General features: G+C 62.5%; 43 protein-coding genes (1 of these 43 running past the window's edge). 35 read left to right on the forward strand and 8 right to left on the reverse strand.

From position 1 onward, the window contains the following. The 7 genes from B9A19_RS07910 to B9A19_RS07940 all read left to right on the forward strand — a co-directional run. A partial coding sequence (locus B9A19_RS07910) for a non-ribosomal peptide synthetase (protein ID WP_139798731.1) occupies positions 1-4,008 on the forward strand: 4,008 nt, incomplete at its 5' end. Further along, positions 4,005-5,495, forward strand: coding sequence for an efflux transporter outer membrane subunit (locus tag B9A19_RS07915; protein ID WP_084090252.1), 1,491 nt, complete (start codon positions 4,005-4,007; stop codon positions 5,493-5,495). The genes B9A19_RS07910 and B9A19_RS07915, both read left to right, overlap by 4 nt. Continuing rightward, the gene (locus tag B9A19_RS07920; protein ID WP_084090253.1) at positions 5,492-6,631 is read left to right on the forward strand and encodes an efflux RND transporter periplasmic adaptor subunit; all 1,140 of its coding nucleotides are present in this window, start codon (positions 5,492-5,494) and stop codon (positions 6,629-6,631) included. The genes B9A19_RS07915 and B9A19_RS07920 overlap by 4 nt, the downstream gene beginning before the upstream one ends. Further along, positions 6,628-9,744 (forward strand): efflux RND transporter permease subunit, encoded by a 3,117-nt coding sequence (locus B9A19_RS07925; RefSeq protein ID WP_084090254.1) that lies wholly within the window; start codon positions 6,628-6,630, stop codon positions 9,742-9,744. Before B9A19_RS07920 ends, B9A19_RS07925 begins: the two co-directional genes overlap by 4 nt. A 184-nt stretch (positions 9,745-9,928) precedes the next feature. After that, positions 9,929-10,756 carry an alpha/beta fold hydrolase gene (locus B9A19_RS07930; RefSeq protein WP_176216843.1) on the forward strand — a complete coding sequence of 276 codons (828 nt, stop codon included), beginning with the start codon at positions 9,929-9,931 and terminating at the stop codon, positions 10,754-10,756. Positions 10,757-10,765: 9 nt separating this feature from the next. Beyond that, positions 10,766-11,146, forward strand: a complete 381-nt coding sequence (locus tag B9A19_RS07935) for a hypothetical protein (protein ID WP_139798732.1) — start codon at positions 10,766-10,768, stop codon at positions 11,144-11,146. Between the two features lie 39 nt (positions 11,147-11,185). After that, complete coding sequence (locus tag B9A19_RS07940; protein ID WP_084090257.1) at positions 11,186-12,079, forward strand: L,D-transpeptidase; 894 nt, start codon at positions 11,186-11,188, stop codon at positions 12,077-12,079. Here the strand turns inward: B9A19_RS07940 and B9A19_RS07945 are convergent. Then, positions 12,054-12,728 (reverse strand): glycerophosphodiester phosphodiesterase, encoded by a 675-nt coding sequence (locus B9A19_RS07945; RefSeq protein WP_084090258.1) that lies wholly within the window; start codon positions 12,726-12,728, stop codon positions 12,054-12,056. The two genes, B9A19_RS07940 and B9A19_RS07945, sit on opposite strands and share 26 nt — an antisense overlap. Positions 12,729-12,836: 108 nt before the next feature. Between B9A19_RS07945 and B9A19_RS07950 the strand changes: the two genes are divergently transcribed. Both B9A19_RS07950 and apbC read left to right on the forward strand, forming a co-directional pair. Beyond that, on the forward strand, positions 12,837-14,972 hold the full coding sequence (locus B9A19_RS07950) for a patatin-like phospholipase family protein (protein WP_176216844.1): 2,136 nt from the start codon (positions 12,837-12,839) through the stop codon (positions 14,970-14,972). Positions 14,973-15,064: 92 nt separating this feature from the next. Continuing rightward, positions 15,065-16,153 carry an iron-sulfur cluster carrier protein ApbC gene (gene apbC / locus B9A19_RS07955; RefSeq protein ID WP_084090260.1) on the forward strand — a complete coding sequence of 363 codons (1,089 nt, stop codon included), beginning with the start codon at positions 15,065-15,067 and terminating at the stop codon, positions 16,151-16,153. Positions 16,154-16,244: 91 nt separating this feature from the next. Here the strand turns inward: apbC and B9A19_RS07960 are convergent, their stop codons facing one another. The 3 genes from B9A19_RS07960 to B9A19_RS07970 all read right to left on the reverse strand — a co-directional run bounded on the left by B9A19_RS07960 (position 16,245) and on the right by B9A19_RS07970 (position 19,423). Continuing rightward, positions 16,245-17,459: a cation:proton antiporter domain-containing protein gene (locus B9A19_RS07960; RefSeq protein WP_084090261.1), complete on the reverse strand. Its 1,215-nt coding sequence runs from the start codon at positions 17,457-17,459 to the stop codon at positions 16,245-16,247. A 166-nt stretch (positions 17,460-17,625) separates the two neighbouring features. Then, a complete protein-coding gene (locus B9A19_RS07965) occupies positions 17,626-19,029 on the reverse strand; it encodes a glycosyltransferase family 4 protein (protein ID WP_084090262.1) in 1,404 nt (467 codons plus the stop codon). Beyond that, entirely contained in the window at positions 19,016-19,423 is a 408-nt protein-coding gene (locus B9A19_RS07970; RefSeq protein WP_084090263.1) for a cupin domain-containing protein, read from the reverse strand. Before B9A19_RS07970 ends, B9A19_RS07965 begins: the two co-directional genes overlap by 14 nt. A 147-nt stretch (positions 19,424-19,570) precedes the next feature. Here B9A19_RS07970 and smc point away from each other — a divergent pair, with 147 nt between their 5' ends. From smc to B9A19_RS08090, 24 genes are all read left to right on the forward strand, one after another. Beyond that, positions 19,571-23,065, forward strand: a complete 3,495-nt coding sequence (gene smc, locus B9A19_RS07975) for a chromosome segregation protein SMC (RefSeq protein WP_084090264.1) — start codon at positions 19,571-19,573, stop codon at positions 23,063-23,065. A 48-nt stretch (positions 23,066-23,113) separates the two neighbouring features. Then, positions 23,114-24,394, forward strand: a complete 1,281-nt coding sequence (locus B9A19_RS07980) for a cell division protein ZipA C-terminal FtsZ-binding domain-containing protein (protein WP_084090265.1) — start codon at positions 23,114-23,116, stop codon at positions 24,392-24,394. Positions 24,395-24,473: 79 nt separating this feature from the next. Next, the gene (locus tag B9A19_RS07985) at positions 24,474-24,770 is read left to right on the forward strand and encodes a YciI family protein (protein ID WP_084090386.1); all 297 of its coding nucleotides are present in this window, start codon (positions 24,474-24,476) and stop codon (positions 24,768-24,770) included. Positions 24,771-24,785: 15 nt separating this feature from the next. Beyond that, positions 24,786-27,185 carry an NAD-dependent DNA ligase LigA gene (gene ligA / locus B9A19_RS07990; RefSeq protein WP_084090266.1) on the forward strand — a complete coding sequence of 800 codons (2,400 nt, stop codon included), beginning with the start codon at positions 24,786-24,788 and terminating at the stop codon, positions 27,183-27,185. A gap of 76 nt (positions 27,186-27,261) precedes the next feature. Continuing rightward, positions 27,262-28,317 (forward strand): UTP--glucose-1-phosphate uridylyltransferase GalU, encoded by a 1,056-nt coding sequence (galU, locus tag B9A19_RS07995; protein ID WP_373278002.1) that lies wholly within the window; start codon positions 27,262-27,264, stop codon positions 28,315-28,317. Between the two features lie 155 nt (positions 28,318-28,472). After that, positions 28,473-29,006, forward strand: coding sequence for an adenylyl-sulfate kinase (locus tag B9A19_RS08000; protein WP_084090267.1), 534 nt, complete (start codon positions 28,473-28,475; stop codon positions 29,004-29,006). Between the two features lie 36 nt (positions 29,007-29,042). Further along, the gene (locus B9A19_RS08005) at positions 29,043-29,795 is read left to right on the forward strand and encodes a class I SAM-dependent methyltransferase (RefSeq protein WP_084090268.1); all 753 of its coding nucleotides are present in this window, start codon (positions 29,043-29,045) and stop codon (positions 29,793-29,795) included. Positions 29,796-29,799: 4 nt separating this feature from the next. Beyond that, on the forward strand, positions 29,800-32,115 hold the full coding sequence (locus B9A19_RS08010; RefSeq protein WP_084090269.1) for a PEP/pyruvate-binding domain-containing protein: 2,316 nt from the start codon (positions 29,800-29,802) through the stop codon (positions 32,113-32,115). 5 nt (positions 32,116-32,120) lie between these two features. After that, positions 32,121-32,720 (forward strand): gamma-glutamyl-gamma-aminobutyrate hydrolase family protein, encoded by a 600-nt coding sequence (locus B9A19_RS08015; protein WP_245804310.1) that lies wholly within the window; start codon positions 32,121-32,123, stop codon positions 32,718-32,720. A gap of 1 nt (position 32,721) precedes the next feature. Further along, on the forward strand, positions 32,722-33,516 hold the full coding sequence (locus tag B9A19_RS08020) for a 3'(2'),5'-bisphosphate nucleotidase CysQ family protein (protein ID WP_084090271.1): 795 nt from the start codon (positions 32,722-32,724) through the stop codon (positions 33,514-33,516). Beyond that, entirely contained in the window at positions 33,513-34,247 is a 735-nt protein-coding gene (locus B9A19_RS08025) for a phosphocholine cytidylyltransferase family protein (protein ID WP_084090272.1), read from the forward strand. The genes B9A19_RS08020 and B9A19_RS08025 overlap by 4 nt, the downstream gene beginning before the upstream one ends. Further along, complete coding sequence (locus B9A19_RS08030; protein WP_084090273.1) at positions 34,234-35,331, forward strand: DegT/DnrJ/EryC1/StrS family aminotransferase; 1,098 nt, start codon at positions 34,234-34,236, stop codon at positions 35,329-35,331. The genes B9A19_RS08025 and B9A19_RS08030 overlap by 14 nt, the downstream gene beginning before the upstream one ends. Further along, positions 35,328-36,266, forward strand: a complete 939-nt coding sequence (locus B9A19_RS23280) for a WxcM-like domain-containing protein (protein WP_084090274.1) — start codon at positions 35,328-35,330, stop codon at positions 36,264-36,266. Before B9A19_RS08030 ends, B9A19_RS23280 begins: the two co-directional genes overlap by 4 nt. Next, on the forward strand, positions 36,266-37,351 hold the full coding sequence (locus B9A19_RS08040) for a CDP-glycerol glycerophosphotransferase family protein (protein ID WP_084090275.1): 1,086 nt from the start codon (positions 36,266-36,268) through the stop codon (positions 37,349-37,351). The genes B9A19_RS23280 and B9A19_RS08040 overlap by 1 nt, the downstream gene beginning before the upstream one ends. A gap of 15 nt (positions 37,352-37,366) precedes the next feature. Continuing rightward, positions 37,367-41,818: a glycosyltransferase gene (locus B9A19_RS08045; protein WP_084090276.1), complete on the forward strand. Its 4,452-nt coding sequence runs from the start codon at positions 37,367-37,369 to the stop codon at positions 41,816-41,818. A gap of 177 nt (positions 41,819-41,995) precedes the next feature. Then, complete coding sequence (locus tag B9A19_RS08050; protein WP_084090277.1) at positions 41,996-43,615, forward strand: flagellin N-terminal helical domain-containing protein; 1,620 nt, start codon at positions 41,996-41,998, stop codon at positions 43,613-43,615. Positions 43,616-43,698: 83 nt separating this feature from the next. Next, the gene (locus B9A19_RS08055) at positions 43,699-44,076 is read left to right on the forward strand and encodes a flagellar protein FlaG (protein ID WP_084090278.1); all 378 of its coding nucleotides are present in this window, start codon (positions 43,699-43,701) and stop codon (positions 44,074-44,076) included. 42 nt (positions 44,077-44,118) lie between these two features. Continuing rightward, positions 44,119-46,416: a flagellar filament capping protein FliD gene (fliD, locus tag B9A19_RS08060; protein ID WP_084090279.1), complete on the forward strand. Its 2,298-nt coding sequence runs from the start codon at positions 44,119-44,121 to the stop codon at positions 46,414-46,416. Between the two features lie 72 nt (positions 46,417-46,488). Beyond that, positions 46,489-46,956 (forward strand): flagellar export chaperone FliS, encoded by a 468-nt coding sequence (gene fliS, locus B9A19_RS08065; protein WP_084090280.1) that lies wholly within the window; start codon positions 46,489-46,491, stop codon positions 46,954-46,956. Further along, positions 46,949-47,260 (forward strand): flagellar protein FliT, encoded by a 312-nt coding sequence (locus B9A19_RS08070; protein WP_176216846.1) that lies wholly within the window; start codon positions 46,949-46,951, stop codon positions 47,258-47,260. Before fliS ends, B9A19_RS08070 begins: the two co-directional genes overlap by 8 nt. 117 nt (positions 47,261-47,377) lie before the next feature. Next, positions 47,378-47,785, forward strand: coding sequence for a DUF2802 domain-containing protein (locus tag B9A19_RS08075; RefSeq protein ID WP_084090282.1), 408 nt, complete (start codon positions 47,378-47,380; stop codon positions 47,783-47,785). 127 nt (positions 47,786-47,912) lie between these two features. Further along, positions 47,913-49,067 (forward strand): flagellar hook-length control protein FliK, encoded by a 1,155-nt coding sequence (locus B9A19_RS08080; protein WP_084090283.1) that lies wholly within the window; start codon positions 47,913-47,915, stop codon positions 49,065-49,067. Further along, on the forward strand, positions 49,057-49,392 hold the full coding sequence (locus tag B9A19_RS08085) for an EscU/YscU/HrcU family type III secretion system export apparatus switch protein (RefSeq protein ID WP_084090284.1): 336 nt from the start codon (positions 49,057-49,059) through the stop codon (positions 49,390-49,392). Before B9A19_RS08080 ends, B9A19_RS08085 begins: the two co-directional genes overlap by 11 nt. A 50-nt stretch (positions 49,393-49,442) precedes the next feature. Continuing rightward, entirely contained in the window at positions 49,443-50,576 is a 1,134-nt protein-coding gene (locus B9A19_RS08090; RefSeq protein WP_176216847.1) for an MFS transporter, read from the forward strand. A 7-nt stretch (positions 50,577-50,583) separates the two neighbouring features. Here the strand turns inward: B9A19_RS08090 and B9A19_RS08095 are convergent, their stop codons facing one another. Beyond that, the gene (locus tag B9A19_RS08095) at positions 50,584-51,933 is read right to left on the reverse strand and encodes a sodium-dependent transporter (protein ID WP_084090286.1); all 1,350 of its coding nucleotides are present in this window, start codon (positions 51,931-51,933) and stop codon (positions 50,584-50,586) included. 261 nt (positions 51,934-52,194) lie between these two features. Between B9A19_RS08095 and uvrC the strand changes: the two genes are divergently transcribed. Beyond that, the gene (gene uvrC, locus B9A19_RS08100; protein WP_084090287.1) at positions 52,195-54,054 is read left to right on the forward strand and encodes an excinuclease ABC subunit UvrC; all 1,860 of its coding nucleotides are present in this window, start codon (positions 52,195-52,197) and stop codon (positions 54,052-54,054) included. Between the two features lie 10 nt (positions 54,055-54,064). Here the strand turns inward: uvrC and B9A19_RS08105 are convergent, their stop codons facing one another. The 3 genes from B9A19_RS08105 to B9A19_RS08115 form a co-directional block, all read right to left on the reverse strand. Continuing rightward, on the reverse strand, positions 54,065-54,511 hold the full coding sequence (locus B9A19_RS08105; protein ID WP_084090288.1) for a GNAT family N-acetyltransferase: 447 nt from the start codon (positions 54,509-54,511) through the stop codon (positions 54,065-54,067). A gap of 4 nt (positions 54,512-54,515) precedes the next feature. Then, positions 54,516-54,980, reverse strand: coding sequence for a DUF4442 domain-containing protein (locus B9A19_RS08110; protein WP_084090289.1), 465 nt, complete (start codon positions 54,978-54,980; stop codon positions 54,516-54,518). A 193-nt stretch (positions 54,981-55,173) separates the two neighbouring features. After that, positions 55,174-56,781 (reverse strand): hypothetical protein, encoded by a 1,608-nt coding sequence (locus B9A19_RS08115; protein WP_084090290.1) that lies wholly within the window; start codon positions 56,779-56,781, stop codon positions 55,174-55,176. Between the two features lie 236 nt (positions 56,782-57,017). Between B9A19_RS08115 and B9A19_RS08120 the strand changes: the two genes are divergently transcribed. Further along, positions 57,018-57,671, forward strand: partial view of a DUF1223 domain-containing protein gene (locus B9A19_RS08120; RefSeq protein WP_084090291.1) — the 5' portion only. 117 nt of this gene lie beyond the right edge of the window; the window shows 654 of its 771 coding nt (coding positions 1-654); its start codon is at positions 57,018-57,020; its stop codon lies beyond the right edge, outside the window.

Consider the following 57,671-nt stretch of genomic DNA (forward strand, 5'->3'; position numbering starts at 1 on the left):
GCAGGCAATGTGCAGGACATCTACCCGCTGGCGCCGTTGCAGGAGGGGATTCTGTTTCATCATCTGATGGACAGCGACGGTGATGCCTATCTGTTGCCCAGTCTGTATGGCTTTGCCAGCAAGGCGCAGCTGGAGCGTGTGCTGGCTGCGTTGCAACAGGTGATAAACCGCCATGACATCCTGCGCACCCGTCTGGCTTGGGATGGCTTGAGCCAACCAGTGCAGGTAGTGCTGCGGCAGGTGCAGTTGCCGGTAGTCGAGCTGGAGCTGGACCCGCAGCAAGTGGCTGAGGTGCAGTTGCAGGAACGCTTTGACCCAGCGCATACCCGCATCGCCATTGATGAGGCGCCGCTGCTGCGCTGCCATATTGCCGAGGAGGCTGGCAGCGGCCGCTGGCTGTTGCATGTGCTGGCACACCATCTGGTGATTGATCACACCACGGTGGAGCTGTTGCTGAACGAGGCGCAGCAGATTGAAGCCGGCCGTGTGGCCGAGTTGCCCGCACCGCTGCCGTTCCGCAACTTTGTGGCGCAAGCGCGGCTGGGTGTCAGCGCGCAGGAGCACGAAGACTTTTTCCGCAAGATGCTGGGGGATGTCGACGAGCCGACCGCACCGTTCGGCATGCTGGATGTGCAGAGCGATGGTCTGGACATCGATGAAGCCCACCTGCTGCTGGAGGGCGAGCTGACTGCTGCGTTGCGCAACCAGGCCCGTGCGCGTGGCGTCAGCGTGGCCAGTCTGATGCATCTGGCGTGGGCGCTGGTGCTGGCGCGGACGACGGGGCGTGATGACGTGGTGTTCGGTACCGTGTTGTTTGGCCGTCTGCAGGGCGGCGCACAGGCTGACCGTGTGCTGGGCATGTTCATCAATACCCTGCCGGTACGGGTGCAATTGACCGGCTTGGGCGTGGCGGATGCGTTGAAGCAGACGCACCAGCTGCTGGCGCAATTGCTGCGCCACGAGCACGCGCCGCTGGCACTGGCACAGCGTTGCAGTGCGGTCGGACCGCTCGCACCGCTGTTCACCGCCTTGCTCAACTATCGACACACGCCTCTGGAAACCGATTTCGAGGCGGCCGTGGCAGAATCGGGCGCTGCTGTGCCGACGGCAGAGGAGCTGGTCGAGGAAATCTCTGCCCGCGAGCGCACCAACTATCCGCTGGGTCTGTCAGTCGACGATCTGGGGCAGGCCATAGTGCTGACCGCGCAAGTGGCTGCACCGGTGACGGCGCAACAGGTTTGCGAGCTGATGAATGGCGCACTGCAGGCTGTCGTGAGCGCGTTGCAGCAGACACCATCGCAGGCGGTGGCAGAGCTGGATGTGCTGCCCGCAGCGCAGCGAGACCTGCTGGTAGCACGGTGGAACGACACGGAGGCACCATTTGCCGATACGCAGTGCCTGCACGAGCTGTTCGAGCAACAGGCTGCGCTGCGGCCGGATGCGCTGGCGCTGGTGCATGGCGATATCGAACTGAGCTACGGCGAGCTGAATGCTGCGGCCAACCGTTTGGCACGCCATCTGCGTGCGCGTGGTTTGCAGACAGAAGGGCGCGTGGCGCTGTTTGCCGAGCGCGGCGTGGCGCTGGTGCAGGCGATACTGGCCGTACACAAGGCTGGCGGTGCCTATGTACCGCTGGACCCGGCCTATCCGGAAGAAAGGCTGGTCTACATGCTGCGCGATAGCGCACCGCAGCTGGTATTGAGCTGCGGCGGCCATTACCCGGACGTGCTGGAACAGGCCGGCGTTGAAGACACGAGGGTAATCGATCTGCTGGCCGATCAGGCAAGCTGGGCTGGTGAGGCTACGGCCAATTTGCCTGCCGCCGAAGTGGGGCTGACGCCGCGCAGTCTGGCCTATGTGATTTACACCTCCGGTTCCACCGGCCAGCCCAAGGGCGTGATGAACGCGCATCGCGGGCTGACCAATCTGGTGCAGGCGCAGATCGATGCGTTTGGGGTGACCGCCAATAGCCGCGTGCTGCAGTTTGCATCGCCGAGCTTTGACGCCAGCATTTCCGAGGTCGGCATGGCGCTGGCCTGCGGTGCAGCACTGTGCCTGGCCCCGCGCGATGCGATGATGCCGGGGCGCCCGCTGCTGCAGACGTTGCATCAAAAACGCATCAGCCACGTGACCTTGCCGCCGTCGGCCTTGCCGGTATGTGAAGCTGAACACGATTTGCCCTTCCACGCCGAAACGCTGATCGTGGCCGGCGAGGCGATCCAGCCCAAGGATGCCAACCGCTGGAGCGAAGGTCGCCGCTTGATCAACGCCTACGGCCCGACCGAGGCAGCGGTGTGTGCCACTACCCATCTGTGCCAGCCCGAACCTTTGGCCAGCGTGGTGCCCATCGGCAAGCCGATTGCCAATGTGCGCGTCTATCTGCTGGATGCACGCCTGCGCCCGGTACCGCTGCATGCGGCCGGCGAGCTGTATATCGGTGGCGTTGGGGTTGCGCGTGGCTATCTCAACCAGCCGGGCATGACGGCAGAACGCTTCATCCGCGATCCGTTCAGCAATGATCCATCGGCAAGGCTGTACAAGACGGGCGATCTGGGCCGCTGGCGCGCTGACGGGGCTATCGAGTACCTGGGCCGCAATGACTTCCAGGTGAAAGTGCGTGGTTTCCGTATCGAGCTGGGTGAGATCGAAGCACGGCTGAGCCATTGCCCGGAAATCCAGGAAGTTGCGGTGCTGGCGCGCGAGGATGTCGCGGGCGACAAGCGGCTGGTGGCGTATTACGTCGGCGCTGCCAGCGTGGAAGCGCTGCGTGCCTATGCACTCGATAACCTGCCGCAGCACATGGTGCCGCAGCTTTACGTACAACTGGCACGCATGCCGCTCACCCCCAACGGCAAGCTGGATCGCAAGGCCTTGCCGGCGCCGGAGCAGGGTGATTACGGCAGTCGCGCCTATGTGGCCCCGCAGGGCGAGACCGAAATCGCCATGGCCGGGCTGTGGGCCGCCGTGCTGCAACTGGAGCAGATCGGCCGAGACGACAGCTTCTTCGAGCTGGGCGGGCACTCCCTGCTGGCGGTGCAGCTGCTGTCACGCGTGCGCCAGCATTTTGCGGTGGACGTGCCGCTGATGCTGCTGTTCCTCAAACCCACACTGGCCGAGTTCAGTGCCGCCATCGCGGCCGACCAGCTGGCGCTGCATGCTGGCGCTTTGCTGACAAAGCTGCGCGAGGGGAATGACGAGCTGCCGCTGTTCTTCATTCACGCGCTTGAAGGAAATGTTGGCTACGCTGCTGACCTTGCGCAGTGGTTGGCGCCCGGCCTGCCGGTGTACGGCTTGAACGCGATGGGGCTGAACGAGGGCGAAATGCCGCTGCGCAGTATCGAAACCATGGCCACGCGCTATCTGCAGGCAGTGCGGCAAGCGCAGCCGCAGGGCCCGTACCGGCTGGCGAGCTGGTCGGCTGGCGGCAAGGTGGCCTACGAGATGGCCCACCAGCTGCAACAGGCCGGCGAGGTGGTCGAATTCCTGGGGTTGGTCGACACACTATTCCAGAACCAGGCCATGAGCGACGAGCTGAACAAATGGCTGAGCGATCCGGCACAGGCCAGCGAGGCCGAACGCGACCGGGCCATGTTGCTGCTCAATCTGCAGCACGTGATCGGGTTGCCGCAGAAGAAAGTGAAACAACTGGCGCAATTGCCGACCGTGGACGACATCCTGGCCGCTGTGGCAGGTGAGTTCGACGAACAGGAGCTGCAGGAAATCGATATGTACAAGCGCAACAACGCCATGCAAAGCGCGTTTGTCGAGGCGGTCAGCGCTTATCAGCCGCCGCACAACAGCGTGCCGGTGCATTTGTTCGCCGCGACCGATTCGCAACGCAAAGACAAGTCGCTGGGCTGGGCGCCCTTGCTGCAAGGGCGGCTGAGCATCGTGCCGGTCAAGGGCAATCACCAGTCCATCATGCAAACACCGCGTATTGCCGTGCTGGGCCAGGTGCTGTCTGCCGCGCTGCCACGCCAGTCTGCCGCCGTGGTGGTTGAAGCATGATGGGCGTGCCTGTGAGAAACCTGCCGCGCCTTGGCGTGCTGTTGCTGGCCATGTCGCTGACCGGCTGCATCACGGTGGGGCCGGATTTTCAGGCGCCCGACCTCAAACAGGCCGGTGTGCCCGAGCAATGGGCTGCCAGCACGCCAGCGGGTGCCGCCGTGATGGATACATCGCGCTGGTGGGCTCAATTCAACGACAACGAACTGTCTGCACTGATCGACAGCGCGCAGCACAACAACCCGACAGTGGATGCGGCACTGGCACGCATCCGCCAGGCAAGAGCGACTGCAGGCAGCAGCCGTTCTGCACTGCTGCCCAAGCTGAACGGCACTGCCGGCATCAACCGCAATGGCTCCAGCTCGTCCGACACTGAGGGCGTGTATGTGCCGCTGAACACCAACCGGTCAGCTTCGCTCGATCTGAGTTGGGAGCTGGACCTGTTTGGCGGTACGCGGCGCGGTGTCGAGTCGGCCAAGGCGCAACTGGCTGCGCGCCAGGCTGATCTGCATGGTGCCCAGGTGGCGCTGGCGGCAGAGGTGGCCAACACCTATCTGCAGGCCCGCTATGCGCAGGCGATGACGAGCATTGCCGAGACCGATCTTGAATCGCGCGGCAATACCGATGCACTCACCCAGCGCAAGCTGGATGCCGGCTTTGCCGCCCCGGCCGATGTGGACCGTACCGTGGCCTCGGTGGCCGAGGCCCGCAGCACGCTGAAAACTTGGCAGGCCAACTACGCCAGCGCGCTCAACCAGCTGGTGGCGCTGACCGGCTTGCCCTATGCCGATCTCTACCGGCGGCTGAATGCCGGTACGGCGCAAATCCCGCGTGCACCCGCTGCCGTATGGAACCTGGTGCCGGCGCAGGCCATTGCCCAGCGGCCAGACGTCGCATCCGCCGAGCGCATGCTGGAAGCCGCCAACGCCAATATCGGTGTTGCGCAGGCTGCGCGCCTGCCGTCGGTCAAGCTGCTGGGCTCCATCGGCTTCAACCAGAGCACGTACTACGGCAGCGACCTCAAGACCACGCTACATCCCTGGTCGTTCGGCCCGTCGGTTTCGCTGCCGCTGTTTGATGGCGGCAAGGGCGCATCGGATGTCGATTATGCGCGCGGGCTCTATCAGGAGGCCATGGCGTCCTATCAGGGCAAGGTACGCAATGCCGTGCTCGAAGTGGAAAACGCGCTGGTGCGCGTGAATGCAGCGGCGCAGCGGCTCGATGACGTCGAGCTGGCACGGCAGGGCTACCAGCGCTACTTCGACGCCACCAATGTCCAGTACCGCGAAGGTGCCGCCAGCCTGCTGGCGCTTGAAGAGGCGAGGCGCGTGTTGCTGTCCAGCCAACAGGCGCGCTATGCCGAGCAGCTGGAGCAGGCCCAGTCGTGGATTTCGCTCTACAAGGCGGTGGGTGGTGGCTGGCAGACCGCTCCCGATGACAACGAACAACCCGGCATTCTTGCCCAACTTACCGATGCGTTGACCCCATGATGATGCGATACAAGCCTTTACATGCCTTTTTGCTGGTTTTGCCGGCACTGTCCTGCGTGGCGTTGACCGGTTGTGACAACGCCGTTTCGGCACCGGATGCCAAGCAGGAAAGCAAGCCCGCGCTGGCCGTTTCACTGGTGGCACCGCGCACGCAGCCCTGGTCGGAGACCATTTCTGCCAGCGGCACCATTCAAGCCTGGCAGCAAGTCAGCATCGGTGCCGAGATCAACGGGGTGCGCATGGTGGACGTGCTGGCCAGCGTGGGCGATACCGTGCGCAAGGGCCAACTGCTGGCCAAGCTGGACGATGCGGGCATCCGCGTTGATCTGGCCTTGCAGCGCGCATTGCTGGATGAGGCGCAAGCCAATTACGCGCAGGCCCAGCTCTCGTACGAACGGGCCAAAAAGCTGGATGAGTCGCGCGCCATCAGCCGGCAGGACCTGCTGGGCTATGAGACAGCAGCCAAAACCGGTGCCGCCAAGCTGGCGGTAGCCAAGGCTCAGGTTGAGGGGCTGGAGCTCAAGCTGCAGTACACAAGGATTGTTGCGCCCGATGATGGCGTGATCGCGGCCAGCAATGCCTCTGTGGGCGCGATGAGCGATGCCGGCGGTGAATTGTTCAAACTGATCCGCAAGGGCCGCATCGAGTGGCGTGCCGAGCTGCGCCCCGAGCAGCAGGCCCGGATCGAGGTCGGGCAGGATGTGACGCTGCATGACCCGCTGGGGCAGGCCGTGCAGGGCAAGGTACGCCAGCTGGCGCCGACGGCTGATCGCGATTCGCGCAGTGCGCTGGTGTATGTCGACGTGGCGCCCAGCAAGGTGCTCAAGCCCGGCGTACTGGTGACCGGCGAGTTCGCCATTGCCAACAAGCCCGCCATGACGGTGCCACAAACCGCGCTGGTGCTGCGCGATGGCTTCAACTATGTGATGCGGGTTGATCCGGCGCAACTGGTCAAGCCCGTCAAGGTGGCCGTGGGCGCGCGCCGGGGCAAGGATGTCGAAATCACCGACGGCCTGACCGTGAATGACCGCGTGGTGGCTCAGGGCGGTGCCTTTCTGCAGGAGGGCGACAAAGTCAGCGTGGTGGATGGTGCGAATGCTGCCAAGGACAAACCAGCCAGCAAGGGCAAGTCATGAATTTTTCGGCCTGGTCCATACGCCGCCCCATTCCGTCCATCCTGTTGTTCGTGGTGCTGACGCTGGCGGGTTTGTTGGGGTTTGATCGCCTGCAGATCCGTGATCTGCCCGATATCGATCTGCCGGCGATTACAGTGGGCGTGGTGCTGCCCGGCGCCACGCCGTCGCAAATGGAAACCGAAGTCACCCGCAAGGTGGAAAACGCGCTGGCGGGCCTGGGGCAAGTCGATCACATCGGCTCGACGGTAATCGAAGGTGCTTCGGAAACCACGCTGACATTCCGGTTGAACAAGAACATGCAGGATGCGATGGAGGAGGTGCGCAATGCGCTCTCGTCGATCCGTGCATCCTTGCCGCCGGATGTGCGCGACCCGCTGATATCGCGCGTGCGCACCAGCGGCTCGCCCATCCTTACTTATGCCGTGGATTCGGCCAGCCTGGATGAGGTCGATTTGTCCTGGTTCGTTGACGATACCTTGGGCAAAACGCTGCTGAGCGTGTCCGGCGTGGGCCAGATCACCCGCCAGGGTGGTGTGCGGCGCGAAGTAGCGGTCGAGCTGGACCCGACCCGGCTGAAATCGCTGAATGTGACCGCGGCAGACGTCGGCAACCAGATTCTGGCCGTGCAGCAGGATGCAGCCGGTGGCCACGGCCGGGTTGGTGGTGGCGAGCAATCGCTGCGCGCCTATGGCATGGCACGCTCGGTGGATGATCTGGCCAACCTGCCCATACCGCTGGCCGGTGGTCAGCAAAGCGTACGGCTGGGCGATATTGCCGAGGTGAAAGACACCACCTCCGAGCGGCGCAATATGGCCCTGCTCAACGGCAAGTCGGTGGTGAGTTTCCAGATCCTGATGGCCAAGGGTGCCAGCGAAGTCGATGTGGCAGCCCGCGTGCGCGCCGCCATCGCCGGGCTGGCCACCCGCTATCCGCAGGTGCACATCAACGAAGTCAGCAGTACCGTGGGCTTTACCCAGCAGCAGTATGACGATTCGATGCGTACCTTGTTCGAGGGCATGCTGCTGACCGTGGTGGTGGTGTGGCTGTTCCTGCGTGACTGGCGTGCAACGGCCATCTCTGCGGTGACCTTGCCGCTGGCGGTGTTGCCGGCCTTTCTGGTGATGTATCTGCTGGGCTATACGCTCAATACGGTGACCTTGCTGGCCTTGACGCTGGTGATCGGTTTTCTGGTCGACGATGCAATCGTCGAGGTGGAAAACATCGAGCGCCATCTGCACATGGGCAAAACGCCATTCCAGGCCGCGCTGGATGCGGCAGACGAGATCGGCCTGGCGGTGATTGCCACCTCGCTGGCGCTGGTTGGTGTGTTTCTGCCCATGGCCTTCATCGGCGGGGCATCCGGTGTGATTTTCCAGCAATTCGGGCTGACGACCTCGGTTGCCGTGCTGGCTTCCTTGCTGGTGGCTCGTTTGCTCACGCCGATGATGGCGGCCTATCTGCTCAAGGCCGGCGTCAAGCTGGTCCCGTCAGCACAACCCGAAGCCCCGGCTGAGCCGGGCCGCCTGATGCGGCGCTACCTGCGCGTGCTGCACTGGTGTCTGGCGCACCCGCGCAAGACGTCCGTGATGGCTGGCGCATTCTTCGTGCTGTCGCTGCTGTTTGCCGCCACATTGCCGGAGGATTTCATTCCGGCCGATGACTCGAACGAAGTCACCGTCAACGTCACCGCGCCACCCGGCCAGACCATGGATGACACGGTGGCCGTGGTCGAGGCCGTGCGCGCTGCAGCCCTGCACGAGCCGGAGGTGCAAAGCGTGTTTGCATCCATAGGTCTGGGCAGCCAGCTGGGCGGTGACAGCGGCGCCGGCATTGGCGACGTGGATAATGCCACCGTGCTGCTCACCCTGAAGAAGGATCGCCAGCGCTCGCGTCAGCAGGTGGAGGCCGCGTTGCGCGAGCGACTGGGGCATGTGCCGGGCGCACGTTTCTCCATCGGCTCAGGTGATTCGGGCGAGAAATACTCGATGGTGCTGTCCGGCGACGACCCGGTGCAGCTGCAATCTGCCGCGCTGGCGCTGGCGCGTGATATGCGTGGCCTGCAGGGCTTCGGCAATGTCAGCACCACGGCCAGCCTGTTGCGGCCGGAAATCGTTGTGCACCGCAATCCCACTCAGGCGGCCGATCTGGGCGTATCCACGCTGGCGCTGAGCCAGGTACTGCGCGTGGCGACCGATGGCGAATACGACATCAACCTGCCCAAGCTGAATCTGCCGGCACGGCAGGTGCCCATCCGCGTGCGGCTGGACGAACGCTCGCGGCGCGATCTGGATGCGCTGGGCCAGCTGCGCGTGCCTGCACGCAGCGGCACGGTGCCGCTCGCAACGGTGGCGAGTTTCTCGGTGGAGAGCGGGCCATCGCGCATCGAGCGCTACAACCGGTCGCGCAACATCACGGTGGACATGGAGCTTAACGGCCGCTCGCTCAGCGATGCTGCCGCGCTGGTTGATGCGCTGCCGGCAATGAAGCAACTGCCGCCTGGTGTGCACCGGGTCGAGGTCGGTGATCTGGAGTCGCAGAAGGAACTGATGAGCAACTTCCTGTTTGCCATCCTGGCTGGCATCGTGTGCGTTTACGTGGTGCTGGTGCTGCTGTTCGATGATTTCCTGCAACCCGGCACCATCCTGTCGGCAGTGCCGCTGGCAGCGGGTGGTGCGTTTGCGGCCCTGTGGATATGCGACTTTGGCTTCTCCATGTCATCGCTGATCGGCATCATCATGCTGGTCGGGGTGGTGACCAAGAACTCCATCCTGCTGGTGGACTACGCCATCATGGCCGAGCGGGACGAGGGCATGTCCCGCACCGACGCCATTGTCGATGCCTGCCGCAAGCGTGCGCGCCCCATCATGATGACCACCCTGGCCATGGTGGCCGGCATGCTGCCCATGGCATTCGGCTTGAATGGCGATGCCAGCTTCCGCGCCCCCATGGCGGTGGTGGTGATTGGCGGGCTGCTGTCTTCCACTGTGCTCAGCCTGCTGGTAGTGCCGGTAGTGTATGAAATGGTCGATGGCCTGCGCTTGCGCGGCCGGCGCTGGTTCTCGCGTCGCCCGCCCAAGGCGATAGCGCCGGTTCCTGCGGAGTCTGCGGGCTGATCTTGCCTCTGTTCCCGCTGCCCCGTGCCTTTGCCGCTTGATGGCTGGGCACGGGCGCGCCCTCAAGTGATCCCGCTCGCACCCGACCGGGTATTTTTTACGCCTTGCTTTCTCATTGCTGTAATTTCCCGGCGTTGAAATGCAGCCTGTCCGGCCCCGTGTGGGGCTATTGGAGATTGAAACCATGACGCAAACCAGGATGCCGAAATTGCTGCGCCCGTTGATGTTGTTGTCCGCCTTGGCCCTGATGGCTGGGTGTTCCACCAGCATGGGTGGCCCCGGTAGCCGCCACGGCGGCAAGAACCAGCCTGCATATACCTTGCAGGGTGTCGGCACGCCAACGGTGGTGCTGCAGGCCGGTTTGCTTGATGGCAAGGAAGCCTGGGATGACGTGTTGCAAGAGCTTGCAGCCAACAACCAGGTATTTGCTTTTGACCGGCCCGGTCACAACCGCGTGCCGGCCAGCAAGACCCCGCGCGATCCGTGCACGATAGCGAGCGAGCAACGCCAGTTGCTGCGCAATGCCGGCATCAAGCCGCCATACATTCTGGTTGGTCATTCGATCGGCGGGTTATACCAATACGCCTATGCAGCGATGTATCCCGAGGATGTCGCCGGCATGGTGTTGCTGGACCCGACCCACCCGCGCCATTGGGAAACGATACAGCGCGATGCGCCGGATGCCGTCGGAATGATCCGTCTGGCACGCCTGGCTGCGTTCAGCAGCACCGACAAGGCGGAATTTGATGCACAGGCGCAATGCCTGGAGCGTTTCAATGGCATCAAGATGCCGGCCGTACCGATCAGGCTGCTGGTCAGCGGCCGTTTCAAGGCCGAGGAGCGTGGCCAGTATGAAAATGCGCTCAAGCGCCTGCGCCAGGACTGGTTGCGCCTGCTGGGCATCAAGAACATGAAGACGATTGCGGATTCCGGCCACTATATCCAGAAGGATGCGCCGGAAGAGGTGGTTGCGGCGGTTCGCCAGGTCTCCGCAGAGGCGCGCCAGAGGTAAGCCATGCACATGAAACCGGGCCGAAAGATGTCTGCGTTGCTGCTGGGGTTGTTGGTGCTGCAGCTGGGCGCCTGCGCCAGCTCGCCGGGCGCGAACCACAACCAGAGCCGCGTGATGGATCAGGCCGATCAACACATCGTGGTGGGTGTGACCCGCCGCGAACAGGTGCGCAGCCTGATGGGTCCACCGAGTGAGACTTCGCTGGATGATGCCGGGCATGAGGTCTGGATCTATCAGGATGTGGTCAAGGTACCGCTATTGGTCAGCCTGATCCCCATCGTTGGTGACGTTGCAGATGTGGTGGAGATGACACATGACAATCGCGAACTGATCGTGCAGTTCGACGCGGCGGACGTGGTGCAGAAAGTGAAGGTACGCAAGGTGAACTGATCGGCTGGTCGCCTTGCAGGCAAGCTGGCACCATAGGGCATGGCCCGAAAAATCGACATTGATCTTGCTGCGCAAATACTCACCCTGCTGGCCGATGACGGCGGGGTATTGCGCAGCTACCCTGTGTCTACCGCGCACAACGGCGCCGGTGAACTGAGCGGCAGCTACCGCACGCCGCGCGGCGCCCATGTCATCCGCGCCAAGATCGGCGCCGGTTTGCCACTGGGCAGTGCGCTCCGTGCACGCCGCCCTAGCGGGGAAATCTGCACCGCCGATGCCCACGCCGCGGCACCGGCACGCGACTGGATACTGACCCGCATCCTGTGGCTGAGCGGCAGCCAGCCCGGCTTCAACCGGGGCGGGAATGTTGATTCGATGCGGCGCTATATCTATATCCACGGCACGCCGGATGCCGAGCCCATGGGGGTGCCGGCATCGCATGGTTGTGTACGCATGCGCAATGCCGATGTGGCCGAGCTGTTTGATCTGGTTGAGGTCGGTACGTCCGTGTTCATTCGTGACGAGGGCGCTGCCAATATCGTTTATCCCCTGGCTGAGCGGGTGCTGCTTGCCACCGCCCTGCCGGCACGCTGCGCCGCTGCACCGTTCAGCCCGGTGCCTGCTGCACCTTCGGGTTGGCTGGGCGAATGGCGGCCGGATGGCATGCTGCAAGCGGCAGGCCGTTTGTTGCCCGGTGGCAATGTGGAACTGCGCAGCCAGATTCAGGCCGGCTTGCCGCTGGCATTGCTGGCGTCATTGCAGCAACGGGCCGCCGAGGCCGGCTGGTTGTCGTTGCGGCTATTGGCACCAGCAGCAGATGTGGCCGGCTGGCTGGCACTGGGGGCAACGGCGGTGTCCGATCCATTCAGCCAGGACGGGGCTGATTTTCAGGCGATAAGCTGGCGGCTTATTGCAGCGCCGGGCAGGGCTTGAGGCCGACAAACTCCGGGTAGTCGGTGATGATGCCGTGCACGCCCAGCTCGTGGCACAGCATGTGTTCGTAGTCGGTCATCGCGCCATAGACGTAGTTGCGGAAGCCCAGCGCGTTAGCCTGAGTCAGCAGATGCGGATCAAGCATCTCGAAATGCCATACCAGTGTGCGCAGCCGGGGGCAGGGCAAGGCGGGATAGAGGATGGTATTGAGGGCCGGCGGGCGCATGTGCAGCAGGAAGCCGCAATCTGCATCCAGCCGCTCTGCGGCCTGCACCACCACTTCATGATGGAACGAGGTCACCAGCACGCGTTGCTGGATACCGCGATGCGCGACCAGTGCCAGCGCTTGGTCGAGAGCCTCCGGCGCCTTGATTTCCAGATTCCAGTACGTATCAGGGAAGGCATCAAGCGCTTCCGCCAGCGTGGGCACCAGATAGCCGACGGACTGCGACAGCGCAGTGCGCGTCAGCGATGAGATCGGCTCGCCCAACGGCGAAATCCGGTCGTGGAACAGCACGACCTCGCCGTCGGCACTCAGGCGTAGATCGGTTTCTATCCCTTCAAAGCCGGTAGACAGTGCTGCAGCGAAAGCCGCCAGTGTGTTTTCGGGAACACTGCGGGCAAGACCGCGATGGGCAATCAGGTGCATGGTTTACACTACGTGGCGCGATAATGAAAGTGTAGGCCGCCAGTGATGAGAAGTGCAGTAAAAACGACCGGATTGCTGTGTACATACCTGCTTGCCTTGCTGGCCAGCATGCCATTGGCCCGCGCTGCAGATGCACCGCGTGTGGCTTTGGTGCTGGGTGGCGGCGGTGCGCGCGGGCTGGCGCATGTTGGCGTACTCAAGGTGCTGGAAGAGGCACACGTGCCGGTGGCCTGTGTGGTGGGCACCAGCATGGGCGCACTGGTGGCCGGTGGCTATGCGGTGGGCCGCACGCCCGAAGAGCTGGAAGCGCGCGTACTCAAGGCTGACTGGAACATCCTGATCAGCGCGCGTTCGCCGCGCACCGAGGAGTTGTTCCGCAACAAGGAAGACGACAAGCCGCAGGTGGTGCCGTTTGCGCTGGGTGTGACCGACGAAGGCAAGCTGGGCCTGCCCAAGGCAGTGATCAGCACGCAACGCATCGAAGGTTTTTTGCGCGAAATGACCCTGGCGGGCACGACGCCCGATTTCGATCATCTGTCGACCCAGTATCGCGCTGTTGCTTCCGATATCGAAACCGGCCGCATGGTGGTACTGGACCGGGGCGATATCGTGACTGCCATGCGCGCCAGCATGGCGGTACCCGGGGTGTTTCCATCCGTGCCGCTCGATAAACAGCAGCTCATCGACGGCGGTATTGCCCGCAATCTGCCGGTCGATGTCGCCAGGCAGACCTGCCATCCCGACTTGGTCATCGCAGTGGATGTGGGCGCGACGCCGCTGAAAAGCGACCAGATCGGCAGCGTATTCGATGTGGTCGATCAGCTCAGCCGGCTGATGATCGCGCAGAATGTGCAGCAGCAGATCAAGACACTGGGGCCACGCGATATCCTGATCCAGCCCGATTTCGGCACCCTCACATCCACCGATTTCGACAAGGCGCCGGCACTGATCGCCGCAGGGGAGAACGCAGCCCGCAAAGTACTGGATCGCTTGCGCAAGGTGTCCGCACCGGATGAGCAATTTCGTGGCTGGCTGATCGCGCGGCAGGACAAACGACTGGCCCCCAAGCCGATAGACAGCATCGAAATGGCCGAGCTCAAGCGCATCAATCCCGATGCGCTGCGCCGCTCGCTGGAGATCGAACCCGGCCAGGTGGTCGACGCCGAAAAACTGTCGCGCGAGCTGGGTCAGCTGTATGCCAGCGGCGATTTCTCGCGCCTCAATTACGATCTGACCGACAACGGCAAGACGCAGACCCTCAAGCTGGTACCGGTGGAGAAGGAATGGGGGCCCAATTACCTCAGCTTCGGCATCGCGCTGGGCACCGACTTTGACCGCAACAACCCCTACAGCCTGACAGCCAAGCTGCGCCGCCCCTGGATCAATTCGCTGGGCGGTGATCTGCAGGCCGCCGTGCGCTTGGGCAGCGACAAGTTGCTGGGCACCGAGCTGTACCAGCCGCTTGATCTGGACGGGCGATTCTTCGTCTCGCCGTTCGCCAGCTGGCGCCAGCGCCCGATTGCGCTGTGGGTGGACGACGAGCAGACGGCGCAGTACCTGTATGACCAAGGCCGGGTCGGCGTTGACATCGGCACCAGCTGGACGCGCTTTGGCGAAGTACGCTTGGGCTTTTTGTATCAGCGCGCCAAGCTCAACCGCAGCATTGGTGATCCGCTGCTGCCCAATCTGACCCAGTTTGACTACGGCATCCGCGTCAGCGCGGGTTATGACCAGCTTGATCAGCCCAACTTCCCCACCAGCGGCCAGGCAGCGCGGGTCTATGCCTACCATGCGCTCAAGGCGGGCGGCACCAGTGCCGATCAGGTCGATACGCTGGGCTTCCGGGTGGCCCAGGCAGGGCATTGGGGCGACTATGCCGGCCACTTGCTGCTCAAGGGGCACTTTGAATCGGGCGATACCTCGTTCACCGATATCGATTGGCTGGGCGGCCTTTTCAATCTGTCCAGCTATAGGGTGCAGGAGCTCATCGGCGATTCGCAAATCTATGCTCGCGGAGCGGTGTACCACCCGTTTGCGCCGTTTGGTCAACGCCTCGGCAATATCGGTATTGCGCTGGAGGCTGGGCGCATTTTCAACCAGCAAGGCGGTGACAACAATGGCTGGCACTATTCCAATACGCTCTTCTGGGGCATGGATTCGTATATCGGGCCGCTGTTCCTGACGGCTGCCTGGGGTGACAACCGCAAAACGCGGTTCTATTTCGCGCTCGGCAACCCGTTCTGACCGGCAGATTGCGCAGTGCACGCATTGCAAGCGTGTACTGCGGTCCCCCTTCCTGCGACAATCCATGCTTTGCTGTCTGCAGGTAGCCCTTCATGTCCGATCTCGCCGTCATCCAGTCCGCGCTTGACGCGCTTATCGATGCCAATACCGGCAAGCCCTATGCGGCTGCCAAGGCATTCCGCAATCTCAAGGTCGATGGCGGGCAGGTCACGCTCGACGTGGTGCTGGCTTATCCGGCGCAAAGCCAGTTTGCCGCCGTGGCAGCGCAAGTCGAAGCTGCTGTGCGTGCCGTTGCCGGTGTACAGAGTGTGGTGGTGAATGTAAACAGCCAGATCGTATCGCACGCGGTGCAACGCGGCGTGCCGCTGCTGAATGGCGTGAAGAACGTGATTGCCGTTGCGTCGGGCAAGGGCGGCGTGGGGAAATCGACCACGGCGGTGAATCTGGCACTGGCGCTGGCAGCCGAGGGCGCGCGCGTTGGCCTGCTGGACGCCGACATTTATGGCCCCAGCCAGCCGCTGATGATGGGCGTGGCCGAGCAACGCCCGGTGTCGCCGGACAACAAGCATATCGAACCCATCATCAGCCATGGCGTGCAAACCATGTCGATCGGCTTTCTGATTGACCCCGAGCAGCCCATGGTCTGGCGTGGCCCGATGGTGACGCAGGCGCTGCAACAGCTGCTGAACGATACGCTGTGGGATAACGTGGACTACCTGGTGATCGACCTGCCGCCGGGCACTGGCGACATCCAGCTGACGCTAAGCCAGAAGGTGCCGGTGACCGGTGCCGTGGTGGTGACCACGCCGCAGGACATTGCGCTGCTGGATGCCCGCAAGGGCCTGAAGATGTTCGAGAAAGTGGGGGTGCCCATCCTCGGCATCGTCGAGAACATGAGCGTGCACATCTGCAGCAATTGCGGCCATGCAGAGCCGATTTTCGGCCAGGGCGGCGGCGCGCAGATGTGCAACGACTATGGCGTGGACCTGCTGGGCCAGTTGCCGCTTGATCTGTCGATCCGTCTTGCTGTTGACCAGGGCAAGCCCAGCGTGGCTGCCGAACCCAACGGCCGGATTGCCGAGCTGTACAAGGCGATTGCGCGCAAGGTGGCGGTGAAGGTGGCCGAAAAAGCGCAGGATTTCAGCAACAAGTTCCCCAAGATCGTCATCCACAAGGATTGAGCGTGGGCGCCGGCCCGATGTCTCAAGGGCTATCGCGTGGTGATTTCGCAGGTGCTGCGCAGCGAGGGCGACGGTTCGCTGCCGCCGCACATTACTGCGCAGGCTGCGGTGCCGGCTCCTGCCGCTTGAAGCGATCCACCACGCTAAAAATCAGCGGGTTGAGCAGGATGGACAGGATCGCGCCGGCAATGATCAACGCGTGACCGCGTGCCGGCAGCAAATCCAGCTGCATGCCCAGCCCGGCGAGGATGAACGAGAACTCGCCGATCTGTGCCAGGCTGGCCGAGATGGTGAGCGCGGTATTGAGCTTGTGGCGGAACGCCAGCACGATGCCCAGCGCGGCAATTGATTTGCCCACCACGATGATGGCGACGGTGCCCAGCACCGCCCACGGGTCGTTCAGCAGCACGCGCGGGTCGAACAGCATGCCCACCGATACGAAAAACAGCACCGAGAATGCATCGCGCAGCGGCAATGACTCTTGCGCAGCCCGGTGGCTGAATTCGGATTCGGCCAGCACCATGCCGGCAAAGAACGCGCCCAGCGCGAACGACACGCCAAACGTCACCGCAGCGCCATAAGCCACCCCCAGCGCGGTGGCGAGCACAGCCAGCCGGAACAGCTCGCGGTTGCCGGACCAGACGATGCGTTCCAGCATCCACGGAATGAAACGGCGGCCAACGATAAGCATGAAGGCCACGAAGCCGGCCACCTTGGCCAGCGTGATCAGCAGGGTCATGGCGATGCTGGTGCCAGCCGCGCCTTCAACGGCCTTGCCGCCCAGGAGACCGGACAATGCCGGCAGCAAGACCAGCGCCAGCACCATGGCAAGGTCTTCGACAATCAGCCAGCCTACGGCGATCTTGCCCTGCGGGCTTTCCAGCACATTGCGGTCCTCCAGCGCCTTGAGCAGTACCACCGTGCTGGCAACCGACAAGGCCAGCCCGAACAGCAGCCCCTGGCCCACATGCCAGCCCATGCCCCAGGCCATGCCCATGCCCAGCAGGGTGGCAATCGCGATCTGCACCACGGCACCGGGGATGGCGATCCACTTCACCGCCATCAAATCCTTGAGCGAAAAGTGCAGCCCCACGCCGAACATCAGCAGGATGACGCCGATTTCGGCCAGCTCGTTGGCCAGCCCCTGATCAGCGACGAAACCGGGCGTGAACGGCCCGACCAGCACGCCGGCACACAGATAGCCCACCAGCGGCGGCAGTTTCAGCCGGTGCGCGAGCGTGCCCAGTACGAAGGCGAGACCAAAGCCGCCAACCAGCATGTTCAACAAGGGGGTGTCGTGATGCATCGATATCCTTTTTCAGTGGCGAGGGCGTGGTGATCGCTGCGGCCGCAGGTTGGTCTGGGCTTGCCGGCCGAGCTCGGTGTGGCGGTATTGGCAAAGCACGCGAGGACAGCGCGTGAACCCAGGGCGGGTGAGTGCAAAGCTGCCGGCCGGATTTTGCGAACGGTTCTCATGGCTGAGCCTGATCCGCGCCGCTTGGTTCCCCGACAGCATACAAAAAAGAAGGCAAGGTGTCGGCCTGTGTGTTGAGCGCAGCCGCGTGCTTGCCAGCCTCATCCACACGTGTGGCAGCAAAGGCATGCTCGTGAGCACGCAGGATGTGCGGCCAGTCAAACTCCTTGCGCGCCCGCTCCAGCCCCCGCTCGCGCAGCCGCTGCAGCAGTGGGGCATCATCATGCAGTCGTTGCAACTGGGCCAGCAGGTCGGCGGCGTTGTCTGCTTCAAACAGCAGCCCGTTGTCGTTATGGCGGATCACGCTGGGGATGCCGCCGGAGTTGCTGGCCAGTACCGGTGCGCCGGCAGCATTGGCCTCACACAGCACGCGCCCCATGGTTTCGGCATCGCACTGGCCGCTGTAACGGTTGCGCGTGATGCGGCTGGCCAGCACGAACACGTCGCAGGCCCAGTAGTAGCGGCGCAGCTGCTCGTGCGGCAGGCGGCCGAGAAAGGTTACCGCGTCGCCAATGCCAAGCTGCTGTGCCAGCGCCTCGCAGCGCCTGCGTTCGCGTCCGTCGCCGGCGATCAGCAGCCTTGCCGCCGGCCAGTGCTGGCGTACGGTCGGCATCTGCTGCAGCAAAAAATCGACGCCTTTCTTTGCCACCAGCCGGCAAGCCGTAAACAGCACGAAGGTGCCGGGTGGCAGGCCAAGTGCCGCGCGCAGGGCATCGCGCGTGGCAGGATCGGGCGGTGCGAACGCGGCGCAATCGACGCCGCCGGGCAGTTGTTGCAGCCGGGTAGGGTGAACACCGACCGATTGCAGCAGCGCCGTGGTGTAGGCGCTGTTGGCAAGAATGTGCGTGGCTGCCCGCGCATTGCCTTGCATCAGCGTACTGCGTGCCCGGCGCAACAGCGCTTCTATCCACTCGGGGCTGTTGCAGCGGCGGAACAGGCGATACAGCGTGGATTCCAGCCAAGGCCAGGCGCTCACGCCGCTGCCAAGGCGAAACGGGTAGATGATCCATGGCCGCAGCACATCATTGCCGACCGAGCGGCAGATCACCGGCACCTTCAGCGCCGGCCCCAGCAGACCGTAATAGACGTTGGAGGCATAAACCAGATCGCAGGGCTCGTCGGTCAGCTGTCGTGTCAGCAAGGCGTGATTGAACCAGTAGCCGATGCGGCTGAGCACGCGCTGCACGGGATAAGGCGTGCTGCGATCATGCGATTCTGCATCGGCAAGCTCTGCGTCGCCATTGCTGCGATAGGTATACACACGGATCTGGTGCCCGCGTGCATGCAATGCAGCGGCCAGGTGTGCCGCATGGGTTTGCATGCCACCATAGTGAGGCGGGAATTCGGTCAGGATGAGGGCGATGCGCAAGCGGGCTTGCGCCGTTTCATCAGCCTTGGGCATGGGCCTCGAACCACGCCACGATGTCCGGCATGTCGGTCTCGAAACCGCCCGGGATATAAATGTTGAGCATGCCTGCCTGTTGCCCGCTGCGGTTGCAGAAGTCGTGCACTATGCCTGCAGGTACGCGTATAAAGCTGCCTGGCCCTGCGTCGATTTCCTGCTCGTCGACCAGGAAGGTGATGGTGCCGGCCAGCACGTAGAAGATGTCGTCGTTGCTGTCGTGCACGTGCGCGCCGGGGCCTGCCTGGCCGGCATCCAGCCACCATTCCGAGATCGAATACCGGTCTGTCGTTTCCGTGCCATCTGCCTTGAACACGCTGCGCATGCCGCCCAGCTTGTAGCTGCGGCCAGCGCCGGGCGGGAGGTAGATCACCTTGTCTGCCGGGATATGCATGGGTCTGATTCCATCTGGATGGTGGTGTGTGCAGCCTGCTGCATCAGCATAGACCGTGTGCATGCGCCCGTGCAGCAGGTGTGTTGCGCTTCGCGTCCGGCCTCGCCACCGCTACAATCAGCGCACGCAACGCAATAGTCACCCTCAGTGCGCCTTACTCACATTAAGCTGGCCGGCTTCAAATCCTTCGTTGACCCTACGAGCATTCATGTTCCAGGCCAGCGCGTGGCTATTTGCGGGCCGAACGGGTGCGGCAAGTCGAACGTGATCGATGCGGTACGCTGGGTGCTGGGCGAATCGTCGGCCAAGCAGTTGCGCGGCGAATCGATGCAGGACGTCATTTTCAATGGCTCGACCACGCGCAAGGCGGTCAGCCGGGCCTCGGTCGAGTTGGTGTTCGATAACGCCGAGGGGCTGGCGGCAGGGCAGTGGAGCCAGTATGCCGAGATATCCATCAAACGCCTGCTGACGCGGCAGGGCGAATCGTCGTACTACATCAACAACCTGCAAGTGCGCCGGCGCGACATTACCGATCTGTTCCTGGGCACCGGGGTGGGCAAGGGCGGCTACGCCATCATTGAGCAGGGCATGATTGCCCGCATCATCGAATCCAAGCCCGAAGAGCTGCGGCACTTTCTGGAAGAAGCTGCCGGCGTTTCCAAATACAAGGAGCGCCGCAAGGAGACCGAATCGCGGCTGGCCGACACGCGCGACAACCTGGCGCGGGTGGACGACATCCAGCAGGAACTGACGCGCCAGCTGGAAAAACTGCAGGCGCAGGCTGAGGTCGCGGCACAGTTCCAGCAACTGAAGGACAGCATTACCGAGAAGCAGAACCTGCTGGCGCTGCAACGCAAGCTGGATGCCGCGCGCGACGTCGAGAACGCGCGCCGCGACATCGACACTGCACAAAACGCGCTCGAAGCACAACTGGCAGAGCTGCGCGCGCTGGAAGCCGCGCTGGAAACGCTGCGCGAAGAACACTTCACCGCCAGCGATGCGCTGCACGATGCGCAGGGTGCCCTGTATGACGCCAACGCCGGTGTGGCCCGGCTGGAACAGCAACTGCTGCACCTGCGCCAGACGCGCGAACGGCTGACCCAGCAGCTGGCTGGTGTGCGTGCCGATCTGGCGCGGCTGACGCAAAGCCGCAGCGAGCTGGTGCGCGAGCACGAAGAGTGGGCGGGCCGCCACGAGGAAGGCCAGTTTGCCGCCGAAGAGGCCACCTTGGCCTTCGAGGAAGAAAACCAGCGCTTGCCCGAGCTGGAAACTGCGCTGCGCAATGCCGATACGGCATTCCAATCGGCGCGCGATGCGCTGGCCGCAGCGCGTTCCCGCGCGCAACTGGCGCAACAGCAGATTGCCCACCAGCAGAAAACGTTGACCACCCTGAAGGCACGTCAGGAAAGACTGGATGGCGAGCTGGCGCGGCTGGGGCAGGGCGATGCCGATGTACTGGGCGAGCAGCGTGAAGTACTTGCCACGCTGGCGCTGGAAATTGAAGAAAGTACGCTGGCCATTGCCGATACCGAGGCCGCCCAGCAGGCCGGACGCGAGCAGCAGGCTGCATTGCGCAGCGAGCGCGAGCAGGTGCGTGTTGATGTGGCGCAGCTGTCGGCGCGGATCGCTGCACTGCAGGACATGCTGCGTCAGGATGATGACCAGCCGCTGGCCGACTGGTTGCAGCGGCACGGGCTGGATGCGCTGCCACCCTTGTTCGATACGCTGGATGTAGACCCGGAATGGGCCGATGCAGTGGAAGCCCTGCTGGGCGAGCGCTTGTTGGCGCGCTGGGCGGACACTGTGCCGGACGACGCAGCGCCGGGTCGGCAAATGCTGGCCTTGCCGGGTAATGCGTCGGTACCGTCAATGGTGCCGGGCTTGTCCCCGTTGCTGGACAAGGTGCGCTGCCGCGACGCGCGCTGGCAGGCACACTTGAGGCACTGGCTGGCTGGCGTTTACTGCGTGGCCGATATACCGGCAGCGCTGGCGCAGCGCGCGCTATTGCCGGCGGGTGTGCAGCTGGTAACACCGCAGGGCCACCGACTGGATGCCATGGCGCTGCATTTCGGCGGCAACGAGGCCGGCAACGGTCTGGTGGCACGCAAGCAAGCGCTGCATGAGGCAGAAGCGCAACTGCAGCAACTGACGCCACGTTTGACCACGCTGGACGAACAGCTGGCTGCAACCGAACAACAACTCGCCCAACGAGAGCAACAGCTGCGCAGTCTGCGTCCCGCACTGCAGCAGCAGCGCGATCAGGCCGGCAAGGTGGAGCGCGAACTGGCGCGTGCCGAAGAAGCCAACCGCCAGGCGCAGGCGCAGCGCACGCAGCTGCAGGACGAACGCGAACTGATTGCTCAGCAGCTGGAAGAGGAAATGCTGGCGCAGGACGAAGCACAGGCATTGATTGATAACGCCAGTGACGCGTTGCTGCCATTGGAAGAAGCACTCGACAACGCGCGGCTGGCCAAATCCGAGGCCGAAGCCGCGTGCGAGCTGCAACGCAGCCGCTTGCGTCAGGCCGAACGCCATGCACAGGAAGCACGGTTTGCCGTGCAGGCAGCCGATGCACGCCGTGGCGAGCTGACGCGACGGCAGGAAGAGCTGGACACCCAACAGTCAGTGCAGGAAGAGCGCGCCGAAACGCTGGCCATCGAGCTGGAAGAGATCGACGAAGGCGAGTTCGACGTCGATTTCCAGCAGGCGGTGAACCTGCGCAGCGAAAAGGAACTGGCACTGGCACGGGCGCGTGATGCGCTGAATGGCTACGCGCAGACCATGCGCGAGCGCGAGGCGGAAAAACAGCGTATCGAGCTGGGTCTGGAACCGGCGCGCGAGCAGGTGAGCGCGGCACGCCTCAAAGAACAGGAAGCAAGACTGGCGCTGGAGCGCTTTGCCGAAGAACTGGCCGAAGCGGGTGCCGATGAGGCGGTGTTGCGTGAAAAGCTGGGCGCAGGGGTGAAGATATCTACCCTGACCGCAGAAATCGGCCGGCTCAGCCAGGCGGTGAACAATCTGGGCGCGGTCAATCTGGCCGCGCTGGAAGAACTGAATTCAGCGCGCGAGCGCGCTGGCTATCTGCAAGCGCAGGCGGCCGACCTGAACGCGGCGATTGAAACGCTGGAATCGGCCATCCGCCGCATTGACCGGGAAACACGCACCCTGCTGCAGGACACCTACGACACCGTCAACGCCAATCTGAAAGAGCTGTTCCCCACGTTGTTTGGTGGTGGCCACGCCGAGCTGGTACTGACCGGAGACGAAATTCTGGACGCCGGTTTGCAGATCATGGCGCAGCCGCCCGGTAAAAAGAACAGTACCATCCACCTGCTTTCCGGCGGCGAGAAAGCACTGACGGCGCTGAGTCTGGTATTCTCGCTGTTCAGGCTCAATCCCGCGCCCTTCTGTATTCTGGATGAGGTGGATGCCCCGCTCGACGATGCGAACACCTTGCGCTATTGCGAACTGGTGAAAAAAATGGCCGATCGCACGCAATTCCTCTATATCAGTCACAACCGGCTGGCGATGGAGATGGCCGAGCAGCTGGTGGGCGTCACCATGCAGGAACAAGGTGTGTCGCGGGTGGTCTCTGTGGATATCGAAGCCGCGCTGGAAATGCGTGATGCCGTGCCCGCCTGACCTAATGCCATTACGAATAACTCCCCTCAAATCGACCGATAGACAACCATGACCGATTTGCAACTGGGTTCACTGATTGCCGGTGGCGCGCTGGTCGCCGCCGTATACGGATTCAACTGGTGGCAGGAATACCGCTACCGCAAGCAGGCCAACAAGGCCTTTGCCCGCAATCAGCCCGATGTTTTGCTGGATACGCCCAAGAACATGGTGCGCAGTGCCGCCGGCACGCGGCTGGAGCCGACCGTGGCCGCGCCGCGCACTGAAGCGCGGCAGGAGCCGCAACTGCCCACCGGCGTGCCCGACGACTTCGATGATGATCTCGACGATGACATCCCCGTCGTGAACACCCCGGCCCCGGTACGCACTGCGGCACCTGCACCAGTGCGGGCGCCCGAGCCTGTGCCGGAACCAGTGCGCCCCGTGGTGCGCGAGCCGGCCCCTGCGCCTCAACCCGTCATGCGTGAGCCCGTGGTACGCGAAATTGCCGTACGTGAACCGGCGCCGGCGCGTGGTTCGCTGGATGGCGAAGATGTCGAGGTACTGGCCACCAGCCAGCTTGATCCCAAGCTCGATTTCGTTGCTGAAATCCATGCTGGTGAATTGATTGCAGCCGCAGATATCCCGACCTTGCCCGCCGGCAAGCGCGTGGAAATCATCGGCCTGAATGTCGATGACCAGTGGGAGATCGTTACCCCCAACAGCCGTTCGTCGTTTGCCGAGCTGCGCGTGGGCCTGCAACTGGCTGACCGACAGGGCGCGTTGACACAAGAACAGCTGAATGCATTCTGCATGGGCGTGCAGCAGTTCGCCGATGATTTCGAAGCTGTCGTCACCTTCCCGCAACGCAGCGCCAAGCTGCAGGCCGCTGCCGATCTGGATGCGTTCTGCGCCGATGTTGATGTGCTGATCGGCTTGAACATCCTGGCCGTAACGCAACCGTTTGCCATGGACAAGGTGCGTGCACTGGCCGAGCAGGCCGGGCTGGCGCGCGCCGGTGATGGCCTGTTCCACTACAAGAGCGATTCGGGCAAGACCCTGTTTACGCTGTCCAACCAGAACCAGCGCCCGTTTGGCCCGACCTCGGAAGGGCTGACGCTGCTGTTCGACGTGCCGCGCGTGGCAGGTGGCTTGGCCGTGTTTGACTACCTGAACGAGTTTGCCCACACACTGGCCAATACGCTGGCTGGCGATCTGGTGGACGACAACGGCAAGCCGCTGACTTCGGCCAGTCTGGCCAATATCCGCAAGCAGCTGGCCGGCATCTATGCCCGCATGGATGACCGTGGCATTGCGCCGGGCTCGATGGCGGCGCTGCGCCTGTTTGCCTGATGCTGTTGTTCCGTTGAACCTTGATGCGCCGCTGTTTTCAGCGGCGCATTGCATTCCACAGCCCAAAAACCTGTTGATCATGCGCTACATCGTCCGCTTTCATGACCGACCCGATACCGCTGCATTGCGCCATGAGGTGCTGGCGGCGCATCTGGCTTGGCTGGAACAGCACCGGGATCAAGTGCTGGTGGCTGGCTCGTTGTGGCCCGAGGCTGCGGAGCGCGCAGAAGGTGGCTTGTGGATCGTCGAAGCCGATAGCGAGGCCGCGATTCGCGACTGGATGCAAACCGACCCTTTCTGGACCTGCGGCCTGCGTGCCAGCGTGGAAATCTTCCGCTGGCGCAAGGCCTTCCCCGAACGCAACGTGGCGGTCTAAGCCGCCGGGACACCCATGACCCTGACTCCTGAACAACGCGCGGCCGAGCTGCGCGAGCTACTGAACCGTTACGCGCACGAATACTACGTGCTTGATCTGCCCACAGTGCCAGATGCCGAATACGACCGGCTGTTCCGCGAGCTGGAGGCGCTGGAAACGGCCCATCCTGCGCTCAAGACCCCTGATTCGCCGACCTTGCGCGTGGGCGGCATCATCCTGCCGCATTTCGAGCCGGTGACGCATGTGGTGCCCATGCTGTCGATCCGCACCGAAACTGATGTGACCGAGAACGGTGCGTTCAACTTCGATGCCAGCGTGCGGCGCGAGCTGGGTTTGCTGGAGAGCGATGCGCCAGTCGAATACGCGGCCGAGCTGAAGTTCGACGGACTGGCGATGAGTTTGCGTTACGAAGGCGGCGTGCTGGTGCAGGCCGCTACGCGCGGCGACGGGGCGACAGGTGAGGACGTCACGCAGAATATTCGCACCATCAAGCAGATCCCGCTGCGTTTGACCGGCAATGCGCCGGCTGTGCTGGAAGTCCGTGGTGAGGTGTATATGCGTCGCGATGATTTCGAGGCGCTGAACGAGCGGCAGCGCGAGCGTGGCGACAAGACCTTCGTCAACCCGCGCAATACCGCCGCAGGCGCGGTGCGCCAGCTCGACCCGGCGCTTGCCGCACAGCGGCCGCTGTCCTTCTTCGCCTATGGGCTGGGCGAGGTGGTGGGCTGGGACGCGATGCCACGTACGCATTCCGGCTTGCTGGATGCGCTGGCAGTGTTCGGCTTCCCGGTCTGTGCTGAGCGCGACGTGGTGCAGGGCGGTGCGGGGCTGGTTGGCTTTCATCGCCGCATGCGCGAAAAGCGTGATGGCTTGCCATTCGATATCGATGGCATCGTTTACAAGGTCAATAGCCTGGCGCAACAGCGTGAGTTGGGTTTTCGCACCCGCGAGCCACGCTGGGCGGTGGCGCACAAATATCCGGCACAAGAGGCGCTGACCACGGTCGAAGCCATCGATGTGCAAGTGGGCCGTACCGGGGCCATCACCCCGGTGGCTCGCCTTGCACCGGTATTCGTTGGTGGCGTGACCGTGACCAATGCCACCTTGCACAACGAGGACGAAGTGCGCCGCAAGGATGTGCGCGTGGGCGATACCGTGGTGGTGCGCCGTGCCGGCGATGTGATCCCCGAGGTGGTCAGCGTGGTGCTGGAGCAGCGACCGATGGATGAGCAGCCGGCGGCCGACATGTTTGCCGAACCGGCGCGTGTGCCGCGCTATGCGCCGTTCGAGCTGCCCAAGGCGTGCCCGGTGTGTGGCTCGCACGTGGTGCGCGAAGAGGGCGAGGCGATTGCGCGTTGCTCGGGCGGCCTGTTCTGCTCGGCCCAGCGCAAGGAGGCCATCCGCCACTTTGCCGGCCGCCGCATGATGGACATTGAAGGTCTGGGCGAGCGCTATATCGATAATCTGGTGGAACTGGATTACGTGCATGGCATTGCCGACCTCTATACGCTCACCCTGGAAAACTTGCTGGACATGAAGCGCCGCGCCGACGAGCGCGACGGCGCCACGCCGGACACCGTGCTGGCCGGCAAGGTGGCCACCAAGTGGGCAGACAATCTGCTGGAGGGCATTGCCGCCAGCAAGCAACCGCCGCTGGCGCGTTTGCTGTTCGCGCTGGGCATACGCCATGTGGGCGAATCGACCGCCAAGACGCTGGCCGACTGGCTGGGATCACTGGCGCTGATCCGTCGCGCGCCGGCCGCGCTGCTGCGCGTGCTACCCGATATCGGCAATGCCGTGGCATTGTCGATTGCCGATTTCTTTGCCGAGGCCAAGAACCAGCAAGCGCTCGATGCCTTGCTGGCAGCCGGTGTGGCGCCTAACGATGAGCACGCCCCCAGCACCAAGCTGCGTAGCCAGCTTGAACCGCTGGTGCTGCTGGTCGCGGCCGGCATACCCAAGCTGACCGAGTCCCGTGCCAAGCAGTTGCTGGAGCAGGGCGTGGAGCTGGCGGTGTTGGCACAGGCCGATGCCGCGCGCATTGATGCGCTGACCTTGCCGGCCGAGGTCAAGGGTGCGCTGGCCGAATGGCTGGCTGTGCCAGAGCAACGTAAGCAGCTCGAACAGCTTGAGCAATTGCGTAACGAACTGCTGACGGCACTGCCGGCACAAAGTGACGCGCAAGGCTTGTTCGATGGCAAAACCTTTGTGCTCACTGGCACCTTGCCCAACTGGTCACGCGACGAAGCTGCGGCGTTGATCGAGGCGGCTGGCGGCAAAGTGTCGGGCAGCGTATCGAAAAAGACCCACTACGTGGTGGCGGGCGAAGCGGCCGGCAGCAAGCTGGCCAAAGCCGAAGAACTGGGCGTACCAGTGCTGGATGAAGCCGGCCTGCGTAGCTTGCTTGGTGTGTAATTGTTTAAATTTTTAAACTTCACATTCCGGGAATTCGTGCTTGACGGGTTTGTTCATTTGAATAAACATGGCTGCGATGAATAAGCAGGAAGCCATCCATTTGTTCGGCAGCCAGACGCGGCTGGCCGATGCGCTCGGACTCGGGCGCTCGGCCGTTTCGCAATGGCCTGATGAACTCGCCCAGCGCCAGGCCGATCAGGTCCGTGGCGCTGCGTTGCGGCTTGGCTTGTTGGCTCAACCCCTCGCAAGGACTGATTCGATGCAGAAGGTACGTAAAGCGGTATTCCCGGTTGCCGGCATGGGCACGCGTTTCCTGCCCGCCACCAAGGCCAGCCCGAAAGAAATGATGCCGGTGGTGGACAAGCCGCTGATCCAGTACGCCGTGGAAGAGGCGCTGGATGCCGGTATCACCGAAATGGTGTTCATCACCGGCCGTAACAAGCGCAGCATCGAAGACCACTTCGACAAGGCCTACGAGCTGGAAAACGAGCTGGAAGCCAAGGGCAAGCAGAAGCTGCTGGATATCCTGCAGTCCATCATCCCGAAGTCGGTCACCTGCATCTATATCCGCCAGCCAGAAGCACTGGGTCTGGGCCATGCGGTGCTGTGCGCACAGCCGGTGGTGGGCGACGAGCCGTTTGCGGTGATCCTGGCCGACGACCTGATTGATGGCGGCACCAACTCCGAAATGGCGCGCATGGTCGAAGTGTTCGGCGATACGCATTGCGCGGTGCTGGGCGTGGAAGAAGTACCGCACGAGGACACCAGCTCCTATGGCATCGTCGAAGTGAACGACGTGAACGGCAAGCTGCGCATCAGCAATATCGTCGAGAAGCCGAAGCCGGAAGAAGCACCGTCCAATCTGGCCGTGGTGGGGCGTTACATCCTCACACCGCGCATTTTCCATCATCTGCAGCATGTGCAGCCGGGCAAGGGCGGCGAGATCCAGCTCACCGACGGCATTTTCGCGCTGATGCAAGAGCAACACATCCTGGCGCACAAGCTCAAGGGTACGCGTTACGACTGCGGCTCCAAGCTGGGCTATCTGAAGGCCACCCTGGCGTACGGCCTGAAGCACCCGGAAGTCGGTGACGAATTTGCTGCATATCTGAAAGATTTTTGCCGCGTGTAATCAACACTTAGGCAAACAGAGGGGCGGGCCTGCTGGCACCGCCCTTTTTTATTCCTTAAGATGCAATGAACAAGGGAGAGACAAACGCATGCCCGTCGTTCCGGCGCTGCAGCGCCGCGTAGTGCGCAAGGCCAGTTCATTTGCATGGGGTTGCCATGGCTGATGCCCGGGTTTATTGGGTGACAGGTCTGGCTGGTGCCGGCAAGACCACCATAGGCACGGCGCTGTATGAGCGCCTGCTGGCGGCTGGCCGCCGTGCGGTGCTGCTTGATGGCGACCGCCTGCGCGAGGTATTTGGCGGGCAGCATGGCTATAGCGTGGAAGAGCGGCGCCATCTGGCCATGTGCTATGCGCGACTGTGCAAGATGCTGCATGACCAGGGGGCAGACGTGGTGTGTGCAACGGTCTCGATGTTCGCTGCAGTGCGGCACTGGAATCGCAGCAATATCGATGGTTATAGCGAGGTCTATGTCGTTGCGCCGGAGAATCATCTGTTCGAGCGCCGCGCTTTTTATGCCGATCCGGCAGCATCGCACGAGGTGGTCGGGCTTAACCCGGCTTACGAGCTGCCTACCAATCCCGACGTGATTATCCATAATGATGCTCAAACGGCCCCGGCACAGCTGGCCGAGCATATTCTTTCCACGCTGGGCATTACCTTGCCACAGCCCGGCGGGCCGGTGGCGTAAGCCACGGCACCATTGAATTTATCCAGGAGCGCTGCCTTGAAAACCGAATGGGACTACACCACACTCGCTGACGCTTATCTGCAGCGGCCCGACTATGCCGACAGCGCGATTGACGATCTGGTCAAGCTGGCTGGCGTCAAGGCGGGCGACCCGGTTTGCGACGTGGGCGCCGGCGTGGCGCACCTGACCCTGATGCTGGCTGCGCGCGGCTTCCAGGTGGTGGCAGTAGAGCCGAACGACGCGATGCGTGCCAACGGCATCAAGCGTACCGAGGCACTGGGCAATGTGCGCTGGCACGAGGGCACGGGTGAGCATACCGGCCAGCCGGATCACGCTTATGCGCTGGTGACCTTTGGCTCGTCGTTCAACGTGACCGACCGCCCGGCAGCGCTAAAGGAAACCCAGCGCATCCTGAAATCGCGTGGCTGGTTTGCCTGCATGTGGAACCACCGCGATCTGGATGATCCGATCCAGTCGCGCATTGAGGCCATCATCCGCGAGCATGTCGAGGGCTATGGCTACGGCACGCGTCGTGAAGACCAGACCGACGTCATCAATGCCAGCGGCCTGTTCGGCCCTGTCCACCGCATTGAAGGCAAGGTGCTGCATCAGCAGGGTATTGAAGATTGCATCGAGGCCTGGCGCTCGCACGCCACCCTGCAGCGTCAGGCGGGTGACCGCTTCACTGCGGTGGTCGAAGCCATTGCCGCTTATCTGCGTGGTCTGGGTGTGGACAGCATCCCGATCCCCTACGTGACCAATCTGTGGGCAGCGCAACTGAAGGACTGATTGCATGCAGTTCCTGAGCAAGGCACGTACCCTTGAAGCATTGCAGCCCGTGTTGCGCAGCGCACGGCTGCTGCCGCAGCGGCTTTTTGACGTCGCGCGCTGGCAGACAGATGCAGATGCCTTGCTCGCTGAAATCCGCGCTGCGCGCTGGCCGGAGATGGCCGTGCGCAGCAGCGCGCAGGCTGAGGACAGTGCTGCCGGATCGCTCGCGGGCCGGTTCGAATCGGTCTTGCACGTTGTACCCGATGACTTGCCGCAAGCCATCGAGACCGTACTGGCCTCCATGCGTGAGGCCGATGGCAGCATCAATCCGGCCAATGAAGTGTTCGTGCAGCCCATGCTGGCGCGGGTGCAGATGGCGGGTGTGGCCTTCGGGCTGGACCCGGCCACCGGTGCCCCGTACTACGTGCTCAACTACGACGACAGCAGCAGCCGCACCGATAGCGTGACGGCCGGGCAGTCCAACCAGCTCAAGACGTTTTACATCCATCACCTGGCGCCACCGCAGTCCGGGCTTCTGGCTGGCGTGGTGGCGATGATTGCCGAGCTGGGCGAGGTGTTTGGCACCGCTGCGCTGGATATCGAATTTGCCGTAACCGATGGTGGCGAGCTGGTGCTGCTGCAGGTGCGCCCCTTGCTGCTGGCCGCGCCCGAGGTCGAGGCGGCTGGCCACTACCGCATGCTGGAGCACATCAGCGCCAAGATCGGCCAGGGCGTGCGGCCGCAGCCCTTTCTGCATGGCAGGCGCACCGTGTATGGTGTGATGCCGGACTGGAATCCGGCCGAAATCATCGGGGTGCGCCCCAAGCCGCTGTCACTGTCTTTATATAGAGAACTGGTGACGGACAGTATCTGGGCCTACCAGCGGCATAACTACGGCTACCGCAATCTGCGCAGCTTTCCGCTGATGCTGCATTTCCATGGCCTGCCGTATATCGATGTGCGGGTCAGCTTCAATTCCTTCGTGCCGCGCGATATCGATGGCTCGCTGGCCGACAAGCTGGTCAACTACTACGTCGACCGCTTGCTGGCCGCGCCCAATCTGCACGACAAGGTCGAATTCGAGATCGTGTTCTCGTGCTACACGCTGGATTTGCCGCAGCGGCTGGAGAAGCTGGCCGAGGCTGGTTTCACCGAGGCCGAGCGCCAGCGTCTGGCCGATAGCCTGCGCAATCTGACCAACCGCATCGTCGATAACGAAACCGGCCTGTGGCGCTCGGACCGCGACAAGCTGGCCGTGCTGGCCGCACGTCGCGACGAAATTCTTGCCGCCGATATCGATCGCGTGACGCGTATCTACTGGCTGCTGGAAGACTGCAAGCGCTATGGCACCTTGCCGTTTGCCGGGCTGGCGCGTGCGGGCTTCATTGCGGTGCAGATGCTGCGCTCGCTGGTGTCGGTAGGCGTGCTGGACCGTGCCAATTACGATGCCTTCATGAACGGGTTGGATACCGTCAGCGGGCAGATGACGCGCGATCTGGTGCAACTGGATCGCACCACCTTCCTTGCCAAGTACGGCCATTTGCGGCCAGGCACTTATGACTTGCTGTCGCCACGTTACGACGAAGCGCCGGACCTTTATTTTGATTGGCAGCGCCAGGTGGCAGAGCATACGCCTACATCGCCATTTGCCTTGTCGCTGGCGCAGATGCGCGCCATCAGCAAGCTGCTGGCCGAGCATGGACTGACGCACGATGTGGTGGGGTTGTTCGACTTCCTGCAAGCCGGCATCGAGCTGCGCGAATACGCCAAGTTCGTGTTCTGCCGCAACCTGTCCGACGCGATGTCGCTGTTCCGCGAGCTGGGCCGCGAGCATGGTTTCTCGCTGGAGGACATGGCGTATGCCGATATCCAGTGCGTGTATGAGCTTCACGCGGCCGGGGTCGATCCGGTGGCCTTGATCGGCGAAAGCATTGCTCGGGGCCGCAAGCGCTATGCCGAAACCTGTCAGATTGTGCTGCCGCCGCTGCTGACGCGTGCCGAAGATGCTTTTGCGTTCGAAATGCCGGCCACCGAACCCAATTTCATTACCCAGCGGCAAGTGACCGCGCCGGTGGTGTCGTACAAGGACCGGGATCATCTGGTGGGTGCCATAGTGGCCATTCCGAGCGCCGATCCGGGCTTTGACTGGCTGTTCTCGCACGATATTGCCGGCTTCATCACTGCCTATGGTGGTGTGAACTCGCACATGGCCATCCGTGCCAACGAGCTGGGTCTGCCGGCGGTGATCGGTTCGGGCGAGGTACTGTATGGCAAATGGTCGGCAGCCCGTATGTTGAATATCGATTGCGCCAATCGTCGCGTCGAGGTGCTGCGTTGAGGCCGGTGCTGGTCAGCCAGCGGGTTGACGTCATCGCCGGGCGCGATGAACGCCGCGATGCGCTTGATCAGCGTCTGGTGCACTTGCTGGCTGAATGTGGTTTGTTGGCGGTACCGGTGCCCAACCGGCCTGAACTCGTGGCCGAACTCTGGCGGGCGGTGCGCCCGCACGGCGTGGTGCTTTCCGGTGGCAATGATCTGAGCGCATACGGTGGCAGCAGCCCGGAACGGGACAATACCGAGCGCGCCTTGCTTGATCTTGCCCTCGCCGAACATCAGCCCGTGCTGGGCATTTGCCGTGGTTTGCAGATGATGGTGCATTACTTTGGTGGCAGCCTGCAGCGCGTAGCAGGGCATGTGGCAGCGCGGCATCAGGTCAGTGGCCTGCTGCGCGATCTGGTGCTCGATGCCGAGGTGAACAGCTATCACGATTGGGGTATTGCCGAGCAGGGCGACGTATTGCGCCCGCTGGCCCATGCGGCCGATGGCAGCGTAGAGGCGGCCGGTCATCACGGCCAGCGCGTGCTGGGCATCATGTGGCATCCGGAGCGCGAAGCCGTGCCCACCGCACTTGACCGCACGCTGATTGAACAGCACTTTGCCTGATATGCAATCCAGCCACGACCACGCCCGCATCGAAGCCGAACTGGTGCGCATTGCCCGCCTGGCTGGGGATGCCATCATGGCGGTCTATGCGCGCGAGGACCTTGGCGTACAGACCAAGGGCGATGGCTCGCCGCTGACGCAAGCCGATCTGGCTGCCAACCGGGTGATTTTGCGCGAGCTGCAACTGGCGTTCCCGTGGCCGGTGTTGTCCGAAGAAACGCCCATCGAATACCCGCAGCGCCAGCACTGGACGACCTTCTGGCTGGTTGATCCGCTCGACGGCACCAAGGATTTTCTGGACCGCAACGGCGAGTTCACCGTCAACATCGCGCTGATCGAGCAGGGCCGGGCCACGCATGGCGTGATTTACGCGCCGGCCATCGACGAGCTGTATTACGGCGCGGTCGGCGTGGGCGCTTGGTGCACGGTGCGCGGCAACAGCACCGCTTTGCCGCAACCGTGGGGCGGCAGGGCGCTGGCGCAAAGTCGCCATCACGACGTGCCGCAGGCAGGCGATTTTGCCGCGCTCAATGGCAATCCGCCCGCTGTCGCCATAGGCTCCGCGCTCAAATTCGGCCGCCTGGTGGCCGGGCAAGTGGATATCTACCCGCGTTTTACCGGCAGCAGCGAATGGGACACCGCCGCCGGTGACGCGCTGTTGCAGGCGTGCGGCTGCCAATTGCGTGCACTGCCCGGGCTGGTCCCCATGCGCTACAACACCGAAAGCCTGCGTAACCCCCATTTCATTGCCGCTGCACCGCATGTGCAGCTGGATCAACTGAGTTACCCGACATGACCCGAGCCATCATTCTTGCCGCTGGCCGCGGCAGCCGCATGGGCGAGCTGACCGCCGAACAACCCAAGTGCTTTACCCGCCTGCATGACCGCCGCCTGCTGGATTGGCAACTGACTGCATTGCGCGCCGCTGGCATCAACCAGATTGCCATCGTGCGGGGTTATAGCGCTGCCAGTTTTACCGAGCCGGTGCAGTACTTCGAGAACCCGCGCTGGGCCGAAACCAATATGGTGCGCACCCTGGCCGAGGCACGCAGCTGGCTGGAGGCCGATGATTGCATCGTCAGCTACAGCGATATTTTCTATTCCGCTGCCACGGTGCGCGCGTTGGCCGCCAACGGTGACGAACTGGCCATTTCCTATGATCCGGACTGGCTGGCTGTGTGGCAGAAACGCTTTGATGACCCGCTGGCCGATGCGGAAACCTTCCGCCGCCATGCCGATGGCCGCCTGGCCGAGATCGGCGCGCGTAGCGACAGCGTGGAGGCCATTGAAGGCCAGTACATGGGCCTCCTGAAGTTCACGCCGGATGCCTGGCAACGCGTGGCAGCGCTGCTGGACGAACGCGGCAGCACGGCAGACAAGCTGGACATGACGTCGCTGCTGCGCCACGGCCTGGCGGCTGGTTGGCGCATCGGTACCGTGCCGGTGGTTGGCCCGTGGGGTGAGGTGGACTCCGCCAGCGATCTGGCGGCTTATGCAGAGGTGGACTTCAGCCATGTTGCCGATTAACGATCTGGCCCGGCACAACGGGCCGCTGGATGGCGAAATCCGCGTCGCCATCGACCGCGTGCTGCAGCGCGGTTACTACATCCTTGGCCCGGAGAATCAGGCGTTCGAGGCCGAATTTGCGGCTTATCTGGGCGTGGCAGGCTGCGTGGCGGTCGGCAACGGTACCGATGCGCTGGAACTGGCCTTGCGCGCGCTGCACATCGGCCCCGGCGATGAGGTAGTCACGGTAGCCAATGCCGGCATGTATGCCGGCACGGCGATCCATGCCGTCGGTGCCACGCCACGCTATGTCGATATCGACCCAGCCAGCATGTTGCTGGATGTCAGCCTGTTGCCTGCGGCCACTAACGACAAGACCCGCGCCATCGTCGTTACCCATCTGTATGGCCGTATGGCCGATGTCGAGGCGGTAGTGGCGTTTGCCAGGCCGCGTGGCATCGCGGTGATCGAGGACTGCGCGCAGGCGCACGGTGCGCGGCGCAATGGCAAGCTGGCCGGTAGCGTGGGCGATCTGGCCGCGTTCAGTTTTTACCCGACCAAGAATCTGGGTGCGCTGGGCGATGGTGGGGCGGTGGTCAGCAGCGATGCCGGGCTGCTCGCCCGGCTGCGCGGGCTGCGCCAGTACGGCTGGACCAGCAAATACCACGTGGGCATGGCCGGCGGGCGCAACAGCCGGCTGGATGAAATCCAGGCAGCCATCCTGCGCTGCAAGCTGCCACATCTGGATGGCTGGAACGCGCGCCGCCGCGCCATCATCGCGCGCTATAACGCCGGCTTGTCCGGGCTGGGCTGGCAGCTGCCGCCCGCGCCGGGCGAGGGCGATGTGGGACATCTGTACGTGGTACGCGCGCCGCAGCGCGATGCAGTGCGCGCCGCGCTGACGGCGGCAGGCATCGCCAGCGACGTGCACTATCCGGTGCCGGATCATCAGCAGGCCGCGTTGCCAATGCAGGCAAGCCTGCCGGTGACCGAGGTTGCTGCTGCCGAGCTGCTGACCTTGCCGTGCTTTCCGGAACTGACCGATGCAGAGCTTGATCAGGTGATTGCCGCTTGCCGGCAGACCGTACAAGGAGGGCAACCATGAGCCATTTCGTTCATCCTGCCGGTTTGTGTGAAAGCCAGACCGTGGGCGAGGGTACGCGCGTATGGGCATTTGCCCATGTGCTGCCCGGCGCCCGGATCGGCGCCGACTGCAATATCTGCGATCACGTGTTCATAGAGAACGACGTGGTGCTGGGCGACCGGGTCACGGTGAAGTGTGGCGTGCAGTTGTGGGATGGCCTGCGTGTGGGCAATGATGTGTTCATCGGCCCGAATGCCACTTTCACCAACGACCGCTTTCCGCGCAGCAAGCAGTATCCGGAAGCGTTTGCTGCCACGCGCATCGAGCATCACGCTTCCATTGGCGCCAATGCCACCATCCTGCCGGGGCTGACCATCGGCCAGTATGCAATGGTGGGCGCAGGGGCCGTGGTTACGCATTCGGTGCCGCCCTATGCCATCGTGGTGGGTAATCCGGGCCGTATCGTCGGTTATGCCACCAACAATGCAGCCGTATCGCCCGAGCCGCATGCCCCGCACGTGGGCAGCACCACCGATACCGGTGTACACGGCGTGCAGTTGCGCGAGTTTCCGATTTTCGAGGACATGCGCGGCGCGCTGACGGTGGGTAATTTCGCCAGCGAAGTGCCGTTCATTCCCAATCGCTATTTCATGGTGTTCGCCGTGCCCAGCAAGGACGTACGCGGCGAACATGCGCACAAGGCGTGCGAGCAGTTCCTGATCTGCGTGCGCGGCAGCGTGCGTGTGGTGGCCGATGATGGCAAGGCGCGGCAGGAGTTCGTGCTCGATGGCCCGCAACGCGGGCTGTATCTGCCGGCAATGACCTGGGCCAGCCAGTATGCTTATAGCGCGGATGCCGTATTGCTGGTGTTTGCCTCGCATGCCTACGATGCGGATGACTATATCCGCGATTACGCCACATTCCTCGCCCAGGTTGGCGAGCAGGAAAACGCCTGATGTCCCGTGAAGTCCTGTGTTACTGCTATCACGTTTCGCATGTGCTCAATCTGGGGCAGATTCCGGCCTTGCTGGCCGAGCGCGGCTGGCGGGTGCGCTGGTTCAATGCTTTTCCGGCCGCATCGTTCCCGCTGGCACCGGCGCCGGGGGTTGAATATGCGTTCGAGGTGCCGCTGGAAGCAGTAGGCCAGCAGGAGGCTGATCTTTACCTCACACCGTATGTGGGGCAAAACGCCCACTTCCCGCGCCGTGCGCGCCGCGTGCACTTTCTGGTGTCGCTGACCGGGCTGGATGGCGTGTACGACCGTGCCATGTTCGACCATTACGATGTGATTGCCTGCGCAGGCCGCCACCACATTGATGATTTTGTTGCACTGGGCAATGACCGCCGCTGGCAGCGTAAATTGCTGATGCCGCTGGGCTATCCCAAGCTGGATGGCCAGCGCCGCCAGCTGGCCGCATCCAGCCTCACGCCGCCGGACGAGCTGACCGTGGTGTTCGCCCCCACGCATGCCTATTACATCAACCAAGGATTCTCCATTCTGCACCGTTATGGCGAGCAGCTGGTCGAGGCCATGCTGGCTGATGGCATGCGGGTGGTGTTCCGCCCGCACATGGAATCCTGGCGTGATCAGGACAAGCCGGTAGTCGAGCGCATCGTAGCGCGCTTTGGTGATCATCCTTGCTTCGAGCTGGATCGTTCGGGCAACTATTTCGATACCTATGCGCAAACACATTTGATGCTGACCGACATATCCGGCACGGGCTTCACCTACGCGTTCACGTTTGGTCGGCCAGCCCTGTTCTTTGCACCTGATGTGGCTGGCGAAGCCGGCATGTACGGCATTCAGTTCGAGCGGCGCGAGAATATCGGCCTGGTGGTGCGCTCGCAGGACGATCTGGTGAACAGATTGCGTCTGGCACAGCGCCATGCCGGTTTCCTGCAGCAACAGATTGCCGATTTCCGTGACTGGCTGTTGTTCAACCCCGGCGCCAGCGAAGTCTTCTTTGCCGATCATGCCGGCCATTTGCTGACCGGCGATGGCCCGGTGGCATCCTGGCCCCATATTCATCACGCTTTCTGAGCGGAACAGTTCTCTATGACGCAAGCAGCAGCCCGCCCGGATATCACCGTTGCAGTGATGTCGTACAACAATGCCCGCTATATCGGCCAGACCATAGAATCGGTGCTGACGCAGGAGGGCGTATCCGTTGAGTTGATCGTATTCGATGACCAGTCCAGCGACGATACGCTGCAGGTGCTCGACAGCTTCGTTGGCCGGTCCGGCTTTCGTTACGAGGTCAACCCGAAAAACCTCGGCATGATGGGTAACTACAACCACTGCGTGGAATCGGGTAGTGGTCGCTATGTGGTGGTGCTTGGGTCGGATGACCTGATTTACCCAGGCCATCTCGCCTCGATGTTTGCGGCGCTGGAGCTGCACCCGGAAGCCCCGCTGGCGTACACGCAGTGCAACTGGATAGATGAAGACGGCAAGCTGGTGCGCTATGCCGAGCATGCGGGCCACTATCCGCATAGCTATTTCGGCCATCGTGATGAAGTGGTTGATCTGCTGAGTGTCGACAACTACATCACGCCATCAGCAGTCATGCTGCGCCGTAGCGTGTTTGACGCGGTGCGACTGGCCGAAGGGCCGCTGCATCGCCCTGATCTGGTCGCCGGTGACTGGGAGCTGTGGACACGCATTGCGCGCCAGTATCCCGATTTCGTGTTCCTGCATCAGGCCTCCGTGGGCTACCGGGTGCACGGCGGGCAGATTTCGCAGAGTTTCTACGGCTCGGACAAGCCGCTGGCCGAACATACCGAGATTCTGGAGCTGAATCTGGCCGACCCGGCGGCGCGGGAACGCATGCAGGCTGCGGCTGCGCGCATCTGGGGCTTGTATACCGCCCGTTTGGCTAATTACGCCCCCGAGGTACAGGAAAAATACCGCGAACGTGCCACGGCCATTTATCAGGCGCTGTTCGTGCCGGCCGCCGTGCTGGTTGCCGCCGCGCCTGTGGCGACACCTGCACCGCAGCAGGCCGCTGGCGAGGCGCTGTTCTCGGTCATCATCACGACGTATAACCGGCCGGACATGCTGCGCGATGCCATTGCCAGCGTGGCGCAGCAGACTTGCCGCGATTTCGAGCTGTTGCTGGTGAACGACCATGGCGCACCGGTCGAGGACGTGCTGGCTGAATTCGCTGACCTGCCGATTACCTATGTGCGGCAAGGAAAGAACCGTGGCCTGTCGGCCGCGCGTAATACCGCGCTGCGCATCGCGCGCGGTCGTTTCGTCTGCTATCTGGACGACGATGACCTGATGTTGCCGGATCATCTGGAAACGCTGCGCCAGGGCATCCAGGCTGACGACAATGCGGTGTATTACACCGATGCCTGGTATGTGGGTGAAATCCTGCAGGATGGCCAGCGCATCGAGCGCAGCCGCGATATCCCGTACCGGCATGGCGGGTTCTCGCTGGAGCGCCTGCAGGTCTCCAATTACATCCCGGTCAACACCTGGTGCCACCCGCTGGCTGCCACACAGCGCATCGGCTTTTTCGACGAAAGCCTGCCGGCGTTGGAGGATTGGGAGTTTCTGCTGCGCCTGTCCGGCCAATACCAGCTGGTGCATCTGGAAGCGCCAACGGTGGAAGTGCGCGTGCGCGAGACCGAGCAGGACCGTATGTCGCAGCGCCAGCGCAAGAATTTCCCGGCGCTGTTCCGCGATATCTACGGCCGTCATGCTGGCATCAATACCGAGCTGGTTAGCAATGCACGTCAGCAGATGATCGCCAGCCTGGATGCGGAAATGCAGGCCGGCGCGGCTGGCTTGCCGCAGGCGCAGGGTGCATCTGCCGCTGCCGGCGAGTCGGTCTATCTGCGCTGGCAGGCCGAGCGCCAGCTGACCATTGCGCAGGGCATGTGGTTCGACGCACGTGCGGCGCAATTCGATCATCCGGTCAACATTCTGCCGGTGCTGATCGATACCGAAGGCGCCATGGCGCAGCTGGTGCGCAGCATACGCAGCCTGGTGGGCCAGTTGCGCCCGGCCACGCAGATACTGATTCTGTCCACCGCGCCAGAGCCCGCTTCTGGTGCCGGCGAGAATGTATTCTGGTATCACTGCCCCGAGGGTTGGGTAGATCCGCTTAACGCCGTCCTGCAGCAGGCGCAAACCGATTGGGTGTATCTGCTGCATGCCGGCGACATGCTGGACAAGCACGCCTTCCTGTTCCTCGAAGAACAGATACGCAGCCAGCCCAAGGTGGCGTGTTTCTATCACGATGAAGATGCTGTGCTGGCCGATGGCAATTCCTTCGACATGCCGATCTTCAAGCCGGACTTCAATCTTGATTTGCTGCGCAGCCAGGGCTACATCGGCCGCATGCTGGCCATTGCGCGGCCTGCCTATCTGCAACTGGGGGGGCTGAGCGCTGCCTTGGGTGAGCTCAGTCTGATCGACTTTGCCTTCAAGGCCGCCGAGCAGCTGGGTTTCAACGCCGTTGGCCATATTGCCGAGGTGCTGGGCCATGCCGGCGTGCCGCTGGGTGACTGGCTGAACGCCAATGCCGAATTGCACCGGCAGGCGGTGCAGGCGCATTTGCAGCGCATCGGCGCGCGTGCCGCCGCAATCGGCATCGCTGGCACCGACTTGACCCGTGTGGTGTTCGAGCATGCCGAGCAACCGCTGGTGTCCATCCTGGTGCCCACCAAGGATCAGTTACCGGTATTGCGCCGTTGCGTGGAATCGTTGCTGGAGCTGACCAGCTATCCGAACTACGAACTGCTGATTGTCGACAACAACAGTGAAACGGCCGAGGCCAAGGCCTATCTGGATGGCATTGCCGCCATGGGGGTCGAGCGCGTGCGCGTGCTGCGCTACCCGCAGCCATTCAACTTTGCCGCCATCAACAACTACGCGGCTGGCGAGGCGCGTGGCGATTATCTGGTACTGCTGAACAACGATACCGCCATTGTGCAGCCGGACTGGCTGCAGCAACTGCTAAACCATGCGCAGCGCCCGGAGGTGGGTATTGTCGGCGCCAAGCTGCTGTACCCGGATGGCCGCATCCAGCATGGCGGCGTGGTGCTGGGCCTGCGTGGCCCGGCCGATCACCCCTTCATCGGGCTGCCTGCCGATGCGCCGGGCTATATGAACCGGCTGGTGGTGGACCAGAACTACCAGGTGGTGACCGCAGCCTGTCTCGCCGTGCGCAAGTCGGTGTATCTCGAAGTTGGTGGCATGGACGAACAGGCTTTCACGGTGTCGTACAACGACGTCGATTTCTGCCTCAAGGTTGGCCAGGCCGGCTATCTGACGGTATGGACACCGCATGCGGTAGTGATGCATGAAGGCAGCGTCAGCCAGACCCAGATCGACCCGCAGAAGCAGGAGGCCAAGCGCAAGCGCTTCCAGGCCGAGCAGGCCGCCATGTACCACAAGTGGTTGCCGCTGCTGGCGCGTGACCCGGCCTACAACAAGAACCTGAGCGTCAATGGCAACGGTTACGAGATCGATCCGCGCCCGCTGCTGACCTGGCAGCCGCTGAGCTGGCGCCCGGCCCCGGTGGTGCTGGCGCACCCGGCCGACAGCATGGGGTGCGGCCAGTACCGCGTGATCCAGCCCTTCATGGCGATGGAGCAGGGTCAGCGCATTAGCGGCGGTATGTCGTGGGAGTTGCTCAACCCGGTTGATCTGGAGCGCATCTCGCCCGATGTGCTGGTGCTGCAGCGGCAGATCACCGATGAACAATACGCGTTCATGAGCGGCTTCAAGCAGTTCTCGACGGCCTTCAAGGTGTATGAGCTGGATGATTATCTGCCCAATCTGCCGCTCAAGAGCATGCACCGCAGCCATATGCCCAAGGATATCGTCAAGGCGCTGCGCCGTTCGCTGTCGCTGGTAGATCGCTTCGTAGTGTCTACTGCGCCGCTGGCCGAAGCTTATGCCGGCATGCACAGCGATATCCGCGTGGTGGAGAACCGCTTGCCGGTGGACTGGTGGTCGAACGTGCAGGGCCAGCGCCGTGCTGGCCGCAAGCCGCGTGTGGGCTGGGGTGGTGGCTCCAGCCACACGGGTGATCTGGAACTGATCACCAGCGTGGTGAAGGAACTGGCGGGCGAGGTGGAGTGGGTGTTTTTCGGCATGTGCCCGGATGCGCTGCGCCCGTTCATCCACGAATTCCACAACGGCGTGCCGATCGCCGAGTATCCGGCCAAGCTGGCCAGTCTCAATCTCGATCTGGCGCTGGCGCCGCTGGAATACAACCAGTTCAACGAGTGCAAGAGCAATCTGCGTCTGCTGGAATATGGCGCATGCGGCTTCCCGGTGGTGTGTACCGATATCGTTTGCTATCGCGGCGATCTGCCGGTGACACGGGTGAAGAACCGCCACAAGGACTGGGTGGATGCCATACGTGGCCATCTGGCCGATCTGGACGGCACGTTTGCCATGGGGGATGCGCTGCGTGAAGTGGTGCTGCGCGACTGGATGCTCAAGGACGAGCATCTGGATACCTGGCGCAAGGCCTGGATGCCGGACTGAACTGCGCTTCCGGCGTGGTTTTGGTGCAGCAAAACGTGATGCGGGTTTCCTCTGGCAGGACCCGCATCATTTTTTCCTAAAGTTTCCTTCAGCCCCGCCGATACAGCATACAAGGATGCAGCGTCGCATCCGACGGAGCATCTTGAAAAGTACGTTTTCTCGTGAGGAGAAACCATCATGGCATCAGTAATTAACACGAACGTTGCGTCGCTGAATTCGCAGCGCAACTTGTCGAATTCGCAGTCGAGCCTGAACACCTCGCTGCAGCGCTTGTCCTCCGGTCTGCGTATCAATAGCGCTAAGGATGACGCCGCAGGTCTGGCGATTTCCCAGCGCATGACAGCCCAGATCAAGGGCATGGATCAGGCCCAACGCAACGCCAACGACGGCGTTTCGCTGGCGCAAACAGGTGAAGGCGCGTTGTCGCAAATGGGCGACATCCTGCAGCGTATCCGTGAACTGGCCGTGCAATCGGGCAACGCTACACTGTCCGACAGCGACCGCCAGGCCACCAATTCGGAAGTCAGCCAGCTGACTTCGGAACTGGACCGCTTTGCGACCACCACCCAATTCAACGGCCAGAAGCTGTTTGACGGTACGTTCACCGCTGCCACCTACCAGGTTGGCGCCAACGCGAACGAAACCATCACGGCGACCACTGCCAACCTGCGTACCAGCCAGTACGGTACTTATCAGATTGGTGATGGCAATGGCACAGGCACACTGACCACCAGTAACTTCATTACCGGTGCAGGCGGCCAGGCTGTCGGCGCTACCGGTACTGTGAATGCTGCAAGCGGCGCTGTCAGCACCTCGGGTACTTTCAGCATCAACGGCACCAGCATCTCGGTATCGAACACCGACATGGCCAGCGACATCGCGGCCAAGATCAATCAGGCCAATACCGGTGTGAAGGCTGCCGCCCGTACCGAATCGGTGATCTCGATGGGTTCGGGTTCCTACACGCTGGCAGTTGCTTCGAAGAGCTCGACCTTCCAGTCGGTGACCTTCAACGTAACCGACGCCGACAACGACGGCACCATCGAAGCCGATGATTACCAGCAAGGTATCGCTGCATTCAACGCCAAGTCGTCGCAAACCGGTGTAACGGCCCAGCTGGCTACCTTCAAGGACAGCAACGGCACTACCACTTACGGTATCAAGCTGACCAACGACGATGGCTCCAACATCGTGCTGAGCTCGGCCAGCGGTGCTTCGAGCGGCTTCGGTGCTGGTGTTAGCGGCTGGAACTACGACTCGACCACCTCCAACGGTACTGACCAGCGTTTGACTGCTTCGTCGGTGGCGTCGGCCGGTTCGGGCAAGGTGACCTTTGCCGGTCAGGTTGTGCTGAACTCGTCGAACTCCTACTCGCTGACCACCACGACTGCAGCCTTCAGCTCGGGCGTGTTCTTCACCAGCGCAGGTAACTCGACTGGTACGGTATTTGGTGCCGGCTCGGGTTACTCGGCTGACTTGAAGACGGTTGAAAAGCTGGATGTGTCGAGCATCGAAGGTGCTACCCAAGCCCTGCGTATCGTCGACGACGCGCTGACCAAGATCAACGATCAACGTGCGAAGTTCGGTGCACTGCAAAGCCGCTTCTCCGCAACGATCTCGAACCTGGCCACAACGTCCGAAAACCTGAGTTCTGCACGTAGCCGGATCCAGGATACCGACTTCGCTTCGGAAACCGCTAACCTCACACGGTCGCAGATTCTGCAACAGGCTGGTACCGCGATGCTGTCGCAAGCCAACTCGCTGCCGCAACAAGTGTTGAGCCTGCTGCGCGGCTAAGCAGTCTAAGGTAAGCTTCAAGTAGCAGTGTGCCCCGGCCCGGTTCATCCGCGCCGGGGTATTCCCGTAGGAGGGGGTTCATTATGCAAATCCCGGCTATTTCAGGACTGAGCGGGTCCATCCCGTCAACGGTCGATCCACAGCAGCGTCAAGCCTTGCGTCCCAATGCACAGGCTGATCTGCAGGCTTTGAATGTGACCTCTACTGCGGTCAATGCAAGCGGTTCCGCACAGGGACAGCAGCCGCTGGAAGATGCGGTTAAAAAACTGAACGATACGGTCAAGCTGTTTTCCAACAGCAGCCTGCAATTTTCCATCGATCAGGATACGGGCACGCCGCTGGTCAAGGTGATTGATACTGCGACCAAGGATGTGATCCGGCAGATCCCGTCGGAGGAAGCGCTGGCCATTGCCAAGGCCATTGATCAATTCAAGGGCATGTTGATTAAAGAACAGGCCTGATTTGCCGATATGTAGGCAAACGGCTGCATAGAGGTATCCACCATGGCATCGATCACTTCGGCGGGCATCGGCTCCGGGCTGGATATCGAGGGCATCATCACGTCGCTGATGAATGTCGAAAAGCAGCCGCTGACGGTTCTGACCCAGAAAAGCCAGGCCGACCAGACCAAGATTTCAGCGCTGGGCTCCTTGCAGAGTTCGCTGTCCACCTTCCAGGCGCGGGTCATCTCGTTGTCCAATGCCAGCACCTACAAGAGCGTGAAGGGCACGCTGGGTGACAGCAGCATTGGCACGGTGTCGACCACCTCCCTGGCGCAGGCAGGCAGTTACAGCCTTTCCGTGACGCAACTGGCACAAAACCAGAAGCTGAAAACGGACGTTGCCTTTGGCACCGTCAGTGATCCGGTGGGGCAGGGTACGCTGACGATCCAGTTCGGTTCTGTGTCTGGCGGTTCTTTCCTGGCCAACGGCAACAAGGGCGCTTTTGATATCAAGATCGACAGCACCAACAACACGCTGACCGGCCTGCGTGACGCCATCAATGCCAAGAATGCCGGCGTTTCCGCATCCATCATCAATGACGGTACCGGTTTTCGTTTGTTGCTCAGCTCGACGGATAGCGGCAGCACCAACGGGATCAAGATCACGGCAGCAGACAGCGATGGCAACAATACCGATGCCAGCGGCCTGTCGCGCTTTACCTATGACCCGACCGCCACCGATGCGGTCAACCAGCTGACGCAGACCCAAGCCGCGCAGGACGCCAAGTTCACGCTGGACGGCATCGATATCGTCAAATCCAGCAATACAGTGACCGACGTGCTGCAGGGCGTAACGCTGAACCTGAGCAAGATCAGTGCGCTGGACAGCAACTCCAAACCGGTAACGACATCGCTCAATATTGCGCGTGATACCTCGGGCATCACGCAATCGGTGCAGGATTTCGTCAAGGCTTACAACGATTTCACCAAGTCGGTGAACGACCTGAGCTTCTATAACGCCGATGCGACCGACCCCACGCAAAAAGCCGGCGTGCTCAATGGCGACTATGTGGTGCGCTCGCTGCAATCGGAGATTCGTGGAACGCTGAATCAATCGTTGGGTTCCGGCAGCTATTTCCAGGGCTTGAGTGCCGTGGGGATCAATATGGACTGGAAGACCGGCAATCTGTCGCTGGATACCAGCAAGCTGAACAGTGCGCTGAGCACAAACCCGAATGACGTGGCTAACCTGTTTGCCGTCAACGGTTCGACCAGCAATTCACAAGCCACCTACATTGGCGCATCCGATGCCACCAAACCCGGCACCTATGCAATCAGCGTGACTACGCCGGCCACGCGCGCCAAGATTTCCGGGGTTGAAGCGCTCTATACCAAGATCGATGCCAGCAATCAGGCCATGTCGTTGACGCTGGGGAGCGACAATATTGCCCTGACGCTGAGCAACGGCAACTACACCCGTACCGGGCTGGCCGCGCAGATCAAGCAGCAGCTGCAAGCACAGGACGGCAGCAGCACCTTTACGGTGAACTACAACGCCACCAGCGGCAAATTCGACATCAGCCGTGTCAACGGCAGCGTGACCGATACGCAATCAGTGGCGTTTACGCCCAAGAGCGCGCTGAACATCCATGCCGACAGCGGCAGCAACAACGGTAACGACACACTGATGGTGGCTGTGGATGGTGTGTCGTCCGGCCAGATCCAGCTCACGCAGGGTGATTATTCATCGCCGGCTGCCTTGGCTGCCGAAATGCAGTCCAAGATCAACGGCGATAGTGCACTGAAGAAGGCTGGTGTGTCGGTGACCGTCACCTACAACGACCAGACCGGCGCGTTCGACATGCAGTCCAACCGCTATGGCAGTGCGTCCAATGTGCAGATCACCAGTGTTGGCGGTGATGCGCAGGCAACATACGGTTTGAAGTTCCTTAACGCCAGCGGTACCGACGTTGCTGGTACCATCAATGGCGAAACTGCGACCGGCAGTGGCCAGATGCTGACTGGCGCCGGTAATGCGCAGGGCTTGCAGGTTAGCGTAACCGCTACTATAGCCGGTGATCTGGGTTCGGTATCATTCAGCCGTGGCTTTGCCAGCCGTCTGGACCAGACCATAGATAACCTGATGTCGAGCAATGGCCTGCTGCAAAGCCGTATCAATGGCTTGAAGCAGGACATGAAGGATATCGACGACCAGGGCAAGACCCTCAACACGCGGTTGGCCGATGTGGAAAAACGTTATCGCGCCCAGTACACCGCGCTGGATTCGCTGGTTGCATCGATGAAGAACACCAGCAGTTTCCTGACGTCGCAACTGGCGTCGCTCAGCAGTCTGAGGTAACCGGGATGGCGGCGGTGACGCCAGCCCAAGGAATGGCAACATGAACACCCCAAAGACCGGGAAGGGAATACTATGACGGCCGCGGTCAAGAAAGCGCTGGATGCCTATGGCAAGCAAAGCCTGGAAACGGCGGTTGAAACCGCCAGCCCGGGCAGGTTGATCGTCATGCTTTACGACGGCGCCATCAAGGCGGCCCAGCTTGGCAAGTTTCACATGCAAAATGGTGATATCCCCGCCAAGGGGGCCGCGATTACGCGTGCGATTGCCATTCTGGATGAAGGCTTGCGTCTTGCCCTCGACAGGGAAAAGGGCGGCGAGCTGGCAGAGAACCTGGATGCGCTCTACATCTACATGCTGGGGCAGCTGTTCGAGGCCAATTTGAGCAACCGGCCCGAGCTGCTGGATGAGGTCGTGACGTTGCTGACACAGTTGCGTGAAGCATGGGAGAGCATCACCACTGGTGTGGCCACGCAGCCAGAGGTGGCTGAAATGCCGGCAGATCGTGGTCAGAATAGTGCCTTGAGCTATGGCCGTGCCTGATGTTTCCATCATTGTGCAAGCCATGCATGCGCTGGCTGCGCGCTTTAATGAGGCAGTCAGCCGTGGTGACTGGCAGGCGGTATTTGACGCCATGCCGCAATGGCAGGTGTTGCAGGGGCAGTTGCGCGACATAGACTGGCAGGCTATGGCACCGGCCCAGCGGGATGCATTGGCTCAGTCGCTGCGCAACCTGCAAACGCTGGTGGATGGCCTGGCCGAACACGCCGAGGCCTGGCGCCCGGAACTGGCCGCGCTGCTGCAGGGGAGTACCACCAGCAGCAAGTTGCAGCAGGCATATCGCTGAGCTGGCCGTTGATCGTGATGTGTGGTCCGGTGTACCGATGGGTTAGGTTTTGCCGCAAGTGTTGATTATGATTCCAATCAGAGGCGCGGATTTGCCTGGTGCCCGGGAGCAGAGATCATGAATGGCGGCATTGTGGTGACTTGGCAGCAACTGCTGTATGGCACACTGGTCCTCATTCTTTTCTATGTTGCCCAGCTCCTGCTGTTTTTGCGCAAGAACAACCGAGTAGGTCCGGGACGTGATCTGCACCACCAGCTTGAGGTACAGCGGGGTGAAATCGCTGCGTTGCGCCAGGAGGTCGAAGGCCTCAAGGTACGGCTTGCGGCGCTGCAACTGCAGCAACCCGCGTTGATTCAGGACGGGAATGCCGGCCATCCCTTAAGCGACGCCGAAGAAGAAACACCTTATGCGCAGGCCATACGCATGGCCAGGCTGGGGGCCGACGCCAATCATGTTGCGTCGGCATGCGGATTGACACGTGGTGAAGCCGATTTGATTGTTGCGCTTTATCGCCGCAACGAATAAAAGCTGCTCAAAACATGGCGCGGCGGTGCAGGCAAGGCTTGTCTGCCTGGTCCACCGGCAGGTGTCCGGGCAATGCCACAGGGTTTGCCCGCCACACCAGGGATAGGAGCGCAAGGAGCGCACAGGCATGCTGCCCGGCAATACCGCTATCAGTATCTTGCAGCAGTATCTCAAGGTCCAGGAAGGGCTGTTTGACGTCATTCGCCCTGCCGAGTCGGGCGAGCTGCGCTTCACCGTCGGCGAGCGCGTGCAAGCCACTGTCACAGGGCAATTGCCGGGTGGGCGCTTTGCGGTACTGGTAAAGGACCAGTTGCTGGACCTCAACCTGCCACGCAATACCGAGCCGGGTGAGAAACTGGTGCTGGATGTGGTGGCAGACCAGCCCAAGCTGACGTTCGCACTGGTCGAACGCCAACCACCAGCCGCACAGCAGCAGAATAATGCCCATCCGACCGCAGCCGGTGCGCCACAGCCCGAGCAGGCGGCCCTCAGCAAGGGCGCGCAATTTCTCAGCACCGTACTGGGCGGTAAAGACGAGGCAACTGCCAGCCTGCAGCTGACGCAAGCCGAAGCCTTGTTCGAGGGCACACCCGATCCCGCGCAGATCGCCAGCCGCCTGCAGCAGAAAGTGGCAGAGAGCGGTTTGTTCTATGAATCGCATCAGGTTGAATGGGCTGGCGGGCAGCGCCCCTTGCAGGCCCTGCTGCGCGAACCGCAGAACCAACCGGCGCAAGCATCCGCTGCGCAACAGCCTGTAGCCAATCCGGCGGCGGCAGACGCGGACACGCCTCTGATGACTGACCGCGCCCAGTTGCAAAGCGCTGCATTGTCCAGTCTGGCCGTGCAGGGCGGCGATGATCGCCCGCCCATCCAGAGCCTGGTTCAGCAGCAGTTGAACGCGCTGGAGCAAAAACCGCTGGTCTGGCAGGGGCAGGCCTGGCCGGGGCAACCGATGCGCTGGCAGCTGCAGACACAGGATGGTGGCGAGCGTGACGCCAACAGCCCCGATGATGCCGAGGCCATGCGCTGGCAAAGCCGGCTGGATTTGCATTTGCCCAGCCTGGGCAATGTGTCGATCAGCACCGATCTGTTCCAGGGACGTTTTTCGCTGCGTTTCCAGACTGACACCCCCGAGGCCGCACAACGCCTGCAGGCCGGGCAACAGCAGCTGGGGCAACAGTTTGTCGCAGCCGGCCTGACCCTGGCGGCGGTGCCCGTGTTTGCCGTCAATGGCGAGCCGGAGCCTGGCACGGTGAATGCCGAGGCAGCCCATGGCACGTAAGACCTTCCGCCCGCAGCCGGACCGGCAGCATGCTGTGGCACTGGCGTATCAGGAGGGCACGGCCTCGCCCAAGGTCGTTGCCAAGGGGCAGGGCATTACGGCGGAGAAGATCATCGAGAAGGCGCGCGAGGCTGGTGTGTTCGTGCACGAATCGCCCGAGCTGGTGGCTTTGCTGATGCAGGTAGACCTTGACCAGCGCATTCCGCCGCAGCTGTATCGTGCCATTGCCGAGCTGCTGGCCTTTGTTTATGTGATCGAGCGCGGTGGTGATGCGCCGGCACCGGTATTTTCCCTAGCTGATCTGCAGGGCGATTCGGCGCTATAAAGCAGGAATGGCTGATATTTGGGCCGATGCTTGCCAACTGTGCCGATCCGATGACTGCTTCCCCCTCTTCTGCCACATCCCGCTATGCCGTTGCCGCACTGTTCCTGCTGTTGGGGGTGAACTATGGCAGCTGGGCCGCGCGCATGCCCGCACTCAAGACCATGCTGGGCCTGAGCAATGCCGACATCAGCTATCTGCTGCTGGCCAGCGGGCTGGGCTCGGTGTTTTCCTTTCCAATCACCGCCACCTTGCTGCACAAGCTCGGCCCGCGCCGGCTGTGCTGGCTGGCCAGTGCGCTGTTGCCGCTGTTGTTGATCGCGCTGGGGTACTCACCCAGCTACGGCTTTGCGCTGGTGGTCATGGTGCTGGAAGGTTTGGCGGTCAGTTGCCTGAACGTGGCGATGAACGCACAAGCGGTGACCGTCGAGTTGCAAGGCGGCAAGGCCATCATGTCGCGGCTGCATGCCACCTTCAGCCTGGGTACGCTGGCAGCAGCTGGTATTGCCTATGGCTTTACCAATTTCACCGCCAGCGTGCCGCTGCATTTTTGTGCAGTTGCCTTGTTGATGTGGCTGGCCGCAGGCTGGGCTGGCCGGCATCTGGTGGCGGACCCGCCGCGCAACGAGGTGGACGTGGCACGCCAGCCTTTCTCCGTGCCGACCGGCGCTGCGCTGTGGCTGGTGCTGGGCGTGTTTGGCGGCACCATCGTCGAAGGCTCGATGTCGGACTGGACCGCCCTCTATCTGAAAGAGCGCACTGGCGCGAGCGATGCCATGGCGACCTGGGGGCTGGGCTGTTTCTCGGTCACCATGTCGCTGTCGCGCTGGTTTGGCGATCTGGCCCGCACCCGCTTCGGCCCGCGCGCGCTGCTGCTGTATGGCGGCGTGATTGCCGGTGGTGGCTTGGGCGCTGCAGTGCTAATGGGGGGCTTTGTGCCCGGCCTGCTGGGGTTTATTGCGGTCGGGCTGGGGGTGGCCGCCGTATCGCCGTGCCTGTATCAAGTGGCCGCGCGGCAGGGGCCGGTGGCGCTGGCTGCCGCGACTACCACCGGTTCATTGGGCTTGTTGGTGGGGCCACCCATCATTGGTTTCATCGCACATCACAGCCATCTGGGCTGGGGGCTGGGCTTTGTGGCGGTCAGTGTGGCGCTGATCGCCTATGCCGCAACCCGCATCGACTGGTGAGCCAGGGTCAGAATACGCCCAGGCCCTTGAGCAGGATGACGGTAATCAGCAAGGGCGCTACATAGCGCGCCAGCACATGCACCAGCCGTATCACGCCGCTGTTCTGCAGCTGCCCGTCGTTGCCGAGCGCTGCCTGCAGCCTGGGCAGGCCATACACCCAGCCCACGTAGACCGCGATCAGGATGCCACCCAGCGGCAGCAAGATGTTGGAGCTGATGAAGTCGAACAGGTCGAACGCATTCAGCCCGAACAGCTTCCAGTCCGCTGTGCTGCTTTGCGACAGCGCTGCTGGCACACCCAGCACGGCAATGGTGACAATGGACAGGATGGTGGCCTTGCGGCGGCTCCAGCCCAGCCGCTCGGTCAACATGGCGACGGGTACCTCCAGAATGGACAGAATGGCGCCAGTAGCGGCAATGGCGGTCAATAGAAAGAACAGCGCCATGAAGATGCTGCCCCCCGGCATGCTGTGAAACACCGCTGGAATGGTCATGAACACCAGCGATGGCCCGGCTGACGGCGCAAAGCCGAACGCGAATACGGCCGGAAAAATGGCCAGACCGGCCAGCAGCGACACGCTCAAGTCCGCCAGCATCACGCGCAGCGCGGTAGCGGGGATGTTCTGCTCGGCGCGGAAATAGCTGCCGTAGGTAATCATGGTGCCCATGCCGATGGAGAGCTTGAAGAACGCCAGCCCCATCGCCGTCAGCACCACCCCGGTGGTGATCTTGCTGAAATCCGGCTTGAGCAGGAAAGTGAGCCCGCCCATGGCGCCGGGCAGGGTCAGGCTGCGGATGCACAGCAGCACCAGCAGCAGGAACAGCAGCGGCATCAGCCGCTTGGTGACGGCCTCAATGCCCTTGGATACGCCCAGCATGATGATGCCGCCGGTAAACGCCAGCACCAGCCATTGCCACAGCAAGGCTTGCATGGGCGAGCTGACCAGCGACTGAAAGGTGCCTGCCGCGCTGTGCGGATCGCTGAATTGCAATTGCCCGGCCAGCGCCTTGACGATGTAGGAAAATACCCAGCCGGCGACTTCGGTATAGAAGGCCAGGATCAGCACGGCGGCTACCAGCCCCATGTAGCCTATGCTCTGCCAGAAGGGCTGGCGCGGTGCGAGCTGCGCAAAGGTGGAGACTGCATTGGCGCGTGCGGTGCGGCCGAGCATGATTTCGGCAATCATCACCGGCAAGCCGACCAGCAGGGTGGCCAGCAGATACACCAGCAGAAAGCCGGCGCCGCCGTTGGTACCGGTCAGGTAGGGGAATTTCCAGATGTTGCCCAGGCCGACGGCCGAGCCCAGTGTGGCGACGAGTACGCCAAAGGTAGAGGTGAAGCCATCGCGTTGCGACATGGTGCAAATCCTGTGCTGGCCATTGTGAGGGCAGTCGATTGCGCTGGCGGGCCGAAGCGGGTGGCTGGGGCCGGAAAGCGCAATCTCCGGGCGCGTAAGGTGCCCGCGTTGCGCAGGGGCGTCCATGCGGGTTTTCCTTACACTTTCGTTTATAGCCTGTTGCATGACGGTGTGGTTTGCGCTGGATCATGCCAACCGGATTTGTGGTCGAGATTCAGTACGCACGCGCTTTGTGGGCAGGCAACGCGTTAAAATGGCGGCATGACCGATGACGTAACCGCCCAGCCCACTGCACAGCCAGAACCCGACGAACGTTGGACTGCGCTGCTCGCGCAAGTGAAAACCCTGCCCAATCTGCCCGGGGTGTATCGCTACATCGCGGCCGATGGCGCGGTGCTGTATGTGGGCAAGGCGCTGGACCTGAAAAAGCGCGTTGGCTCCTACTTCCAGAAAAACGACCAGAGCCCGCGCATCAAGCTGATGCTGACGCATGTTGCGCGCATCGATACCACCGTGGTGCGCTCGGAAGCCGAAGCGCTGGTGCTGGAAAACAATCTGATCAAGGCCTTGTCGCCGCGCTACAACATCCTGTTCCGCGACGACAAGAGCTACCCCTATGTGGTACTCACCGGCCACAAGTCGCCGCGCTTGGCGTATTACCGGGGCGCGCTGGATAAGCGCAACCGCTATTTCGGGCCGTTTCCGAACGGCTATGCGGTGAAAGAGTCGATCCAGCTTTTGCAGAAGGTATTCAAGCTGCGCACCTGCGAGGACACGGTGTACGCCAACCGCTCGCGCCCGTGTCTGCTGTACCAGATCAAGCGTTGCTCTGGCCCCTGTGTGAACCTGATCAGTCCCGAGGATTATCAGCGCGACGTGCAGCATGCCGAGCGTTTTCTCAGCGGCAAGGGCTCCGAGCTGCTGGAGGAGCTGGAAACACGCATGCAGGCTGCATCGGACAGCTGGGACTTCGAGCTGGCGGCTGCCTTGCGTGATCAGATCCAGTCGCTGGCCAAGGTGCAGGAGCGGCAGTTTGTCTCCAGCAATACCAACGAGCTGGATGCCGATATCGTCGCCTGCGTGATCCGCCAGGGCACACTGTGCGTGAATCTGGCCATGGTGCGCGGTGGCCGCCACGTGGGGGACAAGAACATCTTTCCTAGCCATGGCGAGGACTACGACGATGCTGAGGCGCTAGCTGCGTTTCTCGCCCAGCACTACCTGGAACGCAGCGTGCCACCCTTGCTGCTGTGCAACCCCGCGCCGGATGGTGCCGCGTTGATTGCGGATCTCTTGTCCGAGCAGGCCGGGCGCAAGGTCGTCATCAACAGCAACCCGAACGGCGAGCGCCGCGTGTGGCTGGAAATGGCCACCAAGAATGCCGAGCTGGCCATCTTGCAGCGGCAGGCGCAGGCCGCCAGCCAGGCCGGGCGCTTGACCGCGCTGGTCGAGGCGCTTGATCTGCCCGAAGAAACGCAGCGCATCGAGTGCTTTGATATCTCGCACACCATGGGCGAAGCCACGGTTGCGTCGTGCGTGGTGTTTGACCGTGGCGACATGCAGCCCAAGGAGTACCGCCGCTACAACATCGAAGGCATTACCGGTGGTGATGACTATGCGGCGATGAAGCAGGTACTGACGCGCCGCTATGAAAAGGTGGCCAATGGCGAGGGCAAGATGCCCGATCTGATCCTGATCGACGGCGGCAAGGGCCAGCTGACGCAGGCCGAGGAGGTGATGGCCGAAGTGGGGCTGACCCAGCCCACCTTGCTGGGCGTGGCCAAGGGCGAAACGCGCAAGGCCGGGCTGGAACAGTTGATTGTGGCCACCACGCATGCGGTGATCCGCCTGCCGACCGACCACGCCGGGCTGCACTTGATCCAGCAAATCCGCGATGAATCACACCGCTTTGCCATCACCGGCCACCGCGCGCGGCGCGCCAAGGCGCGGGTGGCGTCCAGCCTGGAAGATATCGAAGGCGTAGGGCCGAAACGGCGGCAGAAGCTGCTGGCGCGTTTCGGTGGCCTGCAGGGGGTAAAGGCCGCCAGTGTGGACGACCTGATGCTGGTGGACGGCATCAATGCAGAGCTGGCTGAGCGTATTTACGCCGCATTGCGCTGATGCGGAGGGATCAGCCGGCCGGCTGGTACACCATGATCTCTTCGCCATCGACCAGCTCACCGGTCGCCACCCAGCCGCAATGGCGGTAAAAGCCGTATGCCCGCACTGCACTGTCCGGATTGGCGCTGAGCCAGATGCGCTGGTGGCCGCATTCGGCCGGCCAGGCGGTGACTTTGGCAAGCAGTGCCCGGCCGATGCCACGCCCTTCGTATTCGGGCAGCACTGCCAGCACCAGCATTTCCCCACCGTCGCGGTCGCCGCTGGCGAAGCCGACAATTTGCCCATCCACCTCGCACAGCCAGCCACGCACCAAGCCGGTGTGCAGCGCCTCGGCGGCGCTGTCCGGCGTGATGCCGCGTGCGGCCAGTTCGGCCACGCTCATGGCGTTTTCGCGCGTGCGGGCGCGCAAATCGAACAGGGTGGGGAAATCTTCGCTGCGGGTTGCGCGGATGTGCATGGTTTCAGGCGGTGACAGGGCGGGCGCGGGGTTTGCGGCGAACATATAGTGTCTTGTAAACGCGCGCAACCACACTGCCCTGTGCGTCGATGATATCGACGGTAAACTCGGGCAGGTATTTGTCGCCGTTTTCCGTTTGGTCGCGGATATGCGCCACGGCGGTGGCATCAAGCCGGAACTGCGCCTTGACCACGCCACGCCCCGGCGCCAGAAAGTCGATGCGCGCGCTCTGATCCCACACGTAATACTCACCACCCAGAATCTGCATCAACATCAGCATGTACCACGCATCGGTCATCGCAAACAGGCTGCCGCCAAAATGCGTGCCGACGTAATTGCGGTTGTACCAGCGCAGGCGCAGCTCGACATCGAGCGCATGGTAGTCCGGCGTGATGCGGGTGGCGTGGATGCCGGTAAGCAGGAATGGTGGCCACAGGTTGACCAGATGGCGGAACAGCGCAGCGTTCATGGCAAGGTACCCGGTGGGAATGATCAAGCAACAATATCAAACGATCGTTTTATTTTCAACCGGGTCTGATGGTGTGGCTGGGCACATTGAAAGGGCGCCGGGCCGGGCATGTAGCCGCGAGCACGCCCTGCGGCTTGGCGCACGCCCTGTTGCTGGCGGGCCTGTTCTGGTCCGCCAGCAACCGGGTTTGCGCTTAATTGCAGCCGGGGAATTTGAACGTGCCGATACGGGTGCTCCAGTTGAATGCGCCATTGGCCTTCAGGTATTCGTTGGTGTACCAGAAGGTGCAGTCGTCAGCGGGGTCTATGCTCATCGCGCTGTAATCGCCCCAGCGGGCCAGGTTGTAGCCGCTTTGCGAGCCGGAACCCTCGATCAGGCTGGTTTCCGCCTGCATGGTGCCTAGCGGGTCGCTCACTGCGCGGCTGGTATAGCGGATGGCTGGGTGCAGGCTGGCGCTGGATACGCTATAGCCAAGTGCGGCATTGCCCTGTTTGTCCATGGCGATGGAGCCCATCCAGCGGTAACTGCTGTCCGGTGCATAGGTTGCCTGTTGATAGACCACTGGCGTGCCGCCGGGGTTGCGGATTTCATACCAGCGTACACCGCTATTGCTGCTGCGCCGGCCGCTGCTGACGTTGACCGAATGATTGACCACCAGCGCTTCGTGATCGCCGAAGTTGCGATAGGCCAGCCGGTACATCAAGCGGTCGGCCAGTGAGTCGAGCTTCTGGCTGGTGCCTGCTTGCGGTACGCAGGTGCCGCCGCCGCAGGCGGTGCTGAAACTGGCTACGGGGATGGCAATCGGGCCTGTCAGTGTCGAGAGCGACGGGTTGGCCCAGTTGGTGTGGAAACGCCAGAGGTTGAGCTTGCCGGCCGCAAGGGCCAGCAGGTAGTCGGGCGCCCCGGCCGGTGGTGGCGTGGCACCGTCGAGATCGGCTGGCAGCAGGCCACCGTAGCTGCTGGATAGCTGGAAGCATTGCTGGGCGGCCAATGCACCGGTCAGCATGGCGTTGCGGTCATAGACGCAGGTCTTGGCGCCGATGAACGAGTTGCTCTTGAACATGTTGAAGGTGATGTAATAGCCGTCCGGCCACACACCGATTTTCGGATAATCCGGAAAGAGGCTGCCGTAGTTGAACGCATAGCGGTAGTAGCCACCCGTGGCATCACTGCTCTGCGAGACGGCCACGCACTGGTAATAGGGCGCGGCAGTCACGGCAAACTGGCTGATGATCCAGCGCCCGGCGGCCTTGTCGTAGACCACTACCGGATCGCCATCGTTGTCGGCCTCGCACGGGCCGCCAAAGCCTTGCCAGAGCGTGTTGACCGGTACCGGACCATAGATGGCTTGTTTGGTCGCCTTGTCAAACACCGCCAATGCGGTGTTGACCAGCTGCACATACTGCGTGGCACCTACCGCACCATTGGTATCGGGTGGGGCGGAGTCCACGGTGAAAGCGCCTTGCGGGCCGACGAATCCTGCGCCTACCCCGTCTACCCCCAGCCCGGCCAATGTGGCGGCGGTCAGCGGGGTGCTCTGTTGCAAGGCGCCGTCCGGCGGGCTGCCCGGTCCGTCGAGGAAGGGCAGCTTGTGCATCGGGTGTTCGCGGGGGCTTTTGGCAAAGTCATCCGGCCGGGGCATGGTGCCGCGCAGCGAATGCAGCTGATCGTGCTGCACGGCGGCATTGACCTCGACCGACGGCGAATCATCGCCCGGCTGCGCATGCGCCGCAGGGAGGCCAATTGCAGTGAAAGTGCATAGTGCCAGCGCATAGCGGCGGGCTGGGCGACGGATTGCCATGGCGACAGACTCCCTGAGCGCGGCGGCGCAATTCGATTCCGGCCTGCATGTCAGCTCATCTACGCGTCGCGGCGCAGCAACTCCCTTATCCGTAAACTATACGGCGCAGGGCAGGCCAAGGCCATGTACGTCCGTCACCCTGCAATGGCCTGACAATCTCTTGAACGGCCGTCATGGCTGCTGTCATTTTCGCGCCAATTGCAACGACTAAGTAGGCATCCGTCATGGAGTAGCTTATGAAAACGATCAACAGTTTGTGGGCCGGCGCCTTGCTGGCTGCGACCGCGCTGGCGGGAGAGCCGGCGTGCCGCATGTCGACCACGCACAGCAGCGAGCCGGCACCGGTACTTGCCGAGTTGTACACCTCGGAGGGATGCAGCAGCTGTCCGCCTGCGGAACGCTGGTTGAGCGGCCTTGCCGCAGCAGGCCTGCCAAGAGCGCGGGTCATCCCGCTGGCGTTTCATGTCGACTATTGGGATTACCTCGGCTGGCGCGACCGCTTTGCCGATGCGGCCTATACCAGACGTCAGCAGTCCAGAGCTCGTACCAGTGGCGCGTCCTTTGTCTACACCCCGCAGTTGCTGCTGAACGGACGCGACACGCGCAGCTGGATCGGGGGCTATGACGTGCTGCGCAACAGGGAAAAGGCGCAAGCAAAACCTGCCGCCGCGCTGTCGATGCTGCTGCAGGCTGACCCGCAGGGGCTGGTTGCAGCCATGCGGATCGAGGATGCGCTGCCGAACCAGCAACTTTATCTGGCCCTGTATGAAGACGGCTTGAGCAGCCAGGTGCAGGCGGGTGAAAACAAGGGCGAGCGTTTGCTGCACGACGCGGTCGTGCGCCGCCTGGCTGGGCCGTTCCCGGTGGGTACCGACGGAAAGCTGCAAACG

It is taken from the genome of Andreprevotia lacus DSM 23236 (assembly GCF_900176275.1).
In the GTDB taxonomy this organism is placed as follows: domain Bacteria; phylum Pseudomonadota; class Gammaproteobacteria; order Burkholderiales; family Chitinibacteraceae; genus Andreprevotia; species Andreprevotia lacus.

Bases quoted from the DNA above. Each gene is read 5' to 3' on its own strand.
- B9A19_RS08105 (WP_084090288.1), bottom strand. From the start codon at position 54,511: ATGCACATCCGCGCAACCCGCAGCGAAGATTTCCCCACCCTGTTCGAT.
- galU (WP_373278002.1), top strand. From the start codon at position 27,262: ATGAATAAGCAGGAAGCCATCCATTTGTTCGGCAGCCAGACGCGGCTG.
- B9A19_RS07980 (WP_084090265.1), top strand. From the start codon at position 23,114: ATGACCGATTTGCAACTGGGTTCACTGATTGCCGGTGGCGCGCTGGTC.
- B9A19_RS08040 (WP_084090275.1), top strand. From the start codon at position 36,266: ATGTCCCGTGAAGTCCTGTGTTACTGCTATCACGTTTCGCATGTGCTC.
- B9A19_RS08030 (WP_084090273.1), top strand. From the start codon at position 34,234: ATGTTGCCGATTAACGATCTGGCCCGGCACAACGGGCCGCTGGATGGC.
- B9A19_RS08055 (WP_084090278.1), top strand. From the start codon at position 43,699: ATGCAAATCCCGGCTATTTCAGGACTGAGCGGGTCCATCCCGTCAACG.
- uvrC (WP_084090287.1), top strand. From the start codon at position 52,195: ATGACCGATGACGTAACCGCCCAGCCCACTGCACAGCCAGAACCCGAC.
- B9A19_RS08110 (WP_084090289.1), bottom strand. From the start codon at position 54,980: ATGAACGCTGCGCTGTTCCGCCATCTGGTCAACCTGTGGCCACCATTC.
- B9A19_RS08085 (WP_084090284.1), top strand. From the start codon at position 49,057: ATGGCACGTAAGACCTTCCGCCCGCAGCCGGACCGGCAGCATGCTGTG.
- B9A19_RS07930 (WP_176216843.1), top strand. From the start codon at position 9,929: ATGACGCAAACCAGGATGCCGAAATTGCTGCGCCCGTTGATGTTGTTG.
- B9A19_RS08010 (WP_084090269.1), top strand. From the start codon at position 29,800: ATGCAGTTCCTGAGCAAGGCACGTACCCTTGAAGCATTGCAGCCCGTG.
- fliS (WP_084090280.1), top strand. From the start codon at position 46,489: ATGACGGCCGCGGTCAAGAAAGCGCTGGATGCCTATGGCAAGCAAAGC.
- B9A19_RS08025 (WP_084090272.1), top strand. From the start codon at position 33,513: ATGACCCGAGCCATCATTCTTGCCGCTGGCCGCGGCAGCCGCATGGGC.
- B9A19_RS07935 (WP_139798732.1), top strand. From the start codon at position 10,766: ATGAAACCGGGCCGAAAGATGTCTGCGTTGCTGCTGGGGTTGTTGGTG.
- B9A19_RS07915 (WP_084090252.1), top strand. From the start codon at position 4,005: ATGATGGGCGTGCCTGTGAGAAACCTGCCGCGCCTTGGCGTGCTGTTG.
- B9A19_RS08050 (WP_084090277.1), top strand. From the start codon at position 41,996: ATGGCATCAGTAATTAACACGAACGTTGCGTCGCTGAATTCGCAGCGC.
- ligA (WP_084090266.1), top strand. From the start codon at position 24,786: ATGACCCTGACTCCTGAACAACGCGCGGCCGAGCTGCGCGAGCTACTG.
- B9A19_RS08075 (WP_084090282.1), top strand. From the start codon at position 47,378: ATGAATGGCGGCATTGTGGTGACTTGGCAGCAACTGCTGTATGGCACA.
- B9A19_RS07960 (WP_084090261.1), bottom strand. From the start codon at position 17,459: ATGCATCACGACACCCCCTTGTTGAACATGCTGGTTGGCGGCTTTGGT.
- B9A19_RS07970 (WP_084090263.1), bottom strand. From the start codon at position 19,423: ATGCATATCCCGGCAGACAAGGTGATCTACCTCCCGCCCGGCGCTGGC.
- B9A19_RS08080 (WP_084090283.1), top strand. From the start codon at position 47,913: ATGCTGCCCGGCAATACCGCTATCAGTATCTTGCAGCAGTATCTCAAG.
- fliD (WP_084090279.1), top strand. From the start codon at position 44,119: ATGGCATCGATCACTTCGGCGGGCATCGGCTCCGGGCTGGATATCGAG.
- B9A19_RS07925 (WP_084090254.1), top strand. From the start codon at position 6,628: ATGAATTTTTCGGCCTGGTCCATACGCCGCCCCATTCCGTCCATCCTG.
- B9A19_RS08020 (WP_084090271.1), top strand. From the start codon at position 32,722: ATGCAATCCAGCCACGACCACGCCCGCATCGAAGCCGAACTGGTGCGC.
- B9A19_RS07965 (WP_084090262.1), bottom strand. From the start codon at position 19,029: ATGCCCAAGGCTGATGAAACGGCGCAAGCCCGCTTGCGCATCGCCCTC.
- B9A19_RS07950 (WP_176216844.1), top strand. From the start codon at position 12,837: ATGCCATTGGCCCGCGCTGCAGATGCACCGCGTGTGGCTTTGGTGCTG.
- B9A19_RS07985 (WP_084090386.1), top strand. From the start codon at position 24,474: ATGCGCTACATCGTCCGCTTTCATGACCGACCCGATACCGCTGCATTG.
- B9A19_RS07945 (WP_084090258.1), bottom strand. From the start codon at position 12,728: ATGCACCTGATTGCCCATCGCGGTCTTGCCCGCAGTGTTCCCGAAAAC.
- B9A19_RS08095 (WP_084090286.1), bottom strand. From the start codon at position 51,933: ATGTCGCAACGCGATGGCTTCACCTCTACCTTTGGCGTACTCGTCGCC.
- B9A19_RS07920 (WP_084090253.1), top strand. From the start codon at position 5,492: ATGATGATGCGATACAAGCCTTTACATGCCTTTTTGCTGGTTTTGCCG.
- B9A19_RS08045 (WP_084090276.1), top strand. From the start codon at position 37,367: ATGACGCAAGCAGCAGCCCGCCCGGATATCACCGTTGCAGTGATGTCG.
- B9A19_RS08000 (WP_084090267.1), top strand. From the start codon at position 28,473: ATGGCTGATGCCCGGGTTTATTGGGTGACAGGTCTGGCTGGTGCCGGC.
- B9A19_RS08115 (WP_084090290.1), bottom strand. From the start codon at position 56,781: ATGGCAATCCGTCGCCCAGCCCGCCGCTATGCGCTGGCACTATGCACT.
- B9A19_RS08090 (WP_176216847.1), top strand. From the start codon at position 49,443: ATGACTGCTTCCCCCTCTTCTGCCACATCCCGCTATGCCGTTGCCGCA.
- B9A19_RS23280 (WP_084090274.1), top strand. From the start codon at position 35,328: ATGAGCCATTTCGTTCATCCTGCCGGTTTGTGTGAAAGCCAGACCGTG.
- B9A19_RS07940 (WP_084090257.1), top strand. From the start codon at position 11,186: ATGGCCCGAAAAATCGACATTGATCTTGCTGCGCAAATACTCACCCTG.
- apbC (WP_084090260.1), top strand. From the start codon at position 15,065: ATGTCCGATCTCGCCGTCATCCAGTCCGCGCTTGACGCGCTTATCGAT.